This window comes from Aquipuribacter aurantiacus, assembly GCF_051216895.1.
In the GTDB taxonomy this organism is placed as follows: domain Bacteria; phylum Actinomycetota; class Actinomycetes; order Actinomycetales; family JBBAYJ01; genus Aquipuribacter.
Genome location: NZ_JBPKAO010000015.1, coordinates 1 through 57,671, shown reverse-complemented (window position 1 = coordinate 57,671; position 57,671 = coordinate 1). Strand labels below are relative to the sequence as shown.

General features: G+C 74.8%; 50 protein-coding genes, 2 tRNA genes, 1 pseudogene and 1 riboswitch (2 of these 54 only partly in view). Of the genes and pseudogenes, 45 read left to right on the top strand and 8 right to left on the bottom strand.

What is annotated here, in order from left to right; genetic code table 11:
• A protein-coding gene (locus ACR80Q_RS16790) for a RelA/SpoT family protein (RefSeq protein ID WP_435378796.1) crosses the window boundary here: on the top strand, positions 1 to 28 show its 3' portion. 2,351 nt of this gene lie to the left of the window's left edge; the window shows 28 of its 2,379 coding nt (coding positions 2,352-2,379); the start codon falls outside the window, past its left edge; the stop codon is at positions 26 to 28.
• On the opposite strand, the gene ACR80Q_RS16785 is transcribed toward ACR80Q_RS16790, so the two are convergent.
• From ACR80Q_RS16785 to ACR80Q_RS16775, 3 genes are all read right to left on the bottom strand, one after another.
• A protein-coding gene (locus tag ACR80Q_RS16785; RefSeq protein ID WP_435378795.1) for a hypothetical protein crosses the window boundary here: on the bottom strand, positions 1 to 726 show its 5' portion. Its footprint begins 18 nt before the window's first position; the window shows 726 of its 744 coding nt (coding positions 1-726); it begins with the start codon at positions 724 to 726; its stop codon lies off the left edge, out of view. The two genes, ACR80Q_RS16790 and ACR80Q_RS16785, sit on opposite strands and share 46 nt — an antisense overlap.
• A gap of 141 nt (positions 727 to 867) precedes the next feature.
• Complete coding sequence (locus tag ACR80Q_RS16780; protein ID WP_435378794.1) at positions 868 to 2,943, bottom strand: DUF349 domain-containing protein; 2,076 nt, start codon at positions 2,941 to 2,943, stop codon at positions 868 to 870.
• Positions 2,940 to 3,806: a peptidylprolyl isomerase gene (locus ACR80Q_RS16775; RefSeq protein WP_435378793.1), complete on the bottom strand. Its 867-nt coding sequence runs from the start codon at positions 3,804 to 3,806 to the stop codon at positions 2,940 to 2,942. Before ACR80Q_RS16775 ends, ACR80Q_RS16780 begins: the two co-directional genes overlap by 4 nt.
• A gap of 99 nt (positions 3,807 to 3,905) precedes the next feature.
• Between ACR80Q_RS16775 and ACR80Q_RS16770 the strand changes: the two genes are divergently transcribed.
• Together ACR80Q_RS16770 and hisS are read left to right on the top strand one after the other, a co-directional pair.
• A complete protein-coding gene (locus tag ACR80Q_RS16770) occupies positions 3,906 to 4,655 on the top strand; it encodes an MBL fold metallo-hydrolase (protein WP_435378792.1) in 750 nt (249 codons plus the stop codon).
• On the top strand, positions 4,655 to 6,004 hold the full coding sequence (gene hisS, locus ACR80Q_RS16765) for a histidine--tRNA ligase (RefSeq protein ID WP_435378791.1): 1,350 nt from the start codon (positions 4,655 to 4,657) through the stop codon (positions 6,002 to 6,004). Before ACR80Q_RS16770 ends, hisS begins: the two co-directional genes overlap by 1 nt.
• An 850-nt stretch (positions 6,005 to 6,854) precedes the next feature.
• Here the strand turns inward: hisS and ACR80Q_RS16760 are convergent.
• Complete coding sequence (locus ACR80Q_RS16760) at positions 6,855 to 7,430, bottom strand: hypothetical protein (protein WP_435378790.1); 576 nt, start codon at positions 7,428 to 7,430, stop codon at positions 6,855 to 6,857.
• Positions 7,431 to 7,616: 186 nt separating this feature from the next.
• On the opposite strand from ACR80Q_RS16760, the gene ald reads away from it, so the two are divergent.
• The 21 genes and pseudogenes from ald to ACR80Q_RS16655 all read left to right on the top strand — a co-directional run bounded on the left by ald (position 7,617) and on the right by ACR80Q_RS16655 (position 23,739).
• Entirely contained in the window at positions 7,617 to 8,747 is a 1,131-nt protein-coding gene (ald, locus tag ACR80Q_RS16755) for an alanine dehydrogenase (RefSeq protein ID WP_435378789.1), read from the top strand.
• Between the two features lies 1 nt (position 8,748).
• Positions 8,749 to 9,732 (top strand): site-specific tyrosine recombinase XerD, encoded by a 984-nt coding sequence (locus tag ACR80Q_RS16750; protein WP_435378788.1) that lies wholly within the window; start codon positions 8,749 to 8,751, stop codon positions 9,730 to 9,732.
• 91 nt (positions 9,733 to 9,823) lie between these two features.
• Positions 9,824 to 10,705, top strand: coding sequence for a ParA family protein (locus ACR80Q_RS16745; RefSeq protein WP_435378787.1), 882 nt, complete (start codon positions 9,824 to 9,826; stop codon positions 10,703 to 10,705).
• 5 nt (positions 10,706 to 10,710) lie between these two features.
• Positions 10,711 to 11,559 (top strand): segregation and condensation protein A, encoded by an 849-nt coding sequence (locus ACR80Q_RS16740; RefSeq protein ID WP_435378786.1) that lies wholly within the window; start codon positions 10,711 to 10,713, stop codon positions 11,557 to 11,559.
• A complete protein-coding gene (gene scpB, locus ACR80Q_RS16735) occupies positions 11,556 to 12,140 on the top strand; it encodes an SMC-Scp complex subunit ScpB (protein WP_435378785.1) in 585 nt (194 codons plus the stop codon). The genes ACR80Q_RS16740 and scpB overlap by 4 nt, the downstream gene beginning before the upstream one ends.
• Positions 12,137 to 13,030, top strand: a complete 894-nt coding sequence (locus ACR80Q_RS16730; protein ID WP_435378784.1) for a pseudouridine synthase — start codon at positions 12,137 to 12,139, stop codon at positions 13,028 to 13,030. Before scpB ends, ACR80Q_RS16730 begins: the two co-directional genes overlap by 4 nt.
• A gap of 35 nt (positions 13,031 to 13,065) precedes the next feature.
• On the top strand, positions 13,066 to 13,428 hold the full coding sequence (gene aroH / locus ACR80Q_RS16725; RefSeq protein ID WP_435378783.1) for a chorismate mutase: 363 nt from the start codon (positions 13,066 to 13,068) through the stop codon (positions 13,426 to 13,428).
• Positions 13,425 to 14,555 carry a prephenate dehydrogenase gene (locus ACR80Q_RS16720; protein ID WP_435378782.1) on the top strand — a complete coding sequence of 377 codons (1,131 nt, stop codon included), beginning with the start codon at positions 13,425 to 13,427 and terminating at the stop codon, positions 14,553 to 14,555. Before aroH ends, ACR80Q_RS16720 begins: the two co-directional genes overlap by 4 nt.
• 156 nt (positions 14,556 to 14,711) lie before the next feature.
• Positions 14,712 to 15,419: a (d)CMP kinase gene (gene cmk, locus ACR80Q_RS16715; protein ID WP_435378781.1), complete on the top strand. Its 708-nt coding sequence runs from the start codon at positions 14,712 to 14,714 to the stop codon at positions 15,417 to 15,419.
• Positions 15,416 to 16,174: a lysophospholipid acyltransferase family protein gene (locus ACR80Q_RS16710; RefSeq protein ID WP_435378780.1), complete on the top strand. Its 759-nt coding sequence runs from the start codon at positions 15,416 to 15,418 to the stop codon at positions 16,172 to 16,174. Before cmk ends, ACR80Q_RS16710 begins: the two co-directional genes overlap by 4 nt.
• Entirely contained in the window at positions 16,171 to 17,688 is a 1,518-nt protein-coding gene (gene der / locus ACR80Q_RS16705) for a ribosome biogenesis GTPase Der (RefSeq protein WP_435378779.1), read from the top strand. Before ACR80Q_RS16710 ends, der begins: the two co-directional genes overlap by 4 nt.
• 45 nt (positions 17,689 to 17,733) lie before the next feature.
• Positions 17,734 to 17,807, top strand: a tRNA-Pro gene (locus ACR80Q_RS16700).
• A complete protein-coding gene (locus tag ACR80Q_RS16695) occupies positions 17,783 to 18,520 on the top strand; it encodes a CDP-alcohol phosphatidyltransferase family protein (protein ID WP_435378778.1) in 738 nt (245 codons plus the stop codon). Before ACR80Q_RS16700 ends, ACR80Q_RS16695 begins: the two co-directional genes overlap by 25 nt.
• On the top strand, positions 18,513 to 19,493 hold the full coding sequence (locus tag ACR80Q_RS16690) for a DUF881 domain-containing protein (RefSeq protein ID WP_435378777.1): 981 nt from the start codon (positions 18,513 to 18,515) through the stop codon (positions 19,491 to 19,493). The genes ACR80Q_RS16695 and ACR80Q_RS16690 overlap by 8 nt, the downstream gene beginning before the upstream one ends.
• Positions 19,490 to 19,822 carry a small basic family protein gene (locus ACR80Q_RS16685; RefSeq protein ID WP_435378776.1) on the top strand — a complete coding sequence of 111 codons (333 nt, stop codon included), beginning with the start codon at positions 19,490 to 19,492 and terminating at the stop codon, positions 19,820 to 19,822. Before ACR80Q_RS16690 ends, ACR80Q_RS16685 begins: the two co-directional genes overlap by 4 nt.
• Before the next feature lies 1 nt (position 19,823).
• Positions 19,824 to 20,582 carry a DUF881 domain-containing protein gene (locus tag ACR80Q_RS16680; RefSeq protein WP_435378775.1) on the top strand — a complete coding sequence of 253 codons (759 nt, stop codon included), beginning with the start codon at positions 19,824 to 19,826 and terminating at the stop codon, positions 20,580 to 20,582.
• 93 nt (positions 20,583 to 20,675) lie between these two features.
• Positions 20,676 to 21,059, top strand: a complete 384-nt coding sequence (gene gcvH, locus ACR80Q_RS16675) for a glycine cleavage system protein GcvH (RefSeq protein WP_435378774.1) — start codon at positions 20,676 to 20,678, stop codon at positions 21,057 to 21,059.
• A gap of 100 nt (positions 21,060 to 21,159) precedes the next feature.
• Positions 21,160 to 21,657 (top strand): FHA domain-containing protein, encoded by a 498-nt coding sequence (locus tag ACR80Q_RS16670; RefSeq protein WP_435378773.1) that lies wholly within the window; start codon positions 21,160 to 21,162, stop codon positions 21,655 to 21,657.
• Positions 21,654 to 22,373 carry a transcriptional regulator FtsR gene (gene ftsR, locus ACR80Q_RS16665; protein ID WP_435378772.1) on the top strand — a complete coding sequence of 240 codons (720 nt, stop codon included), beginning with the start codon at positions 21,654 to 21,656 and terminating at the stop codon, positions 22,371 to 22,373. The genes ACR80Q_RS16670 and ftsR overlap by 4 nt, the downstream gene beginning before the upstream one ends.
• A gap of 77 nt (positions 22,374 to 22,450) precedes the next feature.
• Positions 22,451 to 22,915 (top strand): annotated as a pseudogene (locus ACR80Q_RS16660) (bifunctional nuclease family protein); the annotation flags it as partial.
• A gap of 305 nt (positions 22,916 to 23,220) precedes the next feature.
• Positions 23,221 to 23,739, top strand: a complete 519-nt coding sequence (locus ACR80Q_RS16655; protein ID WP_435378840.1) for a MerR family transcriptional regulator — start codon at positions 23,221 to 23,223, stop codon at positions 23,737 to 23,739.
• A 39-nt stretch (positions 23,740 to 23,778) separates the two neighbouring features.
• On the opposite strand, the gene ACR80Q_RS16650 is transcribed toward ACR80Q_RS16655, so the two are convergent.
• Complete coding sequence (locus tag ACR80Q_RS16650; protein ID WP_435378771.1) at positions 23,779 to 24,573, bottom strand: ParA family protein; 795 nt, start codon at positions 24,571 to 24,573, stop codon at positions 23,779 to 23,781.
• A 39-nt stretch (positions 24,574 to 24,612) separates the two neighbouring features.
• Positions 24,613 to 24,718: riboswitch (glycine riboswitch) on the top strand.
• An 80-nt stretch (positions 24,719 to 24,798) separates the two neighbouring features.
• On the opposite strand from ACR80Q_RS16650, the gene gcvP reads away from it, so the two are divergent.
• The 5 genes from gcvP (at position 24,799) to ACR80Q_RS16625 (ending at position 34,147) form a co-directional block, all read left to right on the top strand.
• Positions 24,799 to 27,861 carry an aminomethyl-transferring glycine dehydrogenase gene (gene gcvP / locus ACR80Q_RS16645; RefSeq protein ID WP_435378770.1) on the top strand — a complete coding sequence of 1,021 codons (3,063 nt, stop codon included), beginning with the start codon at positions 24,799 to 24,801 and terminating at the stop codon, positions 27,859 to 27,861.
• Positions 27,862 to 27,871: 10 nt separating this feature from the next.
• Positions 27,872 to 28,936, top strand: a complete 1,065-nt coding sequence (locus tag ACR80Q_RS16640; protein WP_435378769.1) for a DUF4190 domain-containing protein — start codon at positions 27,872 to 27,874, stop codon at positions 28,934 to 28,936.
• On the top strand, positions 28,933 to 29,406 hold the full coding sequence (locus ACR80Q_RS16635; protein ID WP_435378768.1) for a PPOX class F420-dependent oxidoreductase: 474 nt from the start codon (positions 28,933 to 28,935) through the stop codon (positions 29,404 to 29,406). Before ACR80Q_RS16640 ends, ACR80Q_RS16635 begins: the two co-directional genes overlap by 4 nt.
• Positions 29,407 to 29,409: 3 nt before the next feature.
• Entirely contained in the window at positions 29,410 to 30,666 is a 1,257-nt protein-coding gene (locus tag ACR80Q_RS16630; protein ID WP_435378767.1) for an O-succinylhomoserine sulfhydrylase, read from the top strand.
• Between the two features lie 76 nt (positions 30,667 to 30,742).
• Positions 30,743 to 34,147: a pyruvate carboxylase gene (locus tag ACR80Q_RS16625; RefSeq protein WP_435378766.1), complete on the top strand. Its 3,405-nt coding sequence runs from the start codon at positions 30,743 to 30,745 to the stop codon at positions 34,145 to 34,147.
• 55 nt (positions 34,148 to 34,202) lie between these two features.
• Here the strand turns inward: ACR80Q_RS16625 and ACR80Q_RS16620 are convergent, their stop codons facing one another.
• Positions 34,203 to 36,158 (bottom strand): VWA domain-containing protein, encoded by a 1,956-nt coding sequence (locus ACR80Q_RS16620; RefSeq protein WP_435378765.1) that lies wholly within the window; start codon positions 36,156 to 36,158, stop codon positions 34,203 to 34,205.
• Between the two features lie 105 nt (positions 36,159 to 36,263).
• Between ACR80Q_RS16620 and hisF the strand changes: the two genes are divergently transcribed.
• On the top strand, positions 36,264 to 37,049 hold the full coding sequence (gene hisF, locus ACR80Q_RS16615) for an imidazole glycerol phosphate synthase subunit HisF (protein WP_435378764.1): 786 nt from the start codon (positions 36,264 to 36,266) through the stop codon (positions 37,047 to 37,049).
• A 79-nt stretch (positions 37,050 to 37,128) separates the two neighbouring features.
• On the opposite strand, the gene ACR80Q_RS16610 is transcribed toward hisF, so the two are convergent.
• Positions 37,129 to 37,773, bottom strand: coding sequence for a TIGR03085 family metal-binding protein (locus ACR80Q_RS16610; RefSeq protein ID WP_435378763.1), 645 nt, complete (start codon positions 37,771 to 37,773; stop codon positions 37,129 to 37,131).
• A gap of 65 nt (positions 37,774 to 37,838) precedes the next feature.
• On the opposite strand from ACR80Q_RS16610, the gene ACR80Q_RS16605 reads away from it, so the two are divergent.
• The 13 genes from ACR80Q_RS16605 to pyk all read left to right on the top strand — a co-directional run bounded on the left by ACR80Q_RS16605 (position 37,839) and on the right by pyk (position 54,992).
• Positions 37,839 to 39,656, top strand: a complete 1,818-nt coding sequence (locus ACR80Q_RS16605; protein ID WP_435378762.1) for an ABC transporter ATP-binding protein — start codon at positions 37,839 to 37,841, stop codon at positions 39,654 to 39,656.
• Positions 39,653 to 41,467 carry an ABC transporter ATP-binding protein gene (locus ACR80Q_RS16600; protein WP_435378761.1) on the top strand — a complete coding sequence of 605 codons (1,815 nt, stop codon included), beginning with the start codon at positions 39,653 to 39,655 and terminating at the stop codon, positions 41,465 to 41,467. The genes ACR80Q_RS16605 and ACR80Q_RS16600 overlap by 4 nt, the downstream gene beginning before the upstream one ends.
• Entirely contained in the window at positions 41,464 to 41,883 is a 420-nt protein-coding gene (gene hisI, locus ACR80Q_RS16595) for a phosphoribosyl-AMP cyclohydrolase (RefSeq protein ID WP_435378760.1), read from the top strand. The genes ACR80Q_RS16600 and hisI overlap by 4 nt, the downstream gene beginning before the upstream one ends.
• A 59-nt stretch (positions 41,884 to 41,942) precedes the next feature.
• Complete coding sequence (locus ACR80Q_RS16590; protein WP_435378839.1) at positions 41,943 to 43,499, top strand: anthranilate synthase component I; 1,557 nt, start codon at positions 41,943 to 41,945, stop codon at positions 43,497 to 43,499.
• 83 nt (positions 43,500 to 43,582) lie between these two features.
• On the top strand, positions 43,583 to 44,317 hold the full coding sequence (locus ACR80Q_RS16585; protein WP_435378759.1) for a hypothetical protein: 735 nt from the start codon (positions 43,583 to 43,585) through the stop codon (positions 44,315 to 44,317).
• 68 nt (positions 44,318 to 44,385) lie between these two features.
• Entirely contained in the window at positions 44,386 to 44,682 is a 297-nt protein-coding gene (locus tag ACR80Q_RS16580) for an HGxxPAAW family protein (RefSeq protein ID WP_435378758.1), read from the top strand.
• A 95-nt stretch (positions 44,683 to 44,777) separates the two neighbouring features.
• A complete protein-coding gene (locus tag ACR80Q_RS16575; protein WP_435378757.1) occupies positions 44,778 to 45,086 on the top strand; it encodes a CD225/dispanin family protein in 309 nt (102 codons plus the stop codon).
• A 31-nt stretch (positions 45,087 to 45,117) separates the two neighbouring features.
• Positions 45,118 to 45,678, top strand: coding sequence for a DUF2752 domain-containing protein (locus tag ACR80Q_RS16570; RefSeq protein WP_435378756.1), 561 nt, complete (start codon positions 45,118 to 45,120; stop codon positions 45,676 to 45,678).
• A 131-nt stretch (positions 45,679 to 45,809) separates the two neighbouring features.
• The gene (gene trpC / locus ACR80Q_RS16565) at positions 45,810 to 46,622 is read left to right on the top strand and encodes an indole-3-glycerol phosphate synthase TrpC (RefSeq protein ID WP_435378755.1); all 813 of its coding nucleotides are present in this window, start codon (positions 45,810 to 45,812) and stop codon (positions 46,620 to 46,622) included.
• Positions 46,623 to 46,678: 56 nt separating this feature from the next.
• Positions 46,679 to 47,887, top strand: coding sequence for a tryptophan synthase subunit beta (gene trpB, locus ACR80Q_RS16560; RefSeq protein WP_435378838.1), 1,209 nt, complete (start codon positions 46,679 to 46,681; stop codon positions 47,885 to 47,887).
• Positions 47,884 to 48,690, top strand: a complete 807-nt coding sequence (gene trpA, locus ACR80Q_RS16555; protein WP_435378754.1) for a tryptophan synthase subunit alpha — start codon at positions 47,884 to 47,886, stop codon at positions 48,688 to 48,690. The genes trpB and trpA overlap by 4 nt, the downstream gene beginning before the upstream one ends.
• Before the next feature lie 200 nt (positions 48,691 to 48,890).
• Positions 48,891 to 53,450, top strand: coding sequence for a glutamate synthase large subunit (gene gltB / locus ACR80Q_RS16550; protein WP_435378753.1), 4,560 nt, complete (start codon positions 48,891 to 48,893; stop codon positions 53,448 to 53,450).
• Positions 53,451 to 53,549: 99 nt separating this feature from the next.
• Positions 53,550 to 54,992, top strand: coding sequence for a pyruvate kinase (pyk, locus tag ACR80Q_RS16545; RefSeq protein WP_435378752.1), 1,443 nt, complete (start codon positions 53,550 to 53,552; stop codon positions 54,990 to 54,992).
• A 76-nt stretch (positions 54,993 to 55,068) separates the two neighbouring features.
• Here the strand turns inward: pyk and ACR80Q_RS16540 are convergent.
• Positions 55,069 to 55,152 (bottom strand) — tRNA-Leu (locus tag ACR80Q_RS16540).
• Positions 55,153 to 55,259: 107 nt separating this feature from the next.
• On the opposite strand from ACR80Q_RS16540, the gene ACR80Q_RS16535 reads away from it, so the two are divergent.
• Both ACR80Q_RS16535 and ACR80Q_RS16530 read left to right on the top strand, forming a co-directional pair.
• A complete protein-coding gene (locus ACR80Q_RS16535; RefSeq protein ID WP_435378836.1) occupies positions 55,260 to 55,898 on the top strand; it encodes an ANTAR domain-containing response regulator in 639 nt (212 codons plus the stop codon).
• 183 nt (positions 55,899 to 56,081) lie between these two features.
• Positions 56,082 to 57,401, top strand: coding sequence for an ABC transporter substrate-binding protein (locus ACR80Q_RS16530; protein WP_435378751.1), 1,320 nt, complete (start codon positions 56,082 to 56,084; stop codon positions 57,399 to 57,401).
• The last annotated feature ends 270 nt before the right edge of the window (positions 57,402 to 57,671 follow it).

Here is a 57,671-nt window from a genome sequence, read left to right as displayed (position 1 = left end):
CGTGCAGCGCGAGGTCGCCGACGACTGAGGCGGGGCGTCCGTCCCGCCGGCGGGGGCCTGCGGTGGTCGCGGGGCCCGCGGACCGAGCTGGTCGGGTGGCTCGTGCTCCTGCTGCTCCTGGCCCGGCGGCCGGGGCTGCTGCTCCTGCTGCTCGGTCAGCAGCTGCAGGGCCCGCCGACGGCCCGGTCGGGCACCGCCCGCCCGCAGGGCCGTGACCACGCGCGTGACGTCGATGCCGGGGGAACGGGCCAGTGCCTCGACGCAGACGCGGGCCACGGGCTCCGGCAGCAGCCGGGCGCAGTCGGCCGCCGTCACCTCGGGGTCGGTGAGCGGCACACCGCCGAGCAGGACCCAGGCGCGGGGGCCGTCCCACCGGGTGGCCCGCAGCGGCAGACCCCTGCGGCCGGCCCCCGGCCGGGGGCCCGGCACCTGCGGTCCGCCGGCCGGCAGGGCCAGGTCCACCTGGCGGGGCAGCAGGGCGGGGTGACCGCTCCACACCCAGGCCGCGCTCTGCCGCACGAGGACGCCGTGGCCGGCGGGCGAGCACAGCGCCATCGCCCGGGCCCGGTCCGTCGGTGCCACCGGGACCCGGGTGACGTGCACGTCCGCCACCAGCGTCGGCGCGTCGCACGGCACCCCCGCAGGAAGGGCCAGCTCACCCGCCAGGACCAGCGGTGGCCGCGGGCAGGGGTCCAGGCGCCACGGGGGAGCGGTGGTCTCGAGCACCCGGCCAGGCTCGCGGTCACCGCCCACGAGCTGACCGCCGACCGCGCCCGGCTGTGGACGTCGACGGCCCCCGTGCCGTTGTGGACACGGGGGCCGACGGTGGCCGGGGTCAGCCGCCCGCGGTGCGCGGCGGACGCCGGCTCAGCGCGAGATGTCGTCGAGCGACGCCTCGGCCTGGTCGAGCCAGGCCTGCTTGGTGGCCCGCTCCTTGGCCGCGCGCGAGGCCGTGCGGGTGTCGCCACGGGCCTCGGCCTCGGTGACCTTGGCGTCGAGGTCGGCGACCTGCTGACGCAGCTGCAGCACCAGGCCGGAACCCCGGGCCACCACCTCGGGCTTGCCCTTGCCCCACTTGGCGCTGTCGGCGTCACGGACCTTCTCGATGACCGCCTTGAGGCGTCCCTCGATCCGGTCCAGGTCGCCGCGGGGCACCCGCCCGGCGTCGTCCCAACGGTCCTGGATCGACCCGAGCGCCTTGCGGGCCCGGTCCAGGTCGGTGACGGGTAGCAGCGCCTCGGCCTCCAGGAGCAGCTTCTCCTTGACCTCCAGGTTGGCCTTGTACTCCTCGTCCTGCGCGGAGTTGGCCGCCGTGCGGGCCGCGAAGAACACGTCCTGCGCCGCGCGGAACCGGGCCCAGAGGGCGTCGTCGTCCTTGCGGGACAGGCGTCCCGCGGACTTCCAGCTGTCCATCAGGCTGCGGTACTCGTCGCTGGCGGAACGCCAGTCCGTCGAGGTCTGCAGCTCCTCCGCCCGGGCGATGAGCTGCTCCTTGGCGGACTTCGTCTCCGAGCGCTGGTCGCTGACCTGGGCGAAGTGCGCCCGCCGCATCCGGTCCACGGTGGACCGGGCGGCCGCGAAGCGCTTCCACAGCGGGTCCTCGCTGCGCTTGTCCAGCCGGGTGCCGGACCGCTGGGCCGTCTTCCAGGTGTCCAGCAGGGCCTGCATCCGCTCGCCCGCGTTCTTGAAGTGCATGCTCTGGGCCGGGGTGGCGGCGATCTGCTCCGCCTCGACGACGATGGCCTCCCGCTCGGCGAGCGCCTGGGCCCGGGCCGCCGCGCGCTGGGCGTCCTCGACCTTGGTCCGCTCGGCGACGAGTCCGTCGAGTCGGTCCAGCTCGGCCCGCAGCGTCGGCAGGTCCCCGACGGCCTTGGCCTCGGTGGCCGACGTCCGGAGGGTGACCAGGGAGGCGCGGGCCTCCTTGGCCGGCACGGTGCCGTTGTCGAGCCGCTGCCCGAGCAGGTGCACCTGAGCCGCCAGGTCCTCGAACTTGCGCACGTAGAAGGCCAGGGCCTCCGAGTGCGGGACGTCGGGGTACTGACCGACCTCGCGCTCCTCGTCGCCGTCGCGGACGTGGACGACGCCGGCCTCGTCGACCCGGCCGAACGACGCCGCGCCCACCGCCAGGGGCGGGGTGACGGCCGCCGCGGGCGCGGGGGTGTGCGCCCGGGCCGGCATCACGTCGGAGGGTCGCGGCGCGTCGTGGGCGGGGGCCGACGGGACGGGCGAAGGCGTCGGCTTCGGCGCGGGAGCGGGCTCGGCCGCCGACTGGCCCTCGGCCGCCGGCTCGTCGGCCGCCGGCTCGTCGGGCGCGCCGTCCTGGGGTGCGTCGGGCTGGGGTGCGTCGGGCTGGGGTGCGTCGGCCTCCGGCTCGGTGACGGTCACGGGCTCGCCCGCCACGTCGGGCTCGGGGGCCGCTTCGGGCTCGGCCGCCTCGGGCTCGGGGGCCGCCTCGGGCTCGGACGCGGCTGCGTCAGGCGCCGCGGTGGGTGCGTCGGGCGTCACGTCCGGGGCATCCGCCGACGGGGCAGCCGAGTCCGGGGCGCTCGTGCCCGAGGCGGTCGCCTGGGGTGCGTCGGCCTCGGGGGTGCTGGCCTCGGGTGCGTCCTCGGTCTCGTCCGAAGCGGTCTCGTCCGAAGCGGTCTCGTCCGACGTGTCGTGCTCGCGGCGGCTCAGGAGCGCGTCCGCGGCACCGGTCACCACGTCCTTGGCCAGGCCGCCGATGGCCCCCGCGACGGCGCCGAGAACCGACGACGCGCTGGTCTGCTCATCGGCCTGCTCGTCGCCGTTCTGCTCGCCGTTCTGCTCGTCGCCGGCTGAGTCGGGCTGGGCGGGGTCCTGGGAACCGTCGGCCCGATCCGCTGGGGGGGCCGGCGCGGCCTCCGGCGCCACGTCCACCGGCTCCTGCTGGTCGGGACCGGACGGGCTGGGCTCGGTGCTCACGCTGTCTCCTCCGCGGTGACGCTTTCGATTCCGATGGTTCGGGCGGGTGCGACCCCGTCCGCGGCCAGTCCACCTTCGGCGACCAGCCGGACGATGTCGAGCCCTTCGGTCACGCGGCCGAGGACGGTGTACCCCCCGGCGCCGTCGGACGGGATGGTCGAGTCCTCGTACACGAGGAAGAACTGGCTGCCCATGCTCTCACCGTCACCGCCGACGCGTGCCATGGCCACCGTGCCGGCCGGGTAGACGTCGTCGACCGGTGCGTTCTCGACCGGGCCGAACGCGTAGCCCGGGCCACCGGTCCCGGTGCCGGTCGGGTCCCCGCACTGCAGCACGAAGATGCCCGCGGTGGTGAGCCGGTGGCACGGGGTGCCGTCGAACCAGCTCTCCTGGGCGAGGAACACCAGGTTCCCGACGCCCTGCGGGGCCGCGTCGGCGTCCAGCTCGAGGGTCACGTCCCCGCAGGTGGTGGCCAGCCGGACCGTCCACGTGCCGGACACGGGCTCCGGTGCGGTGTCGAACTGGACGGGGTCCACCTCGGCCACCGGGACCGGGGGACAGGTGTCGTCCTCCGGCGGGGCGGCCGGTTCCCCGGTCGGGGCGGCGTCGGGGCTCGTGCCCTCGTCGGGTGCGGTGCTCGGGGCGGTGGTCGCGGTCGCACCACCCTCGGCGAGGGTGTCGTCGCCCCCGCCGCCGAGCAGCGAGACGGCCGTCACCACGCCCACGACGACGAGCACCGCGACGGCGGCGACCACGGCGTTGGTCGTGCGGCGGCGACCCCGACCGGCCTGCTTGTCGGCGGTCCTCTGCTCGAACTTCTCCTGCCGGCGGCGGGCTTGCTCGCGCTCTCGCTTGGACGTCACGGGTGCTGGGTCCTTCCTGGGTGACGACGACAAGGAGCGACGCTCCTGCCGTCCGCCTGCGGGCAGGGACGACAGCATAGGGAAGTAGCCTCGGCTCCCATGCTGGTGCGTGCGATCGAGGCCACGGCGTTCGGCACGAACTGCTGGGTGCTGGCGACGGGGCCGGGGCAGGAGTGCGTCGTCGTCGACCCGGGGATCGGGGTGCTCGGTCCGCTGGAGGACCTGCTGCGTGAGGAGCGGCTGCGACCGGCCGCGGTGCTGCTGACCCACGGGCACGCCGACCACGTCTGGTCGGTGACGCCCGTCTGCCGCAGCGCCGGCGCCGGGGTGGCGGTGCACGTCCACCCCGACGACCGCTACCGGCTGCGGGACCCGTTGGCTCAGCTGGCACCGGAGCTGCGCGGGATGCTGGCCGGGATGTTCGGGCCGGCGGAACGGTGGCAGGAGCCCGACGACGTCCTCGACCTGAGCGCGGCGGCGGTGGGGGAGCAGGGCGGGACCTCGGCACCGCCCCGCTTCCAGGTGGCCGGGCTCGACCTGGGGGTCCACCACACCCCCGGTCACACCGAGGGGTCCGTGGTGTTCCACCTGGACGCGGCCACCACGGGCGCGGAGCCGTGGCTGCTGAGCGGGGACCTGCTGTTCGCCGGGAGCATCGGGCGCTCCGACCTGTTCGGCGGCGACCCGGCCGCCATGACGACATCGTTGCGCGACGTGCTGCCACGCTTCTCCGACGACACCCTCGTGCTGCCCGGTCACGGACCCAGCACGACCATGGCCCGTGAGCGGGCCACCAACCCCTACCTGACCCGGCTGCCGAGTGACCGCAGCCCCACGAGAGGACACTGATGGCGAGGATCGCGCCGCTCTCGGGCTTCCCCGAGTGGCTGCCCGCCCAGCGAGCCGTCGAGCTGCACGTGCTCGACACCCTGCGCGAGACCTTCGAGCTGCACGGGTTCGCCTCGGTCGAGACCCGGTCCGTCGAGCCGCTGTCACAGCTGCTGCGCAAGGGCGAGATCGACAAGGAGGTCTACGTCGTGCGGCGGCTCCACGCCGAGGACGACGGGGCCACCGACCCCGACACCCTGGGCCTGCACTTCGACCTGACGGTGCCGTTCGCCCGGTACGTGCTGCAGAACGGCGGGCACCTGTCGTTCCCGTTCAAGCGTTACCAGATCCAGCGCAGCTGGCGCGGTGAGCGACCCCAGGACGGCCGGTTCCGGGAGTTCGTCCAGGCCGACGTGGACGTGGTCGGCGTCGACACCCTGCCGCGGCACTACGAGGTCGACCTGCCCCTGGTCATGGTCGAGGCCTTGCGGGCCCTGGACGTCGGCGACGTGCGGATGCGGGTCAACGACCGCCGCGTCGTGGAGGCGCTGGTGCGTGGCCTCGGACTGAGCGACGTGCCTGCGGTCCTCGCGGCGGTCGACAAGCTGGCCAAGATCGGCCCCGAGGCGACCGCCACCCTGCTGCGCGAACGGGCCGGCGCCACCGAGCAGCAGGCGGCGGCGGTGCTCGAGGTCGCCGGCGTCACCGGGACGGACCTGTCCGTCGTCGCCGAGGCCGCGGCGCGGCTGGGGGCCGGCTCCGCCGAGCTCGACGCCGCCCTACCGGACCTGCAGCACCTGGTCGACGCCGCGGAGCAGGTGGCGCCCGGGGTGGTCGTCGCCGACCTGGCCGTCGTCCGCGGCCTGGACTACTACACCGGCAGCGTCTACGAGACCGAGCTGGTCGGGCACGAGGACCTCGGGTCCGTCTGCTCGGGCGGTCGCTACGACGACCTGGTGAGCGAGGGTTCCACCCGTCACCCCGGGGTCGGGCTGAGCATCGGAGTCAGCCGTCTGGTGTCCCGCCTGCTGCGGGACGGCTCGGTCGCGGCCACCCGCGCCGTCCCCACGGCGGTGCTCGTGGCGGTCACCGACGAGGCCGACCGCTCCCGCAGCGACGTGGTCGCGCGGGCGCTGCGGGGCCGCGGCATCCCCGCGGACACGGCCCCGACGGCCGCCAAGTTCGGCAAGCAGATCAAGCACGCCGACCGCAACGGCATCCCGTTCGTCTGGTTCCCGGGCGACGCGGACGACGCGCTGCTCGGCCAGGCCAAGGACATCCGCTCCGGAGACCAGACCGACGCGGACGCCCGCACCTGGTCCCCGCCGGAGGAGGACCGCCGTGTCCGGGTGGTCCGCGCCCACGGGTAGGTCCGAGCCCTAGCGGCGAGGGGTCACCGGCGCGGTGTGGGACGTTCCGGGCACTGGACCCGGTCGTGTGGGACGTTCCGGGCTCCGGTCCCGATCGTGTGGGACGTCCCGGGCGTCAGCAGGGCCTCGGGCGGGCGGAAACGTCCCACAACCGGCTGCGGCCGGGCGGCTAGGTCCGGCCAGCGCCCCGGCCAGCGGGCGGCGTTCGTGTGGGACGTTCCGTGCGGCCAGACGGTCTCACCCGGCCAGGAACGTCCCACAACCGGGGGCGCCTGACCGGGCCGACGCCCGGCGCCAGCTCTGGCCAGCGCCCGGCCGTTCGTGTGGGACGTTCCGTGCGGCCAGACGGTCTCGACCGGCCAGGAACGTCCCACAACCGGGGGCGCCTGATCGGGCCGACGCCCGGCGCCAGCTCTGGCCAGCGCCCGGCCGTTCGTGTGGGACGTTCCGTGCGGCCAGCCCGTCTCAACCGGCCGGGAACGTCCCGCAACCGGCGCGCCTGATCCGGTCGACGCCCGGCGGCCGGCTTCTGGTGAGCGCCTGGCCGTTCGTGTGGGACGGTCCGTGTGGCAGGGCCGTCTCAGCCGGCCAGGAACGTCCCACAACCGGGGGCGCCTGACCGGGCCGACGCCCGGCGCCAGCTCTGGCCAGCGCCCGGCCGTTCGTGTGGGACGTTCCGTGCGGCCAGCCCGTCTCAACCGACCAGGAACGTCCCACAACCGGCGCGCCTGATCCGGTCGGCGCCCGGCGGCCGGCTTCTGGTCAGCGCCTGGCCGTTCGTGTGGGACGTTCCGTGCGGCCAGACCGTCTCATCCGGCCAGGAACGTCCCACAACCGGCACCTGATCCGGTCAGCGCCCGGCCGGGCCGCCGGGCGCGGGGGTCAGGCCCAGGTGCTCCAGCTCCAGGGCGGCGAGGCGGGCCGTCACCTCCGGGTCGCCGCGACGCCAGTCGCCCACCGGGTCGGCCGACACCGCGGCGAGCCGGGGGAGCGGCTGCGTGGTCAGCGCGCGCAGCGCGAACAGCTCACGGTCGGCCCCGGCAGCCAGCAGGGCGCTGGCCGCGCCGGCGCGTCGGGCGAAGCGCAACCGCGCCGGCAGCCACAGCAGCAGCACGACGGCGATCGGGGCCAGGGGCACGAGCAGACCGACGGCCACGGCCAGGTCGCCCACCAGGTCGGCCAGGCGTGTGGTCGAGACCGCGATGTCGGTGACGGAGCCCGCGGCGGAACGGAACGGGGACGCCACGTCCTCGCCCACCAGGGGCAGGCCCGCCACGCCGTCCCCACCGCGCTGCAGCTGCTCGGCCGTCCGCTCGGCCCCGCCGGCCAGGTCCAGGGTGGGTGCCACCAGCGACCGGACCGCCTGGTGGGCGGCCGCGCCGACGAGGGCCCAGGCCAGGCACCAGAGCACGACCGCGGCGTCCACGGTGACCTGTCGCGACCGCCGCCCGGGGGTCTGCGCGTACCAGAGCAGCCGCCGCCGAGCCGGGAGGGTCCTGCCCGTGGGGGCGGTACCGGGGGAGGGCCCGCCGACCGCCCGAGCAGGCGTGACGCGCGACACGTCAGGCCCCACGTCGTCCACGCAGCCACCGTAGGCCCCTAGAGTGCGGCCGTGACTGATACCGCCACCGTCGTCGGGGTCCCGTCCGAGGTCAAGAACCACGAGTACCGGGTCGCGCTCACCCCGTCGGGGGTCCACGAGCTGCGCAGCCGCGGTCACGAGGTCCTGGTCGAGGCCGGGGCGGGCACCGGCTCCTCGATCAGCGACGACGACTACCGCGCCGAGGGCGCCGTGGTCGTCGAGGACGCGGACGAGGTCTGGGAGCGGGCCGACCTGGTGCTCAAGGTCAAGGAACCCGTCGAGGAGGAGTACCACCGCCTCCGTCCGGGACTGACGCTGTTCACCTACCTGCACCTGGCCGCGGACCGTCGCCTCACCGAGGAGCTGGTGGCCAAGGAGGTCACCGCCATCGCCTACGAGACGGTGCAGACCCCCGACCGGGCGCTGCCCCTGCTCTACCCGATGAGCGAGGTCGCGGGCCGGCTGGCCCCGATGGTCGGCGCCCACACCCTGCTCCGGGCCGAGGGCGGCCGCGGCGTGCTCATGGGTGGGGTCTCCGGGACCTACGCGGCCAAGGTCGTCGTCATCGGCGCCGGGGTCGCGGGGCTCAACGCCACCGCCACCGCGGTGGGGATGCAGGCCGAGGTCGTCCTGATGGACCGCGACGTGTCGCGGCTGCGGGCGGCGGACCGGATCTACCAGGGCCGGGTGCAGACCGTGGCCTCCAACAGCCTCGAGCTGGAGCGGGCCGTGCTGTCGGCCGACCTCGTGATCGGCGCCGTGCTGGTGCCCGGGGCCAAGGCGCCCCGACTGGTCAGCAACGAGCTGGTGTCGCGGATGCGGCCCGGCAGCGTGCTCGTCGACATCTCCGTCGACCAGGGCGGCTGCTTCGAGGACACCCGTCCCACCACCCACGCCGACCCGACGTTCGGGGTCCACGACTCGGTGTTCTACTGCGTGGCCAACATGCCCGGGGCCGTGCCCAACACCTCGACGTACGCCCTGACCAACGTCACGCTGCCCTACGCCAGCGCCGTGGCCACCCAGGGCTGGCGGGAGGCGCTGCGGGCGGACCCGTCGCTGGCGCTGGGCCTCAACACCCACGCCGGCGCCGTCGTCAACGAGCCCGTCGCCGTGGCCCACGGCATGGACCACACCCCGCTGGCCGACGTCCTGGCCTGACGTGGACGCCGGCTCGCACGCCCCGCCGCGACAGCGCGCCGCCCCCGGCCCGCTGGACGCGGCGGCTGCGACCTGGTTGACCCACCTGGCCGTCGAGCGGGGGGCCGCCACCAACACCCTGGCGGCCTACCGGCGCGACATCGCCCGGTGGACCGCGCACCTGCACCGGCTGGGGCGCGAGCGGCCCGCGCAGGTCACCGAGGCCGACGTCTCGGCCTTCGTGGTGGCGCTGCGGAGCCCCGTCGACGGCGGCACGGCGCTGTCGGCGGCGTCCACCGCGCGGGCGCTGGCGGCGGTGCGGGGGCTGCACCGGTTCTGGCTCGCCGAGGGCCTGGTCCCCGTGGACGTCACCCGCGAGGTCCGTTCCCCGCAGCTGCCCCGCCGGCTCCCCAAGGCCCTGGGGGTCGGGTCGGTCGAGCGGCTGCTGCAGGCGCCCGACACCAGCACCCCGCTGGGTCTGCGCGACCGGGCCCTGCTGGAGCTGCTGTACGCCACCGGGGCCCGCATCTCGGAGGTGGCCCGCCTCGACGTCGACGACGTCATCGGCTCCGACGGCGAGCTGGTGGGCGTCCTGCGCCTCACCGGCAAGGGCGGCAAGCAGCGCGAGGTCCCGGTCGGCAGCCACGCGAGGGCGGCGCTGCAGGCCTACCTGGTGCGGGCCCGCCCCGGCCTGCTCGGCGCCGGGACCGACCCGCGGGCGCTGTTCCGCAACTCCCGGGGCGGGCGGCTCAGCCGCCAGTCGGCCTGGGTGGTGCTGCAGCGGGCCGCGGCGGTCGCCGGCCTGCCCGAGCCGGGCGGCCCCGCCGTGGGACCCCACCTGCTGCGGCACTCCTTCGCCACCCACCTGCTGGAGGGCGGCGCCGACGTCCGCGTCGTCCAGGAGCTGCTGGGCCACGCGTCGGTGTCGACGACGCAGGTGTACACCCACGTGTCCGTCGACGCGCTGCGCGAGGTGTACGCCACCAGCCACCCGCGCGCCCGCTGAGCCCGTCCCGCCGCCGCCGAGGCCCCGTGGTGGCCCGGTGAGCGGCGTGGTGGGGGCCGGGCACCCCGGTGCTCGCACTAGGGTCACCTGCGTGACTTCTGCGACCGACGCCGCGACCGGCGACGGGTCCGACGAGCTGGGCCCCACCGGTCGACCGCTGCCCGACTTCGGCGTGCCCCCCGTCCTCGGCCAGCACGGACCCGCCCGGGTCATCGCCCTGTGCAACCAGAAGGGCGGCGTCGGCAAGACGACGACGACCATGAACCTGGGCGCCGCGCTGGCGGAGTACGGCCGCAAGGTCCTCCTCGTCGACTTCGACCCCCAGGGCGCCCTGTCGGCCGGGCTCGGCGTGCGACCGGAGGAGGACGAGCCGTCGCTGTACCAGCTGCTCGTCGACCGGGACGCCGACGTGCGCGACGTGGTCCGCGCGACGGCGTTCCCCGGCATCGACGTCCTGCCCACGGACATCCACCTGTCCGCCGCCGAGGTCCACCTGGTGTCGGAGGTGGCGCGGGAGATGGTGCTCAAGCGCCTGCTGCGCCCCATCCAGGACGACTACGACGTCGTGCTCATCGACTGCCAGCCCAGCCTGGGCCTGCTCGCGGTCAACGCCCTGACCGCGGCCCACGGCGTCCTGATCCCGGTGGAGTGCGAGTACTTCGCGCTGCGCGGCGTCGCGCTGCTGCAGCAGACCATCGAGAAGGTCACCGACCGGCTCAACTTCGGCCTGGAGATCGACGGCGTCCTGCCCACCATGTACGACCCCCGCACCCTGCACTCCCGCGAGGTCGTCGCCCGGCTGGTCGACGTGTTCGGCGAGAAGGTGTTCCACACCGTCATCGCCCGCACGGTCAAGTTCCCCGACTCCTCCGCCGCGTCGCAGCCGATGACCACCTACGCCCCGTCGCACCCCGGCACCCACGCCTACCGGCAGCTGGCCCGCGAGCTGGTGGCCCGGGGTCTGGTCGCCTGAGGCACGTGGGCGCCCCGGCGACCGAGCACGGCCCGGACGGCGAGGGCCCGACGTCGTCCTTCGAGGTCCACCTCGACGTCTTCACCGGCCCGTTCGACCTGCTGCTGGGGTTGATCGCCAAGCACCGCCTCGACGTCACCGAGGTGGCCCTGGCCGAGGTCACCGACGAGTTCCTCGCCCACATCCGGGCGATGGACCACTGGGACCTGGACGAGGTGACCGGCTTCGTCCTGGTCGCGGCCACCCTGCTGGACCTCAAGTCCGCGCGGCTGCTGCCGGGGGCGCAGGTGGAGGACGAGCAGGACCTGGCCCTGCTGGAGGCCCGCGACCTGCTGTTCGCGCGGCTGCTGCAGTACCGGGCGTTCCGCACCGCCGCGGCCGACATCGACCGCCGGCTGGAGGCCTACGCCGGGCGCCACCCGCGACGCCGGGGCGACGACCCGGCCGCGGCCGGCCTGCTGCCGGACCTGGTGTGGACCTCCGACGCCGAGACGTTCGCCCGGATCGCCGCGGAGGCGCTGCGACCCAAGCCCATCCCCACCGTGGGCCTGGAGCACCTGCACGCCCCCGAGGTCGACGTGGCCGAGCAGAAGGACGAGCTGCTGCGCCGGCTGCAGACCGGTCGGGCCGTGTCCTTCCGCACCCTGGTGGCGGACGCGGGCGGGCGCCCCGTGGTCGTGGCCCGGTTCCTGGCGGTGCTCGACCTCTACCGTGAGGAGCTGGTGGCGCTGGAGCAGGCGGGCCCGCTGGCCGACCTCAGCATCCGGCTGATCCGTCCCGAGCAGCGCGCCACGCTGCACCAGGTCGCCGAGCTCGGCGACGAGACCCACCCGAGCGGCGAGGAGCACGCATGACCCTGCAGGAGGGCCTGGACGTCGACGCCCTGCCCGGCGGTGCCCGGGCGGCGGTCGAGGCGGTGGTGATGGTGGCCGACGAGCCGGTCCCGGCGCTGGTGCTGGCCGCGGCCCTCGCGCTGCCGCTGGAGCGGGTCGAGCAGCTGCTGCGCGAGCTGGCGACCGACTACGACGCCGGGGGACGGGGTTTCGAGCTGCGGGAGAGCGCCACCGGCTGGCGGGTGTACTCCCGCCAGGTGTTCGCGCCGGTGGTCGAGCGGTTCGTCCGCGACGGTGCCACGGCCCGGCTCAGCCGGGCCTCGCTGGAGACCCTCGCGATCATCGCCTACCGCCAGCCCGTCACCCGCAGCACGGTCTCCAGCATCCGCGGCGTGAGCGCCGACGCGACCATCCGGACCCTCCTGCAGCGGGGTCTGGTGGCCGAGAGCGGCGACGAGTCCCCGAACGGTGCGATCCTGTACGTCACGACGGGCGAGTTCTGCGAGCGGCTCGGGTTGACGAGCGTCGACGAGCTGCCGCCCCTCGCCCCCTACCTGCCGGAGGCCGACGTGCTCGACGACATCGCAGGGGCTTCCCGATGAGCCCCACCAGCTCCCGCGGCGGCCGCAAGCAGCCCGCCCGCACCGCTCCCGGCGGCAACGGCGGGTCCCGGCCCGGCCCCGCCGACCGCCGCAAGATGCGCCAGCAGCGCGGCGCGGACCAGCGCGCCGCCAACGTGCCCGACGCCCCCGCCGGCGACGTCCACGACCCCGAGGGCGAGCGCCTGCAGAAAGTGCTGGCCAAGGCCGGCGTCGCGTCGCGGCGTCGCGCCGAGCAGCTCATCGCGCTCGGTCGGGTCACGGTCGACGACCAGGTCGTCACCGAGCTCGGCACCCGCGTCAGCCCCACCCAGGTGGTCCACGTCGACGGCCTCCGGGTCCAGGTCGACGACACCCGCGTGTACCTGGCCGTCAACAAGCCCGTCGGCATGCTGTCGGCGATGGAGGACGACGAGGGCCGCTCCAACCTCGGCGACCTGGTCCGGGACCGCGAGGAGCGGCTGTTCCACGTCGGCCGGCTCGACCTGGAGTCCGAGGGCCTGCTGCTGCTGACCAACGACGGCGACCTGGCCCACCGGCTGCTGCACCCCAGCTACGGCGTGCAGAAGTGGTACCTGGCCGAGGTCCCGGGCCCCATCGGCCGCGAGGTCGGCCGCACCCTCAAGGAGGGGATCGAGCTGGACGACGGCCCGGTCAAGGTCGACGAGTTCGCCGTCGTGGACTCCGCCCCGGGCAAGGCCCTGCTCGAGATCGTCATCCACGAGGGCCGCAAGCACGTCGTGCGGCGCATGCTGGCGCAGGTGGGGCACCCCGTGGAGCGGCTCGTCCGCACCCGCATCGGCTCGATCCGGCTCGGTGAGCTGCCCCCCGGTCACACCCGGCGCCTCAACGCCGGTGAGGTCGCCGGCCTGTTCCGCGACGTGGGCCTGTGACGGGCCGCCCCGGGTCGGCTCGCTAACGTCCTGCCATGGCGGTCAGGGCGGTCCGGGGAGCGATCCAGCTGGACGTGGACGAGCGCGAGCACCTGCTCGACTCCACCCGGGAGCTGGTGTCGGCCGTGATGACGGCCAACGACCTCACGGCGGAGGACCTGATCAGCGTCGTGTTCACCGCGACGCCGGACCTGACCAGCGAGTTCCCGGCGGTGGCCGCCCGTGAGGTCGGCCTGGGGTCGGTGCCGCTGCTGTGCACCGTCGAGATCGACGTGCCCGGGGCGCTGCCACGGGTGGTCCGGCTGATGGCCCACGTGGACACCGACCGGCCCCGGGACGCGGTCCAGCACGTCTACCTGCGCGGGGCCGCCGCCCTGCGCAGGGACATCGCCCAGTGAGCGAGCTCCCCCCCGGGCCGGTCCCGGCCGGTGTCCTCGTCGTAGGCGCGGGGCTGGTCGGGGCCAGCATCGGGCTGGGCCTGCGCCCCACCGGCAGCGACGTCGTCCTGCACGACGCGTCGCCGACGGTGGCGGCCGTCGCGGCCGACCTCGGCGCCGGCCGGCTGCCGGACGGCGACGACCTGCAGCCCGACCTGGTCGTCGTGGCGGCCCCGCCGGACGTGACCGCCGGGCTGGTCGTGGCCTACCTGCGCCGCTACCCGCACGCCACGGTGACCGACGTGGCCAGCACGAAGGCCGCCGTCGTGGCCGAGGTGCTGGCCGCCGCGGGCGCCGACGCCGACCGGTACGTCGGCGGGCACCCGATGGCCGGGCGCGAGCGGTCGGGACCGATGGCCGCGCGCGGCGACCTGTTCGTGGGCCGGCCCTGGGTGCTCACCCCGGACCGGAGCACGTCGCTGGTGGCCAAGGCGCTGGTCCGCGAGACCGCGACCCGGCTGGGGGCCGTGGTCGTCGAGCTGGACCCGGCCACCCACGACGAGGCCGTGGCCCTGGTGTCGCACCTGCCGCAGGTGGCGGCCAGCCTGGTCGCGGCCCGCCTGGTCGGGGCGTCGGACTCCGCGGTCGCGCTCGCCGGCCAGGGGCTGCGCGACGTCACCCGGATCGCCGCCAGCGACCCCGTGCTCTGGGCGCAGATCCTGGCGGGCAACGCGGCCCCCCTGGCCCAGCAGCTCCGGCTGCTGCGCGACGACCTCGACCGCACCGTCTCGGCCCTGGAGCAGCTCGACCAGGCCGGTGGCCCCGCCCACCGCCCGCCCCCGCAGGGCCCGGTGGGCGCCCTGGCCCGGCTGGTGGCCGAGGGCAACGCGGGGCGGGCGATGGTGCCCGGCAAGCACGGCAGCGCGCCGACGGTCTACGCGGTGGTCCCCGTCCTCGTCCCCGACCGGCCGGGCTCCCTCGCGGCGCTCATCGGCACCATCGGCGAGGTCGGCGTCAACGTGGAGGACCTGCGCATCGAGCACAGCCCCGGACGGCTGGCCGGCGTCGCCGAGGTGTCCGTGCTGCCCGCGGCGCGCGACCGCCTGGTCGAGGCGTTGCGCGATCGCGGCTGGTCGGTCCCGGACTAGCCAGCCGGTAACCTGGGGGGTCGCCCGCCGCCGCCCCGGTCAGGGCCGTCCCTCCGCCACCGACCTCCGGGAGCCGCCACGATGTCCGTGCCGTCGCGCTCCGATTCGTCGCGTGGGGCCTCGGGTGCCACGGCCCCGCGGTCCGGGTCCCGCCGGGTGCTCGTGGCCGTCGACGGCCCCTCGGGCTCCGGCAAGTCCAGCGTGTCGCGCGAGGTGGCCCGTCGTGCCGGCCTGGCCTACCTGGACACCGGGGCGATGTACCGGGCGTTCTGCTGGGCCGCGCTGCGCGACGGGGCGGACGTCGCCGACGCGGAAGCCACCGCGGCCGTGGCCCGCGCCGCCGACGTCCGGGTGAGCACCGACCCCGACACCGCCCGCGTGGTCGTGGACGGTACGGACGTCACCGACGCCATCCGCGGCGCCGACGTGACCGCAGCCGTGTCGCAGCTCGCCGCCCACCCCGCGGTCCGCGAGGTCCTCCGGCTGGCGCAGCGGGCCGTGATGGACGGCGCGCCCACCGGGTGCATCGCCGAGGGCCGTGACATCACGACCGTGGTGGCCCCCGACGCCGACGTCCGCATCCTGCTGACCGCCGACCCCGACGCCCGGGTCCGGCGCCGGGCCCGCCAGCTCGGCGGGGCCGGCCGGGGCGCCGACGTCCGCGCGGCCGTGCTGGGCCGGGACGAGAAGGACTCCCGCGTCACGTCGTTCCGCACCGCCGCCGACGGCGTGCTCGAGCTGGACTCCTCCGACCTGGACCTCGAGCAGACGGTGACCGCGGTCCTGGAGCTGGTGCACCGGGCGCAGCAGGCGACGGCGCCCGTCGACCTGCGGGAGGCGTCCCGGGCGGGTGGGGGCTCGTGAGCCCGGCGAGCCCGGCCACCTCGACCAGCCCCCCCGGCGCGACCGGCCCGACGGCCCCGACCGCCCCCGGTCGCTGGTGGGGTCGCCTGGTCGGGTTCGTGGTCGCCCACGTGCTCTGGCGTACCGACGTCCGGGGCCTGGAGCACGTCGGGCAGGGGCCGGTCCTGCTGGCCGTCAACCACGTGAGCGTCCTCGACGGGCCGCTGGTCTACTCCTCCAACTGGCGTCGCGGGGCGCAGTTCCTCGTCAAGAAGGAGATGTTCCGCGGCTTCTTCGGCTGGGTGCTGCACCAGGTGGGGCAGATCCCGGTGGACCGCTCCGGCGGGGACCGCACGGCGCTGACCGCGGCCGTGGCCGTGCTGCGCGAGGGCGGCGTGGCCGGCATCTTCCCCGAGGGCTCGCGCGGTCGGGGCGACGTCGTGGCGGTGCGGACGGGCATCGCCTGGATCGCGCTGCAGTCCGGCGCCCCCGTCGTGCCCGTGGCCGTGCTGGGGACCCGCCGCACCGGCGAGCGCCCCGGCGGTCTGCCCCGGCTGCGCCGGCGCCTGCACGTCGTGCACGGCGAGCCGTTCCACCTGGTGCGCCCGGACGGCGTACCCGGCAAGCAGGCGCTCAGGGCGGCGGCCGAGCAGGTGCGGCTGCGCCTGGTCGCCCACGTCGAGGACTCGGTCGCCCTCACCGGCGAGCCGCTGCCCGACGACCCCGGCACCACCACCCCGAACCAGGACCCAGGACAGGCAGGCGGCACACCGTGACCGGAACCGACGACCACAGCAGCGAGCCCGACGGCGCGGCCGAGACCACCACCCCCGAGGGGGCCGTGCCCGAGGGTGCGGTGTCCGACGCCGACGCCGAGCGCGTCCTGCGCAGCCAGCTCGCGGACTACGACCTGGCCGAGGAGGACCTGGCCGTCCTGGGCCGGGACCTGGACGACCCTGATCTGGAGCACGAGGACGTCCGCCCCGTCGTGGCCGTCGTCGGCCGGCCCAACGTCGGCAAGTCGACCCTGGTCAACCGCATCCTGGGCCGGCGCGAGGCCGTGGTGCAGGACGTCCCCGGGGTGACCCGCGACCGCGTCAGCTACCCGGTGGACTGGGCCGGGCGCACGTTCACCCTCGTCGACACCGGCGGCTGGGACGCCCGCGTCCAGGGGCTGGCCGCGCAGGTCGCCGAGCAGGCCGAGATCGCCGTCGAGCTCGCCGACGCCGTCATCTTCGTGGTGGACGGGACGGTGGGCGCCACGGCCGTCGACGAGGCGGTCGTGAAGATGCTGCGCCGGGCGGGCAAGCCCGTCGTGCTGGTGGCCAACAAGGTGGACGACGCGCGCGGCGAGGCCGACGCGACGGCGCTGTGGGCCCTCGGCCTGGGCCAGCCGTACCCGGTGTCGGCCCTGCACGGACGCGGCAGCGGCGACATGCTCGACGCCGTCCTCGAGGTGCTGCCCGAGCGGACGGCCGCCACGCCGGAGTCCTCCGCCGTGCGCCGGGTGGCCCTGGTCGGACGGCCCAACGTCGGCAAGTCCAGCCTGCTCAACGCCCTCGTGGGCAGCGAGCGCGTCGTCGTCAACGCGACCGCCGGCACCACGCGCGACCCCGTCGACGAGATGGTCGAGCTGGGTGGGCGCACCTGGCGGGTCGTGGACACCGCCGGCATCCGCCGCAAGCACCGCAGCAGCGTCGGCGCGGACTTCTACGCCGGGCTGCGCACCCAGGCCGCCATCGAGCGCGCCGAGGTCGCCGTCGTGCTCGTCGACTCCTCGGAGATCCTCAGCGAGCAGGACGTCCGCGTGGTCCAGAACGCCGTCGACGCGGGCCGGGCGGTGGTCCTGGCCATGAACAAGTGGGACCTCGTCGACGAGGAGCGCCGCCGCTACCTGGAGCGCGAGCTGGAGACCGAGCTGGTCCAGGTGCCGTGGGCCCCGCGGGTCAACCTGTCCGCGATGACCGGGCGGCACCTGGACCGCCTGGTGCCGGCGATGGACCGCGCCCTGGCGTCGTGGGAGTCGCGGGTGCCGACCGGGCGCCTCAACGCGCTGATCGCGGAGATCGTCGGGGCGCACCCGCACCCCGTGCGCGGGGGCAAGCAGCCCCGCATCCTCTACGCCACCCAGGCCGGCGTCCGGCCGCCCACGTTCGTGCTGTTCACCACCGGGTTCCTCGAGGCCGGGTACCGCCGGTTCGTCGAGCGGCGCCTCCGTGAGGAGTTCGGCTTCGAGGGCACGCCCATCGAGGTGACCGTGCGGGCGCGGGAGCGTCGGAAGCGCACCTGAGCCTGCGATACGATTCCGGCCGGCGGTCACGGAGACGTGGCCGACCGGGACGTGGCGCAGCTTGGTAGCGCACTTGACTGGGGGTCAAGGGGTCGTGGGTTCGAATCCCGCCGTCCCGACAGGGTTGACAGGCACGACGGACCAGCCCGGTCGACCTGAGCCGGTCGACCGGGCAGCCCCGATCTGGCAGCCTCGACCGGTAGGAACGCTGCCAGGGGAGGCCGCCACGACCACCGCTGTCAGCGACCGGGTTGTCACGCTCCCCAACGCCATCAGCCTCGCCCGGCTGCTGTGCGTGCCCGTGTTCGCGGTCCTCATCGTCGGCGGGCAGGACGCCGCAGCGCTCGTCGTGCTGCTGCTGGCCGGGCTCAGCGACTACGTCGACGGGCTGCTGGCGCGCCGCTGGGACCAGGTGACCAGGCTCGGCCAGCTGCTGGACCCGGCCGCCGACCGGCTCTACGTCACGGTCGCCCTGCTGGGCCTCGGCTGGCGCGAGGTGCTGCCGTGGTGGCTGATCGGCGCCATCGTGGGTCGCGACGTCGTCCTGACCCTCAACGTGCTCTTCCTGCGCCACCACGGGCTGTCGTCGCTGCCGCCGCACCTCATCGGCAAGACCGCGACGTTCGCCCTGCTGGTGGCCCTGCCGCTGCTGCTGCTGGCCGAGGCCACCACCGAGCTGTCGGCCGTGGTGCGCCCGCTGGCGTGGGCCGTGCTGCTGTGGGGGACGGCGCTGTACTACTGGGGGGCGGGCGGCTACCTGCGCCAGACCTGGGTGCTGGTGGGCCGGGTCCGTCGCGGCGGCGACCCGACGGCGGCGGTGACGCATGGCTAGGTCGGCCTTCTCGTCCTCCACGCTGCTCGACGAGATCATGCGGCGCCCGCTGGACCCCGGGTACGAGGCCGCGGCCCGGCGTCGGGAGCGGGCTCACGGGGGCGAGGCCGGTGCGCCCGGTGGTCCGGACCGGTCCGGGGCGCCGAAGCCCGACGGTGAGGACCGGCGGGGTGACCGGCTGCGGCGACGCCGCCGCCGCCAGGCCGCGCGACGCTGGCAGCTGACGACGTCCGTCGTCGTCGCGGGTGTCGTGCTGGGGCTGGTGGCGGGGGCGGGCGTCGCCCAGCTGCGGACGCGTCCGCTCGAGGCGCAGGACCGGGCCGTCCTGGAGGCGGAGATCGAGCGCCGCACCGAGCTCGCGGACACGCTGGCGGAGTCCAACTCACGGCTGCGCCAGGAGATCGAGGCCGAGCAGGCGGCCGCCATCGGCGAGGGGGCCGACGCGTTGCTGGCGGACACCGAGCGCCTGGCCGTCGTGGCCGGGGCGGTCCCCGTCGTCGGTGACGGCGTCGTCGTGGTCCTGGACGACGCCCCCTCCGACGGGGTCGACGAACCGAGCCAGATCTCGGACGACAGCCGGGTCCGCGACGTCGACGTGCAGACGGTCGTCAACGGTCTGTGGGCGGCCGGGGCCGAGGGCATCGCGGTCAACGGGCAGCGGCTGACGTCCCTGAGCACCATCCGGCACGCGGGCGACGCCATCGTGGTCGACCTGCGGCAGCTGGCGAGGCCGTACACGATCACGGCCGTCGGCAACCCCGGCGCGCTGCAGCAGGAGGCCCGCACGGGCTCGGCCGGGCAGTGGGCCGCGTTCCTGCGCGACAGCTACGGTATCGCCGTGTCCGTGGAGGTCGCCGACGACCTGGAGCTCCCCTCGGCCTCCCGGTTGACGCTGCGCCACGCGCAGGGGGTCCTCGCGCCCGGCGAGGTCGGGCCCGGCGAGGGCTCGCAGGAGGAGGCTGGTCAGTCGTGATCGCGATCATCGGGCTGCTGCTCGGGGTGGCGGTCGGCATCTTCCTGGAGCCGACCGTCCCGCCCGCGCTGCAGCCGTACCTGCCGATCGCCATCGTCGCGGCCCTCGACGCCCTGTTCGGCGGGTTCCGGGCGGTCATCGAGGGCATCTTCGACGACCGGGTGTTCGTCGTCTCCCTGGTCTTCAACGTCGTCATCGCCGCGTTCGTCGTGTTCCTGGGCGACCAGCTGGGCGTGGGCTCGCAGCTGAGCACCGGCGTCGTCGTCGTCCTCGGGATCCGGATCTTCTCCAACGCGGCCGCCATCCGTCGGCACCTCCTGGGGTCCTGACGTGACCTACCACCCGGACAACGTCGACCCCACGTCGGCCTGGCGACGGCTCCGCAGCGGCGTCGGCCGTCGGCCCGGCCGGTTCCAGGTGTTCGCGGCCGTGCTGCTGTTCCTGCTGGGCTTCGCCGTGGTGACCCAGGCCCGGCAGACGTCCGAGGCCGGGCTGTCCACCCTGCGGGAGACGGAGCTGGTCCGGCTCCTGGACGGCGTCAGCGAGCGGCGGGAGCGGCTGGAGGAGGAGGCGGGCGAGCTGCAGGCGCAGCGGCAGGCCCTGCTCACCAGCTCCGACGCCAGCGCGGAGGCGGAGCGCGCCGCCCGGGACCGGCTCGCCGTCTACTCGGTCCTGGCGGGCACGGTGGCGGCCCAGGGGCCGGGCATCACGGTGGTCATCCGGGACGAGGGGGAGCGCACCGTGACCGACGCCTTCATGCTCGACGCGGTGCAGGAGCTGCGTGACGCCGGCGCCGAGGCGATCCAGATCGGGGACGTCCGGGTGGTCGCCAGCACGTCCTTCGTCGACGCCCCCGACCGCAGCGGCATCGCCGTGGACGGCACCGTCGTCGCCTCGCCGTTCACGATCCGGGCCATCGGCGACCCCGACGTGATGGAGCCGGCGCTGCGGATCCCGGGCGGGGTGGTGCCCCGCCTCGAACGCTTCGGGGACGCGGTCACGGTGACCGAGCTCGACCTCGTCGTCGTCGACGCGTTGCGGGTCGTCGCACCCCCTGAGTACGCTCGCCCGGCCCAGCCCGAGGAGTGACCCGCTGCTCGCGCGGCGTCGAGCGATCGGCACCGGACCGGACAGCCGACCGGCACTGACAGCCAACCGGAACTGACAGAGAGCGGTGAGATCGTGGACGTGCCTGAGGGGCTCCGCTACACCAGCGAGCACGAGTGGCTCCGCACCGGTGAGGACGGCGTCGTGCGCGTCGGCATCACCGACTACGCGCAGGACGCGCTGGGCGACATCGTGTTCGTCGAGCTGCCGGCTCCCGGCACCGTGGTCGCCGCCGGTCAGGCCTGCGGCGAGGTCGAGTCGACCAAGTCCGTGTCCGAGCTGTTCGCCCCCGTGAGCGGCACGGTGACGGCGCGCAACGACTCCCTCGAGGCGGCGCCGGAGACGGTCAACGGCGACCCCTACGGCGAGGGCTGGATGTTCGAGCTGCGCCCCGACGACGACACCGCGGTCGGTGCCCTGCTCGACGACGCCGCATACCGGGCGTTGACGGACGGGTGAACACGGTCGGACGGGTGAACGGGCACCGAACGGACGCGGTACACGTCTACCTGAGCATGAGGGTGGCCACTAGGGTTGCGCCAACCGAGGAGGAGAACCGATGACGGAGACCCCGGACGCGCCGCGTCAACGTGGCACGGCTGCGATCCCGGTGACCCCGGGCCAGGGCGTGGACACCACGATCACCTACGCCCAGGCCACCGACACCGACCCCGCGAGCGGGCTGACGCGTGACGACCAGCGGGCCGTGGAGGCCCTGCCGCAGGGCTCGGCCCTCCTCGTGGTCCAGCGCGGCCCGAACGCCGGGGCGCGGTTCCTGCTGGACTCCGAGCGCACCACCGCCGGCCGTGCCGCCGACAGCGACATCTTCCTCGACGACGTCACGGTCTCCCGGCGTCACGCCGAGTTCGGCCGCGTCGGCGAGGGGTACCGGGTGGTCGACGTCGGCAGCCTCAACGGCACCTACGTCAACCGCCAGCGGATCGAGTCGGCGGTGCTGAACGCCGGCGACGAGGTCCAGATCGGCAAGTACCGGCTGGTGTACCACCCGTCCCGCCAGCACCTGGTCCCGGCGGACGGTGAGGACACCGGGGCGTGAGCGCCCCGGCTCTGGCGGGCCGCGACCGACCCTCCGGACTGACCATCGGGGAGGTCCTCGCCGTGCTGCGCGAGGAGTTCCCCGACGTCACGATCTCCAAGATCCGCTTCCTCGAGGAGCAGGGTCTGGTCGAGCCGGACCGCACCCCGTCCGGCTACCGCAAGTTCTCCCACACCCACGTCGACCGGCTGCGGCACGTCCTCACGCTGCAGCGTGACCACTTCCTGCCGCTGCGGGTCATCCGGGAGCAGCTGGACGGCGTCGGGCCCGACCTGCTGGCCGCGGCGTCGCCGGGCCGGCCGGCCCCGTTCGTGCGCGTGCTGCGGGACGCGGTCGACGGCGCGGACGCCTCCGCGGGCGCCCGCGACGCCGACGCCCTGGCCGCCGCGGCGGGCTGCGAGCCCGCGCTCGTGGCGGACCTGCTCAGCCACGGCCTGGTCCGCCCCGCGAGCGACGGCTGGTTCTCCCCGGACGACGTCGAGGTCGTCCGGGCGGCGTCGGCGCTGGCCGCGCACGGCGTCCAGCCCCGGCACCTCCGTTCGTTCCGGTCCGCAGCGGACAAGGAGGTCGACCTCGTCGAGGCGGTGGTCGCACCGCTGCGCCGGTCGGGTCGCCCGGGTGCCTCCGGCGAGGTCGCCGACACCGCCCGCGAGGTGGCCGCCACCTGCCTGCGCCTGCACGCCGCCCTCGTCGCGGGCTCCCTCGGCCGACGCTGACCCCGCGGGCCGCCGTCACCGTCGCCGGGTGACCCTCGGTCGCCGCCCGGGGCCTGCTCGGGGGTAGCGTGGCGTCCGTGCGCGAGCTTGACGTGGTCGGCATCCGGGTGGAGACACCGTCCAACAACCCGATCGTGCTGCTGAGGGAGCGCGAGGGGCACCGCTACCTGCCGGTGTGGATCGGCGCGGCCGAGGCGAGTGCGATCGCGTTCGCCCAGCAGGGGCTGGTGCCGCCCCGGCCGCAGACGCACGACCTGCTGCTGGACGTGGTGACCGCGCTGGGCCGGACGGTGGAAGAGGTCCGCATCACCGAGTACCGCGACAACATCTTCTACGCCGAGCTGGTGCTGGACGGCGGGACGACCGTCGGGGCCCGCACCTCCGACGCCGTGGCCCTGGCCCTGCGGGCCGGCTGCCGCATCCTCGGCGCCGAGGCCGTGCTGGACGAGGTCGGCGTCCCGGTGCCGGACGAGGACGAGGGCGAGGTCGAGGTGGAGCGCCTGCGCGAGTTCCTCGACAGCGTGAACCCCGAGGACTTCGACTTCGAGGAGGGTGCGGCGTCCACGACGGACCTGATGGACGAGCTCGACGAGCTCGAGAACGAGCGGACCGACGACGACGAGGACCGGCCCGACGCCGGTGACGGCGACGACACGCCCCCCAAACCCTCCAGCGGTGGTTGACCCTTGGTCGGGCGATCCCTACCGTCGGACGTGACGGAGCGGTACCGGGCACCTCAGTCCCCGGCCGCCCCGCCCGAGAGGAGCCCGGCATGGCACATCACGAGGTAGACGGCGCCGCGCGAGCGGGCTCCGTCTCCGTGGCCGGCTCCGACCGCGACCAGGGCATGCTCTTCGACGACGGGCTGCCCGACCTGGACGAGACCGCCGGGTACCGCGGCCCCGTCGCGGCCCGGGCGGCCGGCATCACCTACCGCCAGCTGGACTACTGGGCCCGGACCGGGCTGGTCGAGCCCGCCGTGCGCGGCGCGAGCGGGTCCGGCAGCCAGCGGCTGTACGGCTTCCGCGACATCCTCGTGCTCAAGGTCGTCAAGCGGCTCCTGGACACCGGGGTGTCGCTGCAGCAGATCCGCACGGCGACCCAGGTGCTGCGCAGCCACGGCGTCGAGGACCTGGCCAACATCACCCTGATCTCCGACGGGGCGAGCGTGTACGAGTGCACGTCCGCCGACGAGGTCATCGACCTCGTCCAGGGCGGGCAGGGCGTGTTCGGCATCGCGGTCGGCCGGGTCTGGCGCGAGGTGGAGGGCACCCTGGCCGAGCTCCCGGCCGAGCGCGAGGAGCAGGTCGTGGACGTGCCCGGTGACGAGCTCGCCCGTCGCCGCGCCGCGCGCGAGGCCGGCTGAGGCAGGTCGACGGGGCCCCGCCCGCCGGCGGGCCCGTCGCTAGCGCGCCGCCCGCCGCGTGCCGCCCGCCCGCAGCACGCGGTCCAGGTGGGAGTCGAACGCCGCCGCCAGCTCGGCCCCGCCGTGGCCGTGCCAGCGGTGGACGGGGGTGGTCGCCCCCTGGGACTGCTGCACGGCCGAGCGGTCGGGCAGCGGGGGTCGCAGCACGAGCGGGCCGAACAGCCCCGTCATCTCCTCCAGGCGGTAGCGGTGCTCGGGGGAGCGCTCCCGGAACCGGTTGACGAGGATCCCCAGCGGCATCAGGTGACGGGCCTCGTCGCTGCGCAGGGCGTCGATCGCCCGCAGCGCCCGGTCCGCGGCCGCGACGGAGAAGATCGCGGGCTCGCTCACCACGAGCGCCCGGTCGCTGGCCACCAGCCCGGTGCGGGTCAGCCCGCCCAGGGACGGCGGGCAGTCCACCAGCACCAGGTCGTACCAGGGCACCTTGGACAGCGCCGTGGCCAGCGTCCGCATCGTCCGGGGCCGGGTGGCGTAGTCGTGGTCGGTGCTGGCCTCCGAGCCCAGCATCACGTCCAGGACGCCGGGCTGGTCACCGGCCCACCCGGACGGGGCGATGGCCTTGGCCAGCTCGCTGCGGCGGGGGTTGGCCAGCACGTCGGACACCGTGGACTCCCGCCGGGCGGCCACGTCGAGGCCGGTCGTGGCGTCGGCCTGCGGGTCCAGGTCGACCACCAGCGTGGGCACCCCGCGCGCCAGCGCGGCCGAGGCCAGTCCGAGCGTGACGGTCGTCTTGCCGACGCCCCCCTTGAGGCTGCAGACACTCAGCACGATCACGGCCCCGACGCTACCCGGCTGATAACCTGACGGTGCTGCACACACCCTGCGGGAGAGTCCGTCGCGACTCGCTCGGAACCACCGCGTCGGCGCCGAAGGGGCAACCTCCCCGGAACCTCTCAGGCACCAGGACCGCAGGGGACAGGCACGCAGGAGGGGTCCGCCCCGACTGTCGGGGTCCGATGTGACGAGCCCGTCCAGGGCTCACGGACGCCGAGGAGCCTCGTGCCCACCACCCCCAGCACGCCCAGCCCGACCACGCCCGCCGGCGCGACGACCGGCCCGGCCGCGGGCACGAGCCCCCGGGCCGCCACGAGCCCGCGCGCGGTCTTCAGCGAACGGCACCTCGGCCACGTCCCGGACCCGCAGGCCTACGCCCGGGCGACGGGCTTCGACAGCCTGGCCGACCTGGTCGACGCGACCGTCCCCGCCGGGATCCGGCAGCACGAGCCGCTGGACCTGCCGCCGGCGCTGGACGAGGAGGACGCGCTCGTCGAGCTGCGCGCCGTCGCGGCCCGCAACCGGGTGGTCCAGCCCATGATCGGCCTGGGGTACCACGGCACCGTGACCCCGCCCGTGGTCCGGCGCAACGTGCTGCAGAACCCCGCCTGGTACACCGCCTACACGCCCTACCAGCCCGAGATCAGCCAGGGCCGCCTCGAGGCTCTGCTCACGTTCCAGACCCTGGTCACGGACCTGACCGGGCTCGACGTGGCCAACGCGAGCCTGCTCGACGAGCCCACCGCCGCCGCCGAGGCCATGACCCTGCTGCGCCGGGCCACCAAGGCGGGCGACGACGCCGTGTTCCTGGTCGACTCCGACGTCCTGCCGCAGACCCGGGCCGTGCTGGCCACCCGCGCCGAGCCGCTGGGCATCGAGCTGGTGGACCTGGACCTGGGGGCGGGCGCCGAGCCGTCCGGCGACCTGGTCGCCGCGGCCCTGGCCGGACGCACCGTCTACGGCGCCCTGCTGCAGTACCCGGGCGCGTCCGGGCAGGTCCGCGACCTGCGCGCGGTGACCGAGGCCGTCGTGGCCGCCGGGGCCCGCGTGGCCGTCGCGGCCGACCCGCTGGTCCTGACCCTGCTCACCCCGCCGGGGGAGTGGGGTGCCGACGTGGTGGTCGGCTCCATGCAGCGCTTCGGCGTCCCGATGGGCTACGGCGGCCCGCACGCGGGGTACATGGCCGTCCGCGACGGGCTGCAGCGGCTGCTGCCCGGCCGCCTCGTCGGCGTCAGCAGGGACGCCTCGGGCAACCCGGCGCTCCGCCTGGCCCTGCAGACCCGCGAGCAGCACATCCGCCGCGAGAAGGCGACCAGCAACATCTGCACCGCCCAGGTGCTGCTGGCCGTGATGGCCGGGATGTACGCGGTCTGGCACGGCCCGGACGGGCTGCGGCGCATCGCCGGTCACGCCCACGACCACGCCGCGGCCGTGGCGGCCGCGGCCACCTCGATGGGGGTCACGGTCGAGACGACCGCGTTCTTCGACACCGTGACCCTGCGGGTGGCCGACGCGGACGCGGTGGTCGCGGAGGCGCTGTCCCGCGGCGTCAACGTGCGCCGGGTCGACGCCACCCACGTGGGCGTCACCACGGACGAGACCACCCGAGGGGCGCACGTGGACGCCGTGGTCGCGACCCTGGCGACCGTGTCGGGGACGACCGCCGACCTGCCGGTCGAGGTCACCGCCGCCGGGTTCACGGGCCCCCTGGCCCGGACCAGCGAGTTCTGCACCAACGAGGTCTTCCACCGGTACCGCTCCGAGACGGGCCTGCTGCGCTACCTGCGCCGGCTCGCCGACGCGGACTTCGCCCTGGACCGCGGGATGATCCCGCTGGGCTCGTGCACCATGAAGCTCAACGCCACCACCGAGATGGAGTCCGTCACCTGGCCGGAGTTCGCGGACCTGCACCCGTTCGCCCCCGCCGACCAGGCCGCCGGCACCCGTCAGGTCGTCGCCGACCTCGAGCGGTGGCTGGCCGAGGTGACCGGCTACGACGCCGTCAGCATGCAGCCGAACTCCGGGGCCCAGGGCGAGCTGGCGGGGCTGCTGGCGATCCGCGGCTACCACCGGGCGCAGGGCCACGGCGAGCGTGACGTCTGCCTGATCCCCTCCAGCGCCCACGGCACCAACGCCGCCAGCGCCGTCATGGCCGGCATGCGGGTGCAGGTCGTGGCCTGCGACGAGGCGGGCAACGTCGACGTCGACGACCTCCGCGCCAAGATCGGGACCCACGGCGACCGGCTCGCCGCCCTGATGATCACCTACCCCTCCACCCACGGGGTGTTCGAGGAGACCGTCACCGAGATCTGCGACGAGGTCCACGCCGCGGGCGGGCAGGTCTACCTGGACGGGGCCAACCTCAACGCCCTGGTCGGGCTGGCCCGGCCCGGTCGGTTCGGGGCCGACGTCAGCCACCTCAACCTGCACAAGACGTTCTGCATCCCCCACGGGGGCGGCGGGCCGGGCGTCGGCCCGATCGGCGTCCGCGCCCACCTGGCCGAGTTCCTGCCGGGTCACCCGCTGGAGCCCACGCTGGCCGACAACCCCGTGGGCCCGGTGTCCGGGGCGCCCTACGGTTCGGCGGGCATCCTCACCATCCCGTGGACCTACGTGCGGATGATGGGCGCCGAGGGCCTGACCGAGGCCACCACCCGCGCCATCGCGGCCGCGAACTACGTGGCCGGGCGGCTGCGCGGGCACTGGGACGTCCTCTACACCGGCCGCAACGGCACGGTGGCGCACGAGTGCATCCTCGACGTGCGTCCGGTCGCCAGGAGCGCCGGCGTGACGGTCGACGACATCGCCAAGCGGCTGATCGACCACGGCTTCCACGCCCCGACGATGAGCTGGCCCGTGGCGGGCACCCTCATGGTCGAGCCCACCGAGAGCGAGGACCAGGCCGAGCTCGACCGGTTCTGCGACGCGATGATCGAGATCCGGGCCGAGGTCGCCCGCGTCGAGTCCGGCGAGTGGCAGGTGGCCACGTCGCCGCTGCGCCGCGCCCCGCACACCGCGGAGGACCTCGTGGGGGACTGGGACCGGCCCTACGAGCGCCGGCTCGGGGTCTACCCGTCGGGGTCCGTGCGCGGCAAGTACTGGCCGCCCGTCAACCGCGTCGACGGGGCCTGGGGCGACCGCAACCTGGTGTGCGCCTGCCCGCCGGTCAGCGCGTTCGGCGAGCCGGAGCCGGTGGCCGCCCCGGTCACCGACGACACGGGGCGGACCGGGGAGCAGGACGGCGACCGGACCGGGACGGCGGGCCGGGAGCCCGTGGCCGCGCGCTAGCGTTCCTACCATGTCCGTGCCCCCCGACTCCTCGCCGCCGCCCCAGGACCCGAACGGCCCGCCGCCGGGCCAGGGCCCCTACGGGCCACCGCCCGGGCAGGGTCCGTACGGGCCGCCGCCGGGGCAGGGTCCGTACGGCCCGCCGCCCGGGCAGGGCGCGCCCCCCGGTGGCGACCCGTACTCCCAGCCGTCCGGCCAGGTGCAGCCGTACGGGCCGGGTCAGGAGCAGGGCTACGGCCAGGGCCCCGGGCCGGGCTACGGCGTGCGCCCCGACCCCGGGCCGCCGACCGACCTGGTGTCGGTGCTCGGGCTCGTCTTCGCGGTGCTGCTCGCCCCGGTCGGCCTGGTCCTCAGCATCATCGGGATCGTCCGGACCCGCGACGGTCGTCGCAAGGGCCGGGGCCTGGCCATCGCCGGCATCGTGGTGTCGGTCCTGCTCAGCCTCGTCCTGGCGGCCCTCGTCGCCGCCGCCATCGCCTTCGGCACCCTGTGGAGCACCACGGTCGGCGGCAGCCTGGAGGAGCTCGAGCAGCAGAACCCCGAGCTCTTCGACGAGCTCGAGGAGGGGAGCGCGTCGCCGTCGGCCGGCCCGGGCGGGCTCGACGAGCTGCAGGAGCAGCTCGAGGACCTCCTGCCGTCCACCCCGGCCCAGGTCGACCCGGCCTCGGCGCTGCCCCTGGGCGAGACCGCCGAGCTCGGCGACTTCGCCGTGGCCGTCACCGGGGTGGACCTGGACGCGGGCGAGGAGCTCGCCGCCCAGGGCAACCCGGCCGCGGACGGCCGCTACGTGGTCGTCACGGCCGACGTCACCAACACCACCGACGAGCCGCAGGGGGTCTACCTCGGGCTGAACGTCTCCTACCTGTCGGCCGCCGGCACCAGCTACGACGAGTTCACCTGCGACGCCACGTTCGACGGGCAGGCCTCGGGCCTCGACGACGTCGAGCCGGGCGCGTCCACCCCGGTCAGCTGGTGCCTCGTGGTGCCGGAGGCCGAGGCGGGCGGCGGTGTCGTCGTCGTGGCGCCCACCTTCGACCTGACCGGGGCCGACACGACCGCCTGGGCCGAGCAGTGAGCCGGACCGCGGCCACGGCCCGTCACCCCGAGCGCGACGAGCTGCTGGCGTTCTGCCGCGAGCGCCACCACGTCGTGCTCATCACCCACCGGGCCGACGGCAGCCCGCAGGCCTCGCCCGTCTCCTGCGGCGTCGACGAGCAGGGCCGATTCGTCATCTCGACCTACCCCGAGCGGGCCAAGGTCCACAACGCGCGCCGCGACCCGCGGGTCACCCTCGTGGTGCTCTCGGACGACTGGGACGGTCCCTACGTACAGGTCGACGGCGAGTGCGAGGTGATCGACCTGCCCGAGGCCCTCGAGCCGCTGGTCGACTACTTCCGCTCCTTCGGTCGGGAGCACCCGGACTGGGACGAGTACCGCGCCGCCATGCTCGAGCAGGGCAAGTCGCTGCTGCGGGTCACGCCGACGCGCTGGGGGCCGGTGGCCACGGGCGGGTTCCCCGCCCGGCTGGTCGAGCAGGACGGCTGAGCGGTGCCGGGGGGCCAGGACGTCGAGGAGCACGGGGGCACCGCGGGCGGCCCGGGGCCGGCGGGCGTCCGGTGGGACACCACGGCGGTGCGGGGCGGGATGCGCCGCAGCGAGGTCGGGGAGACCTCCGAACCCCTGCACCTCACGTCCGGGTTCGTGTTCGACGACGCCGAGCAGGCCGAGGACGCGTTCCTCGGCGACAACGACCGGTTCGTCTACTCCCGTTACGGCAACCCGACCGTGACCGCGTTCACCGAGCGGCTGCGCCTGCTCGAGGGGGCCGAGGCGTGCCTGGCCACCGCCAGCGGCATGGCCGCGGTGTTCGCCGCGCTCGGCGGCCTGCTGGCGGCCGGTGACCGGTTGGTCGCGTCCCGGGCGATGTTCGGCTCCTGCGCCGTCGTCGTCACCGAGGTGCTGCCCCGGTGGGGGGTGGTCACCGAGCTGGTCGACGGCACCGACCTGGGCGCCTGGCGCGAGGCGCTGGCCACCCCGGCCAGGGCGGTGTTCCTCGAGACCCCGTCCAACCCGATGCTCGACCTCGTCGACGTCGCGGCCGTGTCGGAGCTGGCGCACGCGGCGGGGGCCGTCGTCGTGGTCGACAACGTCCTGGCCTCGCCCGTGCTGTGCCGCCCGCTCGCCCTGGGGGCGGACGTGGTCGTGTACTCCGCCACCAAGCACATGGACGGGCAGGGCCGGGTGCTCGGCGGCGCCGTGCTCGGCCCGGCGGACCTCGTCGACGGCGACATCGGGCACCTGGTCCGTCACACCGGGCCCACGCTGAGCCCGTTCAACGCCTGGACGCTCCTCAAGGGCCTGGAGACCATGCCGCTGCGGGTGCGTCACAGCTCCGACGTGGCGCTGCGGCTGGCCGGCTGGTCGGAGCAGCAGCCCGGGGTGGCCGCCGTCCGCCACCCGTTCCTGGCCTCGCACCCGCAGCACGACCTGGCGCGGGCGCAGATGGACGGGGGAGGCACGGTGCTGACGCTCGAGCTCGACGGCGACGGCACCCCGGCCGGTGGCCGCCGCGCGGCCTTCGCGTTCCTGGACGCGCTGCAGGTGGTCGACATCTCCAACAACCTGGGCGACACCCGCTCGCTGGCCTGCCACCCCGCGACCACGACCCACCGGGCGCTGTCGGGCAGCGTCCGTCGCGCGCAGGGCATCACCGACGCGGTGGTCCGGCTGTCGGTCGGGCTCGAGGACGCCGAGGACCTGCTGGAGGACCTGGCCCGCGCCGTGGCCGCCGCCCGCGCCGCCTGACCTCGGCGCCCACCCGTGGTGCCGGCCCGATAGCCTCGCCGCGTCCGCACGGTCGCCGCCTGCTCCGGGGGTCACGTTGTTCCAGAAGGTCCTGGTCGCCAACCGCGGCGAGATCGCCGTCCGCGCCTTCCGTGCCGCCACCGAGCTCGGGGCCCGCACGGTCGCGGTGTTCCCGTGGGAGGACCGCAACGGCGTGCACCGGATCAAGGCCGACGAGGCGTACCTCATCGGGGAGCGCGGCTCACCGGTGCGGGCCTACCTCGACGTGGCCGAGATCATCCGGGTCGCCCAGGAGTGCGGCGCCGACGCCGTCTACCCCGGCTACGGGTTCCTCTCGGAGAACCCCGAGCTGGCCACCGCCTGCGCGGCGGCCGGGATCACCTTCGTCGGTCCGTCGGCCGAGGTCCTCGAGATGGCCGGCAACAAGGTGACCGCGATCGCGGCCGCGAAGCAGGCGGGGCTGCCGGTGCTGGAGTCCACCGCCCCCTCCGACGACGCCGAGCAGCTGGTCGCGGCCGCGGCGCAGGTCGGCTTCCCCGTCTTCGTCAAGGCCGTGGCCGGCGGCGGCGGGCGGGGCATGCGCCGCGTCGACGACGCCGAGGCGCTGCCCGAGGCGCTCGCCGCGGCCATGCGGGAGGCGCAGGGCGCGTTCGGCGACTCCCGCGTCTTCGTGGAGCGGGCGGTGCTGAGCCCGCGCCACATCGAGGTCCAGGTCCTCGCCGACGACGACGGCGAGGTGGTGCACCTGTTCGAGCGGGACTGCTCGATCCAGCGGCGGCACCAGAAGGTCATCGAGATCGCCCCGGCCCCTGACCTGGACCCCACGACCCGGGAGGCCCTGCACCGCGACGCCGTCGCGTTCGCCCGGGCCATCGGCTACCGCAACGCCGGGACGGTCGAGTTCCTGGTCGCCACCGAGGGCGAGCGGGCCGGTGAGCACGTCTTCATCGAGATGAACCCCCGCATCCAGGTCGAGCACACCATCACCGAGGAGGTCACCGACGTCGACCTGGTGACCTCGCAGCTGCTCATCGCCTCGGGCTCCCGCCTGGCCGACCTGGGCCTGACCCAGGACCGGTTGCGGGTCAACGGCGCGGCGATCCAGTGCCGGATCACCACCGAGGACCCGGCCAACGGGTTCCGGCCCGACGTCGGCCGCATCACCACGTACCGCAACCCCGGCGGCGCGGGCATCCGCCTCGACGGCGGCACGGCCTACGCCGGCGCCGAGATCAGCCCGCACTTCGACTCCATGCTCACCAAGCTGATCTGCCGCGGGCGGGACTTCGGCACCGCCGTCGCCCGCGCCCGTCGGGCGCTGGCGGAGTTCCGGATCCGCGGGGTGGCGACCAACATCCCGTTCCTGCAGGCCATGCTGGCCGACCCCGACTTCCAGGCGGGCCGGTTCACGACGTCGTTCATCGACCAGCGGCCGCACCTGGTGACCGCGAGCCCCGGCGCCGACCGCGGCACCCGGCTGCTGACCTACCTGGCCGACGTGACCGTCAACCGCCCGCACGGCGAGTCGCCCGTCGAGCTGCCCGCGACCCTCAAGCTGCCGCCGACCGACCTGTCGGTGCCGGCGCCCGACGGCTCGCGCCAGCGGCTGCTGGAGCTGGGACCGGAGGGGTTCGCGGCCCACCTGCGTGCCTGCCCCGTCCCGTTGCTGACCGACACCACGTTCCGCGACGCCCACCAGTCGCTGCTGGCCACCCGGGTCCGGACCACCGACCTGCTCGCGGTCGCCCCGCACGTGGCGCGCACCATGCCCCAGCTGCTGAGCGTCGAGTGCTGGGGCGGGGCGACCTACGACGTGGCGCTGCGGTTCCTGGGCGAGGACCCGTGGGACCGGTTGGCCTCGATGCGGGCGGCCCTGCCGAACGTGGCGCTGCAGATGCTGCTGCGCGGGCGCAACACCGTCGGCTACACGCCCTACCCGGCGCGGGTGACGGAGGCCTTCGTCGAGGAGGCCACCCGCACCGGCATCGACGTCTTCCGGATCTTCGACGCCCTCAACGACGTGACCCAGATGCGGCCGGCGATCGACGCCGTCCGGGCCACCGGCACCGCGGTGGCCGAGGTCGCGCTCTGCTACACCGGCGACCTGCTCGACCCCGCCGAGGAGCTGTACACCCTCGACTACTACCTGCGCCTGGCCGAGCAGATCGTCGACGCCGGGGCGCACGTGCTCGCGGTCAAGGACATGGCGGGCCTGCTGCGGCCCACCGCCGCGCCTCGGCTGGTCACGGCCCTGCGGGAGCGGTTCGACCTGCCCGTGCACCTGCACACCCACGACACCGCCGGCGGGCAGCTCGCGACCCTGCTGGCTGCGGTGGAGGCCGGGGCCGACGCCGTGGACGTGGCCACGGCCACCATGGCCGGCACCACCAGCCAGCCGCCGCTGTCGGCCTTCGTCGCCGCCACCGCGCACACCGACCTGGACACCGGGATCTCGCTGCGCGCGGCGCAGGACCTGGAGCCCTACTGGGAGGTCGTCCGCACCACCTACCGGCCGTTCGAGTCGGGCCTGTCGAGCCCGACCGGTCGGGTCTACGACCACGAGATCCCCGGCGGGCAGCTGTCCAACCTGCGCCAGCAGGCCCTGGCCCTGGGACTGGGGGAGCGCTTCGAGCAGGTCGAGCGGATGTACGCGGCCGCGGACCGGATCCTGGGCCGTCTGGTCAAGGTGACGCCGTCGTCCAAGGTCGTCGGGGACCTGGCCCTGCACCTGGTGGCGGTCGGGGCCGACCCGGCGGCCTTCGCCGAGGACCCGTCACGGTTCGACATCCCGGACTCGGTGATCGGGTTCCTGTCCGGGGAGCTCGGCGACCCGCCCGGGGGATGGCCCGAGCCGTTCCGCAGCAAGGCGCTGGCCGGCCGGACCGCGCCGGTGCGCGACGCCGAGGTGAGCCCCGACGACGAGGCGGCGCTGGCGGCCGACGCCGACCCCGCGCTGCGGCGCGACACCCTCAACCGGCTGCTGTTCCCGGGGCCCACCGCGCAGCTGGCGGAGGTGCGGGAGACCTACGGCGACGTGTCGGTGCTGGACACCCTGGACTACCTGTACGGCCTGCGGGCCGGGACCGAGCACACCATCTCGCTCGGTCGGGGCGTGCAGCTCATCGCCGGGCTGGAGGCCGTCGGCGACGCCGACGCCAAGGGGATGCGGACCGTGCTGGCCACCCTCAACGGCCAGCTGCGACCGCTGCAGGTGCGGGACCGGGCCGTCGAGGTCGACTCCAAGCCGACCGAGCGCGCCGAACCGGGTGACGACCGTCAGGTGGCGGCCCCGTTCTCCGGCGTCGTGACGCTGCGCGTCGCGGTCGGTGACGAGGTCGAGGCCGGCCAGACCGTGGCGAGCATCGAGGCGATGAAGATGGAGGCGGCCATCACCGCGGTGCGGGGTGGCACCGTCGCCCGGCTCGCCGTCGGCGAGGTCCAGCAGACCGAGGGCGGCGACCTGATCCTCGTCCTGGAGTGACCGTCGACCTGTCGCGGCGGTCCGGGCCGTCCGGGTCTCCCGGGCTGTCCGGGCCTCAGCGGCGGGCGAGGGCGTCCAGCAGGACCGCCTCGAAGTCCTCCGGGCGCTCGGCCAGGTAGGCCGCGCCGCCCGTGGCCTCGGCGATCGCGGTCAGCTCGTCGGCGTCGACGTCGTCGCTGATGCCGATCGCGACGACCCGTACCGGGCGCTGCGGGTCGGCCTCGGCCTGCAGGGTGGCCAGCAGCTCCTCGCGGCTGATGCCGGACGGGTCCTCCTCCCGGCCGTCGGTGATGAGCACGACGGAGTTCGACGCCTCCGGGTCGTGCTGCTCGCGGACGGCCCGCACCGCGGCCAGCGTCGTGTCGTACAGGCCCGTCCCGCCGGGGGTGAGCCGGTCCGGCAGCGTGGCGATGCCCTCGACCAGCTGCGCCCGCTGGTCGCCCGCCGCGGGGTCCAGCGGCGCCAGGGGGAGCACCTGGTCGTGGTCCGTGCCGTCGCCCATGCCGATCGCGAAGAACCACAGCCCGACGGCCGCGGAGTCCGGGAGCAGGGCCAGCGTGCGGGTGGACGCGTCCTGCGCGATCTGCGCGCGGGTGGCCCCGCTGCCGGTCACGCCCCGCATGGACGCGCTGGCGTCGACGACGGCCAGCAGCCGGCTGGGCCGGCTGAGCTCCGCCAGCTGGGCGAGCAGGACGTCCACGTCCGCGGCCGTCGGCACCGGGACGACCGGGCGGCCGGGCGTCGGCGACGCCTCGCCCGACGACGCGGGCGGCGCGGGCGGCGCGGGCGGCGCGGGCGGCGCGGGCGGCGCGGGCGGCGCGGGCGACGCTGCCGACGTCTCGCCCGACGAGGACGCCGAGGGTGCGCCCGACACGACGTCCGCCGCCGGCAGCGGCTCGCGGAAGCCGTCCACGAGCGCCGCCGCGCGACCCTCGCCCTCGAGCAGCCTGAGGACACCCTCGACGGCGGCGGCGTCCACGCCGGCCTCGGACTGCGCGGTGTCCACCCGGATGAGCGGGTAGTCCAGGCTGGTCGTGCCGTCACGGGGCTGCACCCCCACGACCGCGGGGGTGCCGTCACCGCGGTTGGCCACGAAGACCTGCTGCTCGGTGGTGGGCGCCAGCGGGGCCTCCGTGCCGCCGGCCACGGCGACGGCCATCGCCGCGGCCGGGTCCGCCACCCGGCCGCGGTCGACCGCCAGGGCGGCGTTGGTCAGCGCAGCGCGGGCCTCGTCGGGGTCCGTGACCGAGGTCCGTAGGGCCACCAGCGACTGCAGGCCCACCGCGCTGTCGGGCAGCGGCGGCAGGGCCACGTCCCGCCCCGCACCGAGGGCCGCCTGCCACGTGGGCCCGGCCTCGGCCCAGCCCTCGCTGGTCACCGCCTCCGGGCTCGTGGCCAGCACCAACGGGGTGGACACCAACGACCCGAGCTGCGCGAGCGCCACGAACCCGTCGGTACCGGTGGCCGGGGCCTCGGGGGCGGGGCTCCCCAGGGCCTCGTCCGCGCTGTCCGCGCTGTCCGCGCCGTCCCCGCTGTCCGCGCTCCCGGGGTCGGCCGGGACCGCGCGCCCCAGCCACAGCGAGGAGTCCGGCACCCAGACCTGCGGCACGTCGGAGGGGTCCGCCGCGGCCGCCAGCAGGTCGGCGGCCGCCGCGGAGTCCCGGGAGACCACGGTGACGTCGGCGCAGACCCCGGTGCTGAGCAGCTGACGGCCCGACTCGGCCACCACCCGCTCCAGCGTGGGAGCCAGGGTCGGGTCCACCACGACTTCCACCGTCGGGCCGCCCGTGCAGGGCGCCTCGACGGCCTCGTCGTCCTGCTCGCCCAGCAACCCGACGCCGACGGCGACCGCGGCGACGAGCAGCAGCCCCACGACCAGCACCGACAGCACCGTCACCCGGCGGTGCCGCCTGGCCGTCCGCCGTCCCCAGCCCCCGTCGGAGCCGCGCGCCACCCTCGGCGGGGCAGCGTCGGGTCGGGCCGCGCGCGGGGCGTCCTGCGCGTCCGGCATCGGGTCGTCCTCCTGCTGTGGCGGTCGGTGGAGCCCGTCGGCCGTGGCGCGCGGCCGGGTGACCCGGCGGCCCGGGGTCGAGGTCCGACCTGCCAGGATACCGGCGTGAGCCTGGCCGTCCGTGTCATCCCCTGCCTGGACGTCGACGCCGGGCGCGTCGTCAAGGGCGTCAACTTCCAGGGCCTGCGCGATGCCGGCGACCCGGTGGAGCTGGCCCGCAGCTACGACGCCCAGGGAGCCGACGAGATCACCTTCCTGGACGTCAGCGCCAGCTCCGCCGGGCGAGCCACCACGCTGGAGGTCGTCCGGGCCACGGCCGAGCAGGTGTTCGTGCCGCTCACGGTCGGCGGCGGCGTCCGCACCCCCGACGACGTCCAGCGGCTGCTGGCCGCCGGCGCGGACAAGGTGGGCGTGAACAGCGCCGCCGTGGCCCGGCCCGAGCTGATCGCCGACATCGCCGACCGGTTCGGCAGCCAGGTGCTCGTCCTCAGCGTGGACGCCCGCCGCTGCGCCCCGGGCACGCGCACCGACAGCGGCTGGGAGGTCACCACCCACGGCGGTCGGACCGGGACCGGGATCGACGCGGTCGCGTGGGCCGCCCGCGGCGCCGCCCTGGGGGCGGGCGAGATCCTGCTCAACTCGATGGACGCCGACGGGACCGAGGCCGGCTTCGACCTGACGATGCTGCGCGCGGTGCGCGGGGTCGTCGGGGTGCCCCTCATCGCCTCCGGCGGCGCGGGCGCGCTCGAGCACTTCGCCCCCGCGGTCGACGCCGGGGCCGACGCCGTCCTCGCCGCCTCGGTGTTCCACTTCGGCACCATGACCGTGGGTGACGTCAAGGCGGCGCTGGCCGCGGCGGGCCACCCCGTCCGGGGCGCCGTCCGGGGCTGACCGCGGGGTCCGTCACCCGGCCGGCTCCGCCCCGGCCGCGCCCGGCCGGCTCCGCCCCGGCCGCACGCGCCGTGCGGGCTCAGACGCCCTGGGGCGCGTCCCGGAACCGGGTGACGGACAACGAGGGGCCGTCGACCTCGACCTGGGCCGCGTCGCTGCGACCGAACAGCAGCAGGAGGAGCTCGACGGGCTCGCCCGTCAGCACGACGGGGTGAGGACCGCGCCACAGCACCCGCCGCCGGCCGTCGGCGTGCACGGCGACCACGGGCACGCGGGTGCGCGCCAGGGTCATCAGCGCCACACCGGGCAGGGCCCGCCAGACGGCCTCCTGCAGGTCGGCCACGTCGGTGCGCGGTCCGAGGCCCTGCGCGCGACGGACGTCCTCGTGGTGGACGACGAACTCGGCCAGGTTGGCCACCGCCTCGACGCCGGGGAGGCGGAACGGGGACCAGAGCGGCGGGCCCGACCGGAACCGCTCGACCATGGTCCCCAGCCCCGCGGCGGACTCACCGGCCGACACCCGGTCCAGGTGCCCGGCCAGCGGCGGTAGGAACATCCCGGCGGTCGCGTCGGGGCGGCGGTCGCGGACCACGAGGTGGGCGGCCAGGTCGGTGACGTCCCAGCCGTCGCACAGCGTGGGCGCGGCGGCCCCCGCGGTGAGCAGGGCGTCGGCCAGGGCGTGACGTTCGCGGGTGACCAGCGAGGTGTCGGGAAGCAGGGACATGCCCTCATCCTGCGCCCGCTCGCGGCCGGTCCGCGACCGGTGGTGACGCATGGCAGTCTGGGCCGGTGCCCGATTCCCCCACATTCCGCGAGGGGCTCGGCGTCATCGCCCGCGGCATCCGCGACGAACCACGCACCTTTACCCTGGCCGTCCTCGGCAGCGCCCTGTTCGGCGCGTCCCTGGCCGGCAGCGGCTGGGTCCTGGGCCAGGTCACCGACGCCGTGCTCGTCCCCGCCTTCCGCGACGGGACCGTGGCCGCGGCCGACGCGTGGGCCGCGGCCGGTGCGATGGCGCTGGTCGGGACCCTCACCGCGGTGGGCGTCATCATCCGTCGCGGCTACGCCACCGTCACCCAGTACCGGCTGCAGGCGCGCTACCGCCGCGCCGTGAGCCGGCAGTACCTGCGCCTGCCCCTGGCCTGGCACCGGCGCCACCCCACCGGGCAGCTGCTGAGCAACGCCAACGCCGACGTGGAGGCCGCGTTCGCCATCTTCGCCCCGCTGCCGTTCAGCTTCGGGGTCGCGGTCATGCTGGTCGTGGCCGGGGTCACCATGTTCGACGCGGACCCGGTGCTCGCCGCGGTCGCGTTCACCGTCCTGCCGATGCTGGTGCTGGCGAACGGGTTCTACCAGCGCGTCATGTCCCCGCGGGTGGCGCGCGCCCAGCAGCTGCGCGCCGACGTGTCGGACGTGGCCCACGAGTCCTTCGAGGGCGCCCTCGTCGTCAAGACGCTGGGCCGCGAGACCGAGGAGACGACGCGCTTCTCCGACCGCTCCCACGAGCTGCGCCGGGCCAACGTGTCCGTCGGTCGGGCCCGTGGCGCCTTCGAGCCCGTCATCGAGGCGCTGCCCACCCTCGGCACCCTGGTGGTGCTCGCGGTGGGCACGGTCCGGGTCGCCGAGGGCGCGATCGAGGCCGGGGTGGTGGTGCAGATCGCCTACCAGCTGACCCTGCTGGCGTTCCCGGTGCGGGCGATCGGCTGGGTCCTGGCCGAGCTGCCGCGCTCGACCGTCGGCTGGCGCCGGGTGGCGGCCGTGCTGGGAGCCGAGGGCCGGATGACCTTCGGGACGACGACCCTGCCGGCGGCCCCGGACGGGCGCGCCGTCAGCGCCCACGGGGTCGACCACGACGTCGTCGACCCCGACGGCAGCACCCAGCGGCTGCTGCACGGCGTCGACCTGGACGTGCCGCGCGGGTCCACCGTGGCCGTCGTGGGCTCCACGGGGTCGGGCAAGTCCACCCTGACCACGCTGCTGGTGCGGCTGGTGGACCCGGTGGCGGGCCAGGTCCTGCTGGACGGCACCGACGTCCGTGACGTCGTCGCCGGCGGGTTGGCCGCGACCGTCGCCTACGTGCCGCAGTCGACCTTCGTGTTCGACGACACCATCCGCGGCAACATCACCCTGGGCCTGGAGGACGGGCCGCTCGGCGTCGGGGACGACGAGGTGTGGGCCGCGCTGCGCGCCGCCCGCGCGGAGGCGTTCGTCCGGGCCCTGCCCGACGGTCTCGACACGCGGGTGGGCGAGCGCGGGGCCAGCCTGTCCGGGGGGCAGCGCCAGCGCCTGGCGATCGCCCGGGCCCTGGTGCGACGCCCGAGCGTGCTGGTGCTCGACGACGCCACCAGCGCCGTCGACCCGACCGTGGAGCAGCAGATCCTGGCCGGGCTGCGCGGCACCGACGGGGTGACCGTGGTCGTGGTCGCCTACCGGCGCTCGACCATCTCGCTCGCGGACACCGTGGTGCACGTCGTGCACGGCCGGGTCCACGACACGGGCTCGCACACCGAGCTGATGGGCCGCGACGAGGCCTACCGCAACCTCGTGGAGGCGTACGCCCGCGACGCCGCCGAACGCGAGCAGCTCGCGGCGGGAGGGCACTCATGAGCGACAGCGCCCCGTCCCAGGGGCGGATCGCGGTCGCGTCCTCCGGCGGGGCGGTGGCCACGGTGCGCCGCGGGCTCCAGCTGTCCCCGGAGATCCTGGTCGGCATCTGGCTCACCCTGGCGCTGGCCGCCGTGTCGACGCTGGGCCGCATCATCGTCCCGGTCGGGGTGCAGCAGACCATCGACACCGGCATCGTCGCCGAGGGCGGACCGGACGTCGGACGGATCGTCCTGCTCGTCGTCCTGGCCGCGGTGATGGTGCTGGTGACCGGGCTCTGCTCCTACGCCGTCAACGTGCGGCTGTTCAAGGCCACCGAGGCCGGCCTGGCCACGCTGCGGATCAAGGCGTTCCGGCGCATCCACGACCTGTCGACGCTGACCCAGAACACGGAGCGCCGCGGCGCCCTGGTGTCCCGCGTCACCAGCGACGTCGACACCATCTCGACGTTCGTCCAGTTCGGCGGGCTGATCCTTTTCATCTCGCTGGGCCAGATCGTGGTGGCCAGCGTGCTGATGTTCGTCTACTCGTGGTGGCTGGCGCTGCTGGTGTGGGGCGCGTTCCTGCCGCTGTTCCTCAGCCTGCGCCCGCTGCAGAAGGTGCTGTCGGTCTACTTCGGCCGGGTCCGCGAGAACGTCGGGCTCATGCTCGGCGGGATCAGCGAGTCCGTCGTCGGGGCCGACACCATCCGCGCCTACGGCGCCGAGGCCCGGACCCAGCGCCGCATCGACGCGGGCGTCGAGGAGCACCGGTCCTCGGCCACCCGGGCCGGGGTGTTCGCGTCCACCATCTTCGCCACCGGCACGCTCGTGTCCGGCCTCGCCGTGGCGGCCGTCGTCGGCGTGGGCGTCTGGTTCGGGGCCCCGGGCTCCCTGACCATCGGCGAGCTGCTGGCGTTCATGTTCCTGGTCCAGCTGTTCACCCAGCCGGTCCAGATCGCCACCGAGATGCTCAACGAGCTGCAGAACGCCATCGCGGGCTGGCGGCGGGTGATCGCCGTCCTGGAGACCGAGGCCGACATCGCCGACCCGGTGGACCTCGACCGGGCGACCCCCATCCCGCACGGGCCGGTGACGGCCCGCTTCGAGGACGTGTCCTACGCCTACCCGGACGGCCCGCTCGTGCTGCGCGGGATCGACCTGGACATCCCGGCCCAGACCCGGGTGGCCGTCGTCGGCGAGACCGGCTCCGGGAAGACGACCCTGGCCAAGCTCCTCACCCGGCTGCAGGACCCGGCGGGCGGGCGGATCCTGCTCAACGGTGTCGACCTGCGCGACGTGCCGTTCTCGTCGCTGCGGCGCCGCGTGGTGCTGGTGCCGCAGGAGGGCTTCCTGTTCGACGTGTCGCTGCGGGACAACATCCGCCTGGCCCGCCCCGAGGCCCACGACTCCGACGTCGACCTGGTCGTCACCGAGCTCGGGCTGCAGCCCTGGGTCCAGGGGCTGCCCCACGGCCTGGACACCCGGGTCGGGCAGCGCGGGGAGTCGCTGTCGGCGGGGGAGCGGCAGCTGGTGGCGGTCGCCCGCGCCTACCTGGCCGACCCCGACCTGCTCGTCCTGGACGAGGCGACGTCGGCGGTCGACCCCGCGACGGAGGTCCGCCTCAACCGGGCCCTCGACGGCCTGACACGCGGCCGCACCAGCGTGGCCATCGCCCACCGGCTGTCCACCGCGGAGTCCGCCGACCTCGTCGTGGTCGTCGACGCCGGCCGGGTGGTCGAGGTCGGCTCCCACGCCGAGCTGGTCGACGCGGGCGGGGCGTACTCGGTGCTGCACAGCAGCTGGGTGGCGCAGCGCAGCAGCGTGGAAGCATGAGCGTCGTGGACCCGACGCATGACACCAGCGACCCCGACACCGGGGTCGACACCGGCCTGGACAGCGGGATGCTCGACGCCCTCCGGTTCGGTCCCGACGGGCTGATCACCGCCGTCGTGCAGCAGCACGACACCCGGGAGGTGCTGATGGTGGCCTGGATGGACGCCGAGGCGCTCACCGAGACGCTCACCACGCGCCGCGGCACGTACTTCAGCCGCTCGCGGCAGCAGCGCTGGCGCAAGGGCGACACGTCCGGGCACGTGCAGCACGTGGTGCGGGTGTCGTCCGACTGCGACGGCGACACCCTGCTGGTGGAGGTCGACCAGGTCGGACCGGCCTGCCACACCGGCACCCGGACGTGCTTCGACGGCCGGGTCGTCCTGGACGGCGCGGCCCCGACGGGAGCCCCGACGTGACCGGTCCCGCCCCGACCGGCCCCGCCCCGACCGGCCCCGCAGCGCCGAGTCGTGACCCGCTGAGCCCCGGTCCGCTCGAGGTGCCGCTGGGCGAGACCTGGCCGTCGCTGCCGCAGTTCCGGGAGGCCGCGAAGGACCGGCGGGTCATCCCCGTCCTGCGGCGGTTCCTGGGCGACGGCGAGACCCCGGTGGGGCTGTACCGGCGTCTGGCCGGCGACCGCACCGGCAGCTTCCTGCTGGAGTCCGCCGAGCACGACGGCTCGTGGGCCCGGTGGTCGATCGTGGGCGCCCGCTCCGCGGCGGTGCTCAGCAGCACCGGTCGAGGCCCCGACGACGGCTGCTGGATCGGCGAGCCCCCGGCCGGGGTCCCGACCAGCGGCGACCCGCTGCAGATGCTGCGCGAGACGCTGCAGGTGCTGGGCACGCCGCGGGTGCCGGGGCTGCCCCCGCTGACCAGCGGGCTGGTCGGCATGCTCGGCTGGGACGTGGTGCACCGCTGGGAGCGGTTGCCGTGGGCGGCCGAGGACGACCTGCACCTGCCCGAGCTCGCCCTGTGCCTGGCCACGGACCTCGCCGTGCTCGACCACCGCGACGCCACGGTGTGGCTGGTGGCCAACGCGGTCAACCACGACGGCAGCGACGAACGGGTGGACGAGGCGTGGGCCGACGCCGTCGCGCGGCTCGACGCGATGACGGCGGACCTGGCTCGGCCGGCGGCGTCCTCGGCCCTGGTCGGCGGGGTCGTCGACGACGGCGGCCCCGCCTCCACCCGGACCCGCGAGCAGTTCCACGAGATGGTCGAGGTCGGCAAGCGGGCGATCCGGGACGGCGAGGTGTTCCAGGTCGTCCTGTCCCAGCGGTTCACCGTCGACACCGACGTGGACGCGCTGACGCTGTACCGCGCCCTGCGCCTGACCAACCCCAGCCCCTACATGTACCTGGTGCGGCTCGAGGGCCCCGACGGGCGACGCTTCGACGTGGTCGGCTCCTCGCCCGAGGCCCTGGTCACCGTGGAGGACGGGACGGTCATCGCGCACCCGATCGCGGGCACCCGGCCCCGGTCGGGGGACCCGACGGTGGACGCGCAGCGCTCCGAGGACCTGCTGGCCGACCCCAAGGAGCGGGCCGAGCACCTGATGCTGGTGGACCTGGCCCGCAACGACCTGGGGCGGGTGTGCGAGCCCGGCAGCGTGGACGTGGTCGAGTTCATGCAGATCGAGCGGTTCAGCCACGTCCTGCACATCGTGTCGACGGTGACGGGGCGGCTGCGGGCCGACGCGGACCCGGTCGACGTCCTCACCGCCACGTTCCCGGCGGGCACGCTGTCGGGCGCGCCCAAGGTGCGCGCGATCGAGCTGATCGACTCCCTCGAGCCGACCCGGCGCGGCGTCTACGGCGGCGTCGTGGGCTACTTCGACCTGGCGGGCGACCTCGACCTGGCCATCGCGATCCGGACGGGGCTGCTGGTCGAGGGCCGGCTCCACGTGCAGGCCGGCGGCGGGATCGTGGCCGACTCCACGCCCGACGGGGAGTACGAGGAGTCCCGGACCAAGGCCGCGGCCGTGCTGGCGGCGCAGCAGCGGGCCGCCGGGCTGCGCCCGCTGCGCACGCCGTGACCGGGGACGGGGCTGGCACGCCGGAGCGTCGGGTGGCGGGCACGGTGGCCGCGGGCTCGGGGCCAGGACCCCGTCGTGGGTCCGTGGTGCCGGCCGCGGTGGGCGCCGCGGCGGCGCTGCTGGCGCTGTCGACGCTGGGCCTGACCTGGGTCAGCCGGACGGTCGAGGGGCCGCTCGGGGACGCCGGTGCGGCCCAGGTCGAGCAGCTCTCCGGACGGGACGTCGCCCCGCTGGTCGCGGCCCTCGTCCCGGGCGTGACCGCGGTCGTCGTCGTCGCCCTGCTGCTGCGCGGCTGGTGGCGGGTAGGCGCGCTGGCCGTCGCGGCCGTCGGAGCGGGGGCGGCGACGCTGTCCGCCGGGGCCTTCGCCCTGGGCGGGCAGCCCGACGCCTCGACCACCACGGCGGTCCCGCTGGTCGCGACGCTCGCCTGCCTGCTGGTGACCGGGTGTGCGGTCACGGCGGCGGTGGGTGCCGGGCGCGCGACCCACGGCACGGCGTTCCGGCCCGCGGACCCGGCGCCCGTGAGCCGAGCACCCGCGAGCCAGGGGCCCGCGAGCCAGGCGCCCGCGAGCCAGGCGCCCGCGAGCCAGGCGCCCGCGAGCCAGGCGCCCGCGAGCCAGGCGCCCGCGAGCCAGGCGCCCGCGAGCCAGGCGCCCGCGAGCCAGGCGCCCGCGAGCCAGGCACCCGAGGACCAGGTGCCCACGGACCAGGCGTCTCCTCCGCCCGCGGGCCCACCGCCCGTCCTCGGTCCCGAGCCGACGCCCGCGGACCTGTGGCGCGAGCTCGACGAGGGGCGCGACCCCACCGGCACGGCCTGACCACCCGCCCGGCTGGCACAATCGACCCAGACGTCACCCCACGCCCCACCACGACCCGAGGAGGGCACATGCCCGAGGACACCACCAGGACGTCCGGCTCCAGCGCGCAGCCGCACGCGGAGGCGCCGGAGGTGCACCCGGTCGGTCACGGCACCTCCGTCGCCGCCTGGACGTCCACGATCGGCGTGTCGATCGGTGCGTTCATCGTCTGCCTCGCCCTGATCTTCATGTGGGTGCCGGTCATCGTCGTCGGGGCCGTCATCATCGTCCTGGCGGGCCTGTCCGCGCCCGTGCTGGCCCGGGCGGGCTACGGCGAGAAGTCGCACGACCGCGAGGCCACCGGCGGGCCCCGGTCCGTCAGCTGACGACACGCGGTCGGTCGGCGTCCGCACAGCGGACAGCACGGGCCCTGCGTCGATAGGTTGCGGCGCAACGTCCGCATCCCGATCGAGGAGATCGCATGTCCACTCCGTACCAGTCCGCCCCCACGGGCCCGCCCGCGAGCGAGCCGCCGCCCTCCAACCTGGTCTGGGCGATCCTGACCACGGTGTTCTGCTGCATCCCGTTCGGCATCGTCAGCATCGTGTTCGCGGCCCAGGTCAACGGCAAGTGGGCCATGGGCGACGTGGCCGGGGCCCAGGAGTCCTCCCGCAAGGCCCGTCGCTGGGCGGTCTTCGCGGCCATCGCCGGGGTGATCACCATCGTGCTGTACGTGCTGGCGATCGTGCTCGGCGTCCTCGCCCTGCCCGACACCACGACGGCACCCTGACCACCGGCTGACCGGCGAGAAGGTCCGACCGATGCCCAGCCCGACCCAGCCTGCCGGGTACCACCCGGCGGTCGGCGAGCCACCTCCGTCCGACCTGGTCCGGGGGATGGTGACGATCGTCGCGCGCACTGGCGGGTCGGCCGGTACGTCGACCGGGCCGCCCCCGACCACCAGGGCGGCCCGGCTCGACCGGGTCCTCGGTCGGACGCTCGTCGGGCCCGCCCTGGCCGCGTCGGTCGCGCTGGCCGGGCTGGCGCTGCTGAACCAGGTCGACCCCAACGAGGCCGGCCACTACCCGAGCTGCCCGTTCCTGGCGCTGAGCGGGCTGTTCTGCCCGGGCTGCGGCAGCATGCGGATGCTGCACCACCTGACCGACGGCGACGTCGTCGAGGCGTTCTGGATGAACCCGCTCGGCTTCGTCCTGCTGCCGGCGCTGCTGGCCTACTGGGGTCAGTGGACCTACCGGGTGGCCACGGGGAGCCCGCGCGGGACGCCTCTCGCGGCCGGGGTGGTGTGGGCCTTCCTGGCCGTCGTCGTCGCCTACTGGGTGCTGCGCAACCTGCCCGCCCTGGCCTTCCTCGCCCCCCTCTGAACCCGGGACGGACCGAGGTCGCAGCAACGTCCGACGTGGCCTCGGGGTTCCCGCCGCGGGGACCCTTGGTCAGGACCAGCGCCTCGGCCCGCGTACCATCGCTGACACCGCACAGGGTGAGGGAGGCGGATGTGAGCGTGCTCCACAGCATTCTCGACGGCGTCAGAGAAGACGTCGCCATTCGTGAGGCCGACGTGCCTCTGGAGGTCATCAAGGAACGTGCCCTGCGCGTCCCTTCGGCGCGCAACGCGCTCGGTGCGCTGACCGCGCACCAGGGCGTCAAGGTCATCGCCGAGGTCAAGCGGGCGAGCCCCAGCAAGGGCGACATCGCCCCGATCTCCGACCCCGCGGCGCTGGCCGGCGAGTACGAGGCGGGCGGGGCGAGCGTCATCAGCGTCCTCACCGAGGGCCGACGCTTCGGGGGGTCGATCGACGACCTCAAGCTCGTCTCGGCCGCCGTCGACGTGCCCGTCATCCGCAAGGACTTCGTCGTCACGCCGTACCAGGTGTGGGAGGCGCGGGCCGCGGGCGCCGACATGGTGCTGCTGATGGTCATGGCGCTGACCCAGCCCGCCCTGGTGTCGTTGGTCGAACGCATCACGTCCCTCGGCATGTGCCCCCTGGTCGAGGTCCACGACGGCGAGGAGATCGCCCGGGCCGTCGACGCCGGGGCCAAGGTCATCGGCGTCAACGCCCGGGACCTGCGCACCCTCGAGGTCGACCGCGCCAACTTCGCCCGCCTGTCCCCGCTCATCCCCGACGGCATCGTGCGCATCGCCGAGTCCGGCGTCCGTGGTCCCCACGACGTCATGGACTACGCCCGCGCCGGGGCCGACGCCGTCCTCGTGGGGGAGACCCTCGTGCGCCAGCCCGACCCGCGCCGTGCCGTCGCCGACCTGGTGGCCGCCGGCTCCCACCCCAGCCTGCGGGTGGCCCGCCCGTGACCACCACGCACGACAGCGCCCTCACCGGCGACCTCGACGGCGGGGTCGCGGGTGAGCTGGCCGAGGCCACGAGCCCCGCCCGCCTGCAGGACGTCGTCGGTCCCTACTTCGGCGAGTTCGGCGGTCGCTTCGTCCCCGAGGCGCTCGTCGCCGCGCTGGAGGAGCTCGACGCCGCGTGGCAGTCCGCCCGCGTCGACCCGGCGTTCACCGCCGAGCTCGACGAGCTGCAGCGCAGCTACACCGGTCGTCCCAGCCCCATCACCGACGCCAAGCGGTTCGCCGAGCACGCGGGCGGCGCGACGGTGCTGCTCAAGCGCGAGGACCTCAACCACACCGGCAGCCACAAGATCAACAACGTCCTGGGCCAGGCCCTGCTCACGAAGCGGATGGGCAAGACCCGGGTCATCGCCGAGACCGGCGCCGGCCAGCACGGCGTCGCCACCGCGACCGCCGCCGCCCTGATGGGCCTGGAGTGCGTGGTCTACATGGGCGAGAAGGACACCGAGCGCCAGGCGCTCAACGTCGCCCGCATGCACCTGCTCGGCGCCACCGTCGTCCCGGTCACCTCCGGCTCCCGCACCCTCAAGGACGCCATCAACGAGGCCATGCGCGACTGGGTGACCAACGTCGCCGACACCCACTACCTGCTGGGCACCGTGGCCGGCCCGCACCCGTTCCCCACCCTGGTGCGCGACCTGCACCGGGTGATCGGGGTCGAGGCCCGCGAGCAGGTCCTGGCCGAGCACGGCCGGCTGCCCGACGTCGTGGCCGCCTGCGTCGGCGGGGGCAGCAACGCGATCGGCATCTTCCACGCGTTCCTCGACGACCCCCAGGTCGAGCTGCTCGGCCTGGAGGCCGGCGGCGACGGCATCGACACCGGCCGCCACGCCAGCTCCATCTCCGGCGGTGCACCCGGCGTGCTGCACGGCACCCGCAGCTTCCTGCTGCAGGACTCCGACGGCCAGACCACCGAGAGCCACTCCATCTCCGCCGGGCTGGACTACCCGGGCGTCGGCCCGGAGCACGCCTGGCTGCACGCCACCGGCCGGGCCCGCTACGAGCCCGTCACCGACACCGAGGCGATGGACGCGTTCAAGCTGATGTGCCGGACCGAGGGCATCATCCCCGCGATCGAGACGGCCCACGGCCTGGCCGGCGCCCTGCGGGAGGGCAAGCGCCTCGGGCCCGGCGGCCTGGTGCTGGTCAACTTCTCCGGGCGCGGGGACAAGGACGTCGCCACCGCCGCCGAGTGGTTCGCGCTGTGAGGGCCGCCGCGGCGGTCGACGCCGCGGTGGCCGAGGGCCGGGCGGCCCTGGTCGGCTACCTGCCCGTCGGCTACCCCGACCTGGACACCTCCATCGAGGCCATGGTCGCCATCGCCCGCGGCGGCTGCGACGTGCTCGAGATCGGCGTCCCCTACTCCGACCCCGTGATGGACGGGCCGGTGATCGCCGCGGCCGCCGACCAGGCGCTCCGGCAGGGGACCCGGCTGGCGGACACGTTCACCGCGGTGCGGGCGGTCCACGAGGCCAGCCCCGGCACCGCCGTGCTCGTGATGACCTACTGGAACCCCGTCGCGCGCACCGGGGTCGACACCTTCGCCGCCCGGCTGGTCGAGGCGGGCGGCACCGGCGTCATCACGCCGGACCTGACGCCGGACGAGGCGGGGGAGTGGATCGCGGCCAGCGACGCCCACGACCTCGAACGCGTGTTCCTGGTCGCGCCGTCCAGCTCGACCGAACGGATCCAGATGACGGCCCGCGCCAGCACCGGGTTCACCTACGCGGCCTCCACGATGGGCGTGACGGGCGAGCGCACCACGGTCGGTGGTGGGGCGGCGGACCTGGTCCGCCGGACCCGCGACGCCGGTGCGAGCCGGGTGTGCGTCGGGCTCGGGGTGTCGACGCCCGAGCAGGCCGGCGAGGTCGCGGCCTTCGCCGACGGCGTCATCGTCGGCTCGGCCCTGGTCCGTGCGCTCAGCGGCGCCGACGGCGGCCCCGGCGGGCCGGCCGGTGCGGGTGAGCTCGCCCGGCGGCTGGCCGAGGGCGTCCGGACCCCGCGCCGCTGAGCCGCGCCGACACACCTCCCCCGCCCGGCGGCTGGTCCGTCCGGCCCCCGGGCACGGCGTCGGGGCACCACCCGCCCGTGCGTACCCTGGAACCTCCGCCCCCTGACGGCACCACCCCGGCCCGGGCCCCCTGGCAGCACCCTGCCAGCCCCTGGCCGCAGCAGCCTCGCAGCCCCTTCAGCCCAGACCGGACGGTGAGCATGACCACGTCGGCCTTCCAGCGGTTCGCGCCGCGGCCCCACGAGGGGTTGTACGACCCCAGCGCCGAGCACGACGCGTGCGGGGTGGCGTTCGTCGCCACGCTGCGCGGCACGGCCGGGCACGACATCGTCGAGCACGCCCTGACGGCGCTGCGCAACCTCGACCACCGCGGCGCCGTCGGCGCCGAGCCGGACAGCGGTGACGGCGCCGGCATCCTCACGCAGGTGCCGGACCGGTTCCTGCGCGAGGTCGCGGCCGAGCAGGGGATCCGGCTGCCCGCGGCCGGGTCCTACGTGGTGGGCACGGCGTTCCTGCCGACCGAGGCCGACGACCAGGCCCTCGCGGTGGCCGCCGTCGCCACGGTGGCCGAGCAGGAGGGCCTGTCCGTGCTGGGCTGGCGCGACGTCCCGGTGGCGGCCGAGCTCGTCGGCCCCACCGCCCGGTCGTTCATGCCCACGTTCCGCCAGGTGTTCCTGGTGCCGACCGCCGGTGGTCCCGCCGAGGGCCTCACCGGGGTCGCGCTGGACCGGTTCGCGTTCTGCGCCCGCAAGCGGCTGGAGAACGACCACGGCGTCTACTTCCCCTCGCTGTCGTGCCGGACCATGGTCTACAAGGGCATGCTCACCACCGGTCAGCTGGAGCCGTTCTTCCCCGACCTGTCCGACCGTCGCTTCGCCACCGAGCTGGCGCTGGTGCACAGCCGGTTCTCGACCAACACGTTCCCGTCCTGGCCGCTGGCCCACCCGTTCCGGCTGATCGCCCACAACGGTGAGATCAACACCGTCCGCGGCAACCGCAACTGGATGCGGGCACGGGAGTCGACCCTGGCCAGCGACGTCATCCCCGGTGACCTCGAGCGGCTGTTCCCGATCAACTCCGTCGGCGCCTCGGACTCCGCGAGCTTCGACGAGGTGCTGGAGCTGCTGCACCTGGGCGGGCGCACCCTGCCCCACGCGGTGCTCATGATGATCCCGGAGGCGTGGGAGAACCACGCCGAGATGGACGCCTCACGCAAGGCGTTCTACGACTACCACTCCGACATCATGGAGCCGTGGGACGGCCCGGCCTCGGTGACGTTCACCGACGGCACGGTCATCGGCGCGGTGCTGGACCGCAACGGCCTGCGCCCCGCGCGCTACTGGACCACGACCGACGGCCTGGTCGTCATGGCCAGCGAGTCCGGCGTCCTGGACATCGAGCCCGACCGGGTCGTCCGCAAGGGCCGCCTGCAGCCGGGCCGGATGCTGCTGGTCGACACCGGTCAGGGCCGCATCATCGACGACGCCGAGGTGAAGGCCGAGCTCGCCGCCGAGCAGCCGTACGCGGCCTGGCTGGCCGAGAACCGGATCGACCTCGAGGAGCTGCCCGACCGGGTCCACGTCGTGCACCCCGCGGCGTCGGTCACCCGCCGGCAGCAGACCTTCGGCTACACCGAGGAGGAGCTGCGGCTGCTGCTCGCCCCGATGGCCACCAACGCCGCCGAGCCGATCGGGTCGATGGGCACCGACACCCCGCCCGCGGTGCTGTCGACCCGTCCCCGGCTGCTCTTCGACTACTTCACCCAGCTGTTCGCCCAGGTGACCAACCCGCCGCTGGACGCGATCCGCGAGGAGCTGGTGACGAGCCTGCGCGGCTCCATGGGCCCCGAGCTCAACATCCTCGCCGCCACGCCGGAGCACTCCCGCATGGTCGTCCTGCCGTTCCCGGTGATCGACAACGACGACCTGGCCAAGATCGTGCACATCGAGACCGACAACGGACGCGCCGCGGCGGTCGTGGTCCGCGGCCTCTACCGCGTCGCGGACGGCGGCCCGGGGCTGGAGTCCCGGCTGGAGGAGATCTGCGAGGAGGTCGACCGGGCCATCGCCGACGGCGCGCAGTTCGTCGTGCTGTCCGACCGGGACTCCACCGCGGAGCTGGCCCCCATCCCGTCGCTGCTGCTCACCGCGGCCGTGCACCACCACCTCATCCGCCGCCGGACCCGCACCATGGTGGGCCTGCTGGTGGAGACCGGTGACGTCCGCGAGGTGCACCACTGCGCCCTGCTGGTGGGGTACGGCGCCGCGGCGATCAACCCGTACCTGGCCATGGAGTCCGTCGAGGACCTCGTCCGCCGCGGCGCCCTGGGCGACACCGACCCCGGGGTCGCGGTGCGCAACCTCATCAAGGCGCTCGGCAAGGGCGTGCTCAAGGTCATGTCCAAGATGGGCATCAGCACCGTCGCCAGCTACCGCGGCGCGCAGGTGTTCGAGGCCCTGGGCCTCGGCCAGGAGCTCGTCGACCGCTACTTCACCGGCACGACCAGCCAGCTGGGCGGCATCAGCATCGACGTCGTCGCCGAGGAGGTGTCCCGGCGTCACGCCGTGGCCTACCCGCCGGAGGGACGCAACGGCTCGCGCCTGCTCGCCCAGGGCGGGGAGTACCAGTGGCGCCGCGACGGCGAGATCCACCTGTTCGACCCCGAGACCGTCTTCCGGCTGCAGCACGCCACCCGGGCCCAGCGCTACGACGTGTACCGGGACTACACGCGGTCCGTCGACGAGCGGTCGGAGCGGCTCGGCACGCTGCGCGGGCTGTTCGAGCTCAAGGAGGCCGGCAGCGGACCGGTGCCGCTGGAGGAGGTCGAGAGCGTCGAGGCGATCATGACCCGGTTCGCCACGGGCGCGATGAGCTTCGGCTCCATCAGCCCCGAGGCGCACGAGACGGTCGCCATCGGCATGAACCGGGTGGGCGGACGGTCCAACACCGGCGAGGGCGGCGAGGCGGTGGAGCGGCTCCTCGACCCCGAGCGGCGCAGCTCCGTCAAGCAGGTCGCCTCCGGCCGGTTCGGCGTGACGAGCATGTACCTGACCCACGCCACGGACATCCAGATCAAGATGGCGCAGGGGGCCAAGCCCGGTGAGGGCGGCCAGCTGCCCGGCCACAAGGTCTACCCGCTCATCGCGGAGATCCGGCACTCCACCCCGGGCGTCGGCCTGATCTCCCCGCCGCCGCACCACGACATCTACTCCATCGAGGACCTCGCCCAGCTGATCCACGACCTCAAGAACGCCAACCCGCAGGCGCGCATCCACGTCAAGCTCGTCAGCGAGATCGGCGTCGGGACGGTCGCGGCCGGAGTGTCCAAGGCCCACGCCGACGTCGTGCTGGTGTCCGGGCACGACGGTGGCACGGGTGCCTCCCCGCTGACCAGCCTCAAGCACGCTGGGGCGCCGTGGGAGCTGGGCCTGGCCGAGACGCAGCAGACGCTCATGCTCAACGGGCTGCGCGACCGCATCACGGTGCAGGTCGACGGCGCGATGAAGACCGGCCGCGACGTGGTCGTGGCGGCGCTGCTCGGGGCCGAGGAGTACGGGTTCTCGACCGCCCCGCTCATCGTGTCCGGCTGCGTCATGATGCGCGTCTGCCACCTCAACACCTGCCCGGTGGGCGTGGCCACGATGAACCCGGAGCTGCGGGCCAAGTTCACCGGCAAGCCCGAGTTCGTCGAGACGTTCTTCCGGTTCGTGGCCACCGAGGTGCGCGAGCACCTGGCCTCGCTGGGGCTGCGCTCGATCGAGGAGGCCGTGGGGCGCGTCGACCTGCTCGACACCCGCAAGGCCGTCGACCACTGGAAGGCCGACGGGCTCGACCTGTCGCCCGTGCTGCACGCACCGACCGGCATCGCCCCCGAGGCCGCCCGGCACCGCACGGTGGCCCAGGACCACGGCCTGGAGAAGGCGCTCGACCAGACCCTGATCCAGATGTCCGGCGACGCCCTCGAGCGGGGTGAGCCCGTCCGCATCAGCGTCCCGGTCCGCAACATCAACCGGACCGTCGGCACCATGCTCGGGCACGAGGTCACGCTGCGCCACGGCGAGCAGGGCCTCCCGCCGGACACCATCGACGTCACCCTGACCGGCTCGGCCGGTCAGTCGCTGGGGGCGTTCCTGCCCCGCGGGGTGACGCTGCGGCTGTGGGGCGACGCGAACGACTACGTCGGCAAGGGCCTGTCCGGGGGACGGATCGTGGTGCGCCCGCACCGCGGCACCCGGTTCAACACCCAGCGGAACATCATCGGCGGCAACGTCATCGCCTACGGCGCGACCAGCGGCGAGATCCTCATCCAGGGCGAGGTGGGGGAGCGGTGCTGCGTGCGCAACTCCGGCGCGACGGTGGTCGTGGAGGGCGTGGGCGACCACGGCTGCGAGTACATGACCGGCGGCACCGTCGTCGTCCTCGGGCGCACCGGGCGCAACTTCGCGGCCGGCATGTCCGGTGGGGTGGCCTACGTGCTCGACCTGCGCGAGGGCCGGGTCAACCGCGAGCTCGTCGACATCGAGCCCGTGGACGACGCCGACGTCGACCTGCTCCTGCCGCTGCTGCGCCACCACGTCGAGGAGACCGGCTCGCTGGTCGCCGAGGACCTCGTCGTGGAGCCGGACGTGCTCCGGGCCCGCATGCGCAAGGTCGTCCCCCGGGAGTACCGACGGGTGACGGGGATCCTGGCCCAGGCCGCGTCCGAGGGCCTCGAGCCCGGCGGCGACGAGGTGTGGAAGCGGATCGTCGCCCCGGCCTGACGCCCCGACGATGAACACCGGGTGAACGCGACGGTCCCCGGGTCCGGCCCTCGGACCCGGGGACCGCAGCATGTGACGGGGAGCACTAATCTCGACCCCATGCGCCGAGCCAAGATCGTCTGCACCCTGGGTCCCGCCGTCGCCGGACCCGAGAACATCCGCCGGCTCGTGGAGGCGGGCATGGACGTCGCCCGGATGAACTTCAGCCACGGCGACCACTCCGACCACGAGGCCAACCTCGCCGACGTCCGCGCGGCCGCCGAGGCCACCGGGCGCAACGTCGCGGTCCTGCTGGACCTGCAGGGCCCCAAGATCCGGATCGGTCGGTTCACCGAGGGCTCCGTCGTCCTGGAGAACGGTGCGTCGTTCGTCATCACGACCGAGGCCGTCCCCGGCGACGTCCACCAGGTCTCCACCACCTACCAGGGCCTGCCCGGCGACGTGTCGCCCGGCGACGACATCCTCATCGACGACGGCCGCATCGCCCTGCGGGCCGTGTCGGTCGACGGCCCCCGCGTGACGACCGAGGTCGTCGTGGGCGGCACGGTCTCCAACAACAAGGGCGTCAACCTGCCCGGCGTCGCGGTCAGCGTCCCCGCCCTGACGGACAAGGACATCGAGGACCTGCGCTTCGGGCTGTCGCTGGGGGTGGACATCGTCGCCCTGTCGTTCGTCCGCCGAGGCGCAGACGCCGAGGGCGTCCGCGCGATCATGGACGAGATGGGGGTGCGTCGCCCGCTCATCGCCAAGGTCGAGAAGCCCCAGGCCGTCGAGCACCTGCGCGAGGTCGTCGACGCCTTCGACGGGATCATGGTCGCCCGCGGCGACCTGGGCGTGGAGCTCCCGCTCTACGAGGTCCCGCTGGTGCAGAAGCGCGCCGTCGAGCTGGCCCGCCGTCAGGCCAAGCCCGTCATCGTCGCCACCCAGATGCTCGAGTCGATGATCACCAACCCGCGGCCCACGCGTGCCGAGGCCAGCGACGTCGCCAACGCGATCCTCGACGGGGCCGACGCCGTGATGCTGTCCGGGGAGACCAGCGTCGGCGCCTACCCGTTCGAGACCGTCCGGACGATGGCCGACATCATCAAGAACACCGAGGAGCACGGTCTGGAGCGGATCGCGCCGCTCGGCACCAAGCCGCGGACCAAGGGCGGCGCCATCACCCGGGCGGCGGCCGAGGTCGGTGCGGTGCTGGGCGTGAAGTACCTGTGCTGCTTCAGCCAGTCCGGCGACTCGGCCAAGCGGATGAGCCGGCTGCGCAGCAACATCCCGCTGCTGGTCTTCACGCCGTCGCCCGAGGCGCGCCGTCAGCTCGCCCTCTCGTGGGGGATCGAGGCGCTGCTGGTGTCGCCCGTCCAGCACACGGACGACATGGTCCGGCAGGTGGACACGTCGCTGCTGGAGAGCGGGCTCGGGGCGACCGGTGACGAGGTCGTCATCGTGGCCGGCTCGCCTCCCGGGACGCCGGGCTCGACCAACGCCATGCGGGTCCACCGGGTCGGTGACGCCGTCTCGTCGGTGAGCCGGGCCTACGCCGGCTGAGGCGCGCAGACCGCCACCACGCACGCAGCAGGGCCCCGACCGGTCGTCCCGGTCGGGGCCCTGCTGCGCTGTGCGGTGCCGGCGGCGGGACTCGAACCCGCACGCCCGGTTGGGGCAGCGCATTTTGAGTGCGCCGTGTCTGCCGTTCCACCACGCCGGCCGGGTGGTGCTGCGCTCGCGCGCAACCATCGTTCCACCGGCCGCTAGGCTACCGCCGTGGCTGACAGCGACGACGCGCCAGGCGTGAACGACCCCTTCCTCCCTCCGCTGGAGGTCGTCGGGGACCCCGCGCCCGCAGCGGCGACCCCCTCGAGCCGCCGCCGGGTGGTGGTGGCCGAGGACGAGGCCCTGATCCGTCTCGACCTGGTCGAGATGCTCACGGAGGCCGGCTACGACGTCGTCGGCGAGGCCGGTGACGGCGAGAGCGCCATGCGCCTGGCCGAGGAGCAGCGTCCCGACGTGGTCGTGCTGGACATCAAGATGCCCAAGCTGGACGGCATCACGGCCGCCGAGCGCATCGCGGCCGCACGCATCGCCCCGGTGGTCCTGCTGACGGCGTTCAGCCAGACGGAGCTGGTCGAGCGGGCCCGCGACGCAGGGGCGATGGCCTACGTCGTCAAGCCGTTCACGGCGGCCGACCTGCTGCCGGCCCTCGAGATCGCGGTGAGCCGCCACAGCGAGCTGCTGCAGCTCGAGGACGAGGTGGCCGACCTCGCCGACCGGCTCGAGACCCGCAAGCTCGTCGAGCGGGCCAAGGCGGCGCTGCAGTCGACGTACGGGATGAGCGAGCCCGAGGCGTTCCGCTGGATCCAGAAGACGTCGATGGACCGACGGCTGTCGATGCGTGAGGTCGCCTCCGGCGTCCTGGCCGCTGCGGCCAATGCGGGCAAGTCGGGCGGTCGCTGAGCGTCACCTGCGGGACACGACGCGACGACCCTCGGTGGGCGTGCGTCGTCGCAGGTCACGAACCTGCAACGCCTGGGTAACCGGTGAGTGCGGACTGCTGACGCCGACCGATCGTTCGGCTACGTTGCGTCCAGAGCCGCATCGTCCGGTGCCGGCCGTCCTTTGTCCGAAGGAGCACACCACATGATCCGACGCAGTCGTGGATGGCAGTCAGTCGCCGTCCTCGGTATCGCCGGTCTCGCCCTCGCCGCTTGCGGCGACGGCGACAGCGACCCCGCGACCACCGACGAAGCAGCCCCTGCCGACACCGCAGCGGAGGAGGCGCCCGCAGACGACGCCTCCGAGCCCGCTGCGGGCGGTGGCGAGGGTGACGGCACCCTGACCATCGGCACCCTGCTGCCCGAGACCGGCAGCCTCGCGTTCCTCGGCCCGCCCGAGTTCGCAGGCGTCGAGCTCGCCGTGCAGGAGATGAACGAGGCCGGTGGCGTGCTCGGCAACGACGTCGCCAAGATCGACGGCGACTCCGGCGACACCACCACCGACATCGCGACCCAGACCGTGACCCGCCTCCTCGGCGAGGGCGTCGACGCCATCATCGGCGCCGCCTCCTCCGGCGTGTCGTTCACGGTCATCGACCAGATCACCGGTGCCGGCGTCGTGCAGTTCTCGCCGGCCAACACCAGCCCGGACTTCACGGACTACGACGACAACGGGCTGTACTTCCGCACCGCGCCGTCCGACGTCCTGCAGGGCCGCGTGCTCGGCGACCTGCTCGTGCAGGACGGCTGCCTCGACGTCGGGGCCATCGTCCTCGACGACCCGTACGGCACCGGCCTGGCCGAGAACTTCACCATGTCCCTCGAGGCCGGCGGTGGCGGTCTCGTCGCCGACCCGATCCTCTACCCGGAGGGCACCAGCAACTTCTCCGCCCAGGTGACCCAGGTCGCCGACGCGGGTGCTGAGTGCGTGGTCCTGATCGGCTTCGCCGAGACGGTCCAGATCATCAACGAGATGGTCGCCCAGGGCGTCAACCCGACCGAGGTGCCCACCTACTTCGTGGACGGCAACCTGGCCGGCTACAGCGAGGACCTGCCCCCGGGCACCCTCGAGGGCAACAAGGGCACGCTCCCCGGCGCCGAGGCGTCCGAGGAGTTCCAGGCCCGTCTGGTCGAGGCCTACGGCGAGCTCACCGAGTTCTCCTACGCGGCCGAGTCCTACGACGCCGCCATCGTGATCGGCCTCGCGGCCATCGCGGCGGGCGACGACAGCGGTGCGGCCATCGGTGCGGCCATCCCCGACGTGACGCGTGACGGCGAGAAGTGCACCACCTTCGCCGACTGCGTCGCGCTGCTCGAGGCGGGCGAGGACATCGACTACGACGGTGTCTCCGGCCCCATCGAGATGTCCGACCAGGGTGACCCGCAGGAGGCCACCATCGGCATCTTCGAGTACGACGCCGAGAACAACATCAGCCGTGTCGACAGCCTCTCGGGCACCATCTGAGTCGCGACACAGCCTGAGGTAGGGCCTGGCGCCTGACCTCACCACGACGAGGCCCTTCACCCCCTTCGCGGGGTGGGGGGCCTCGTCGTGCGTGGGCCGGGTGTCGGCGGCGGCCGCGCCCGCGCCGGTGCCGGTGCCGGACCGGGGCGGGCCGGGCCGGGCCGGGGCGGGCCGGGTCGGGTCGGGGCGGGCCGGGCCGGGCCAGCGGCCCCTGAATGGCATGTTGTGGGATCGAACGGGCCTCGCGGGTGCCTTGGGTTCTAGGGGTCG

Excerpts from the sequence above, each read along its gene's own strand:
- pyk (WP_435378752.1), top strand. The coding sequence starts at position 53,550 with ATGCGCCGAGCCAAGATCGTCTGCACCCTGGGTCCCGCCGTCGCCGGA.
- ACR80Q_RS16730 (WP_435378784.1), top strand. The coding sequence starts at position 12,137 with ATGAGCCCCACCAGCTCCCGCGGCGGCCGCAAGCAGCCCGCCCGCACC.
- scpB (WP_435378785.1), top strand. The coding sequence starts at position 11,556 with ATGACCCTGCAGGAGGGCCTGGACGTCGACGCCCTGCCCGGCGGTGCC.
- ACR80Q_RS16610 (WP_435378763.1), bottom strand. The coding sequence starts at position 37,773 with ATGTCCCTGCTTCCCGACACCTCGCTGGTCACCCGCGAACGTCACGCC.
- gltB (WP_435378753.1), top strand. The coding sequence starts at position 48,891 with ATGACCACGTCGGCCTTCCAGCGGTTCGCGCCGCGGCCCCACGAGGGG.
- ACR80Q_RS16655 (WP_435378840.1), top strand. The coding sequence starts at position 23,221 with ATGCTCTTCGACGACGGGCTGCCCGACCTGGACGAGACCGCCGGGTAC.
- ACR80Q_RS16575 (WP_435378757.1), top strand. The coding sequence starts at position 44,778 with ATGTCCACTCCGTACCAGTCCGCCCCCACGGGCCCGCCCGCGAGCGAG.
- ACR80Q_RS16690 (WP_435378777.1), top strand. The coding sequence starts at position 18,513 with ATGGCTAGGTCGGCCTTCTCGTCCTCCACGCTGCTCGACGAGATCATG.
- ACR80Q_RS16580 (WP_435378758.1), top strand. The coding sequence starts at position 44,386 with ATGCCCGAGGACACCACCAGGACGTCCGGCTCCAGCGCGCAGCCGCAC.
- ACR80Q_RS16620 (WP_435378765.1), bottom strand. The coding sequence starts at position 36,158 with ATGCCGGACGCGCAGGACGCCCCGCGCGCGGCCCGACCCGACGCTGCC.
- hisS (WP_435378791.1), top strand. The coding sequence starts at position 4,655 with ATGGCGAGGATCGCGCCGCTCTCGGGCTTCCCCGAGTGGCTGCCCGCC.
- ACR80Q_RS16530 (WP_435378751.1), top strand. The coding sequence starts at position 56,082 with ATGATCCGACGCAGTCGTGGATGGCAGTCAGTCGCCGTCCTCGGTATC.
- ACR80Q_RS16640 (WP_435378769.1), top strand. The coding sequence starts at position 27,872 with ATGTCCGTGCCCCCCGACTCCTCGCCGCCGCCCCAGGACCCGAACGGC.
- ACR80Q_RS16570 (WP_435378756.1), top strand. The coding sequence starts at position 45,118 with ATGCCCAGCCCGACCCAGCCTGCCGGGTACCACCCGGCGGTCGGCGAG.
- aroH (WP_435378783.1), top strand. The coding sequence starts at position 13,066 with ATGGCGGTCAGGGCGGTCCGGGGAGCGATCCAGCTGGACGTGGACGAG.
- ACR80Q_RS16670 (WP_435378773.1), top strand. The coding sequence starts at position 21,160 with ATGACGGAGACCCCGGACGCGCCGCGTCAACGTGGCACGGCTGCGATC.
- hisI (WP_435378760.1), top strand. The coding sequence starts at position 41,464 with ATGAGCGTCGTGGACCCGACGCATGACACCAGCGACCCCGACACCGGG.
- ACR80Q_RS16600 (WP_435378761.1), top strand. The coding sequence starts at position 39,653 with ATGAGCGACAGCGCCCCGTCCCAGGGGCGGATCGCGGTCGCGTCCTCC.
- ACR80Q_RS16770 (WP_435378792.1), top strand. The coding sequence starts at position 3,906 with ATGCTGGTGCGTGCGATCGAGGCCACGGCGTTCGGCACGAACTGCTGG.